A 57,671-nucleotide genomic window follows, 5' to 3' on the forward strand; every position below is an offset into this window, starting at 1 on the left:
CCGGCTGGCACGCACGAGGTGGAACTCGTGAATCCGGCCTTGAAGCTCCGCAAGCGCGTGAGCATTCACGTGGAGCCAGGCGAGACCGTGCGCCGCTTCGTGACGCTGCAGTAGGTCAAGGCCCGGCGCGGCCCCGTCAGCAGCGACGCGCCTCGACGGGACGGATCGTGGGGCGGAGGACGAGCTTCACCGGGCGAGGCGCAGGTGGACGACGGGTTCGGGTCGCGTCAGGACCACGGCGCTCGCCGCGGCGGCCCCCCCTGCGGCAACGGCTACTCCGGTCCAGAACCACCAGGTGGCCCAGAACGGACGACGGCGGCGGAGCCGGTCGCCTTCCGGCGGACCCGGGGAGGCGAGCGAGCGTTGCAGGGCGAAGGCCAGGGCGCCCGAGAGCTCTCCGGCGGCCCAGGAGAGCCGATCTTCCCCGACGATGCGGGAGCGGAGCACCTGCGCCTCCGCGCTGCCGTCGGCGGCGACCGGACGCGCGGTGATCTGCCACCCCTCTTCGCGAGACTGGAGCGCCACGGCCACGACCCAGGACGCGCCCAGGCGCCGGCCGATGGCCTTCAGCGTGGCGTCGCCGCCGCCCGACGGCGCAGGGGGCGAGAGCAGGACGTCTGCGCGTCCGCCGGCGGACACGGTGACCGCGCGACCGGCGGTGCCGCCGAACGCACCCACCGCCACGAAGTGCTCGCCCGCCGTGACGGTGGCCGTGACCGGAGCCTGTCCGCGGTACCGTCCGTCGATCCAGATCGGCTGGCCCTCGGGGGTGCTGCGTGCGACGAGCGTGCCCGTTTCCTTGGCCACGCGCGCGCGCAGGCGGTCGAACATCTGGACCACCACGGGGGCGTAGCGCCCCGGGTCGAGGCTCCGCGCGGGGTCGAGCACCGCCACGCGCGTGAGCGCCCAGCCCCCCCGCTCGGGATGACCCGTCTCGGCCTCGAGCTTCGCCAGGGCGAGCAGCACCTCGACGAGGGGCTCCACACTCGTCTGCGGACCGTACGCCTCTCGAAAGAGCCGATCCGCATCCTGGAGCAGGCGCAGCGCCTCCGCCTCACGGAACTCCGCCGAGGCCGCCTTGGCCTTCGCCAGGAGCGCTTGCAGCCGCGGGGCGACCGGCGCGCGATCCACGAGCGGCTCCTGACCCACCTGCCACGCCCCACGCGTCGCGAGACCCGTGGCGAGGGCCGCCAGGACCTGTCGCCGCACGGAAAGGGGCAGCTCGCCGTGAGCGACCTCGAGGAGGTGCACCCGCGTCCCCGGCGCCGCCGTCGCCCCCACCGTGGCGAGCACGCATGGAACGAACGCGACGAGCGCGGCCCAGCGCGGGCCGGCGAACCCTCGCGCCCGCATCGCCCCGGGGCGAACGCTGCCCGAGCGGCGGTCTCGATTCGCGAGGTCTCTGAGCTTGGGCACGGACGCCCATTGTAGCGAAGCGCTTCAGCTCCCCGCAACGACCGGCGTATACTTCGTGCATGTCCCGCGCGACGAGCCCCCGGGCGATCCGGGTGCGGCAGCTCCAAATCTCCCTCGGTCTGACCGTCGTAGCGGCGCTCCTCGGCTGCGGCGGGGATGGCACGCTCACCTTGCGGCTCGTCGGAGCGGGGTGCGAGGACCCCTTCGCAGGGCTCGACCAGTACCGCGTACAGATCTTCAACACCACGCTCGGGGCGATCGAGCAGGTGGTCGTGCCGGCGAACAAGCTCGGCGCCGAGCTGAGCCAGCTCGCACCCACCCCCGGACGCCGCGTTCAGATAAGCGGCCTTCGCGGGACTCAGTTGGTCGCGCGCGGCGAGACCCGCGTGATCGACTTCACGAGCGGCGAGGACCTCGAGGAGCTGATCCCTTTCTCGACGCCACAGGTGGCCGTGGCGCTCCCTCAGCCGAGCGCCCACACGCGCAGCCCGACGCCCGACGGCTCGCTCAACGAATGGCGCAGCTCCCCGTCGCTGATCCTGGATGGCACGATGCTGGCGGCCGGCGATCCGGCGCCGCTGTCGGACCTGCGGGCCGAGCTCTTTCTGGCGTGGGAGGCGGACCGGCTGCATTTCGCGCTCCGCGTGCTCGACGACTGCCCCGCCCTGCGCGCCGGACAGCCCGCCGGACGATGCGCGGGGACCGAGCGCCCCGACCGGCTGGCGATCGGCCTCGACGGGACGAAAGACGGCGGAGACTACGGCAAGGGCGATTTCTGGCTGGAGATCCAGGCCAGCGCAGTCGTGGCCCGCAGGGGCCAGGGCCTCACGGCGAGCGACATCGCCGTGGCCTTCGCGCTACTGCCGAATGGCGCCGGATGGACCGTCGAGGGATGGCTCAAGCTTTCGGCCCTCGGCCGCGCCGGTCTGCAGCACCAGGACCGCATCGGCTTCGACCTCGTGCTCTACGACGAGGACCCAGGACAGGCGGTCCCCACGACCCTCCGCTGGTCCACGGGGAGCGGCTCCCCCGACCAGCCCACTCCCATCGGGCAGCTCGGGACGATCGGCTTCGCGCAGGCTGCGCCCTGAGGGAAGGCAGGCGCGGCGTACCGGAAGGAAGCGCTTTTCGCGTCGCGGCCGCGACGCGGGATCGCGGCCAAGGTGGCCGTGTTCAGAGCGGGATGTTGCCGTGCTTGCGAGGCGGGTTGTCCTGCCGCTTGTTGCGCAGCATGCGAAGCGCGGCGATCAGCCGGCCGCGGGTCTCGCGAGGGAGGATCACCTCGTCGATGTAGCCGAGCTCCGCCGCCTTGTAGGGGTTCGCGAAGGTGCGCCGGTAGTAGTCGATCTGCTCCTTCCGCGCGGCGTCCGGGTTCTCCGCCTCGGCGAGCTCCTTGCGAAAGAGGATGTTGACCGCCCCGTCGGGGCCCATCACCGCGATCTCGGCGGTCGGGTAGGCGAAGTTGATGTCCGCGCGAATGTGCTTGGACGCCATCACGTCGTAGGCGCCGCCGTAGGCCTTGCGCGTGATGAGCGTGACCTTTGGCACCGTGGCCTCGGCGAAGGCGTAGAGGAGCTTCGCCCCGTGCTTGATGATGCCGCCGTACTCCTGGTCGGTCCCGGGAAGGAAGCCGGGGACGTCCACCAGCGTCACGAGCGGGATGTTGAAGCAGTCGCAAAACCGCACGAACCGCGCCGCCTTGATCGACGCGTTGATGTCCAGGCACCCGGCGAGGACCGCCGGCTGATTGGCCACGATCCCGACGGAGCGTCCCGCGAGTCGGGCAAACCCGATCACGATGTTCCCCGCGAACTGCGGCTGCACCTCGAGGAAGTAGTGGTCATCGACCACCACCTTGATCAGGTCCTTGATGTCGTAGGGCTTGGTCGCCTCGCGCGGCACGAGCGTGTCCAGGGCCTCGTCCACGCGGGTCGCCGGATCTTCCGTCGGCTGCTCGGGCGGGTCCTCCATGTTGTTCTGCGGGAGGAACGAGAGCAGCTCGCGGATGCCGCGGATGAGCGCGGGCTCGTCGGGGAAGGCGAAGTGCGCCACGCCGGACTTGGCGTTGTGCGTCGCCGCCCCGCCGAGCGCGTTCTTCGTCACCTCCTCGTGCGTCACGGCCTTGATCACGTCGGGCCCGGTGATGAACATGTAGCTCGTCTCGTCCACCATCAGGATGAAGTCGGTCAACGCCGGCGAGTAGACGGCGCCGCCGGCGCAGGGACCGAGGATCGCCGAGACCTGCGGAATGACCCCCGAGAAGAGGGTGTTGCGCAGGAAGATCTCCGCGTAGCCGCCGAGAGACTCCACCCCCTCCTGGATGCGCGCCCCGCCCGAATCGTTGAGTCCCACCACGGGAGCGCCGACCTTCGCCGCGAGGTCCATGACCTTGCAGATCTTCGCCGCGTGCGCGAGACCCAAGCTCCCGCCGAAGACGGTGAAGTCCTGCGCGAAAACATACGTCAGGCGACCCCGCACCTCGCCGTAGCCTGTGACCACGCCGTCGCCGAGGACGCGCTGCTCGGCCATGCCGAAGTCGGTGCAGCGGTGCAGCGCGAGCCGGTCGAGCTCGACGAAGGTGCCGGGATCGAGGAGGGCCTCCACCCGCTCGCGCGCCGTGAGCTTTCCCGCCTCGTGCTGTTTGGCAATGCGCGCGGCCCCGCCCCCCTCGAGAGCTCGAGCGTTGAGCTGCTCGAGATAGGCCACGGGCTCGGTCACGCGGTCGGTTCTCTGAGTCACGATGATTGCCTCTCTTCCACGTAGGTCTGCAGGGCCAAGATCTGGTCGGCGGTGAGCGCGACGAGCTCTGCCTCGCTCCCCGCCTGCGGGCGCTCGGGGTCGTAGTACAGCCTTCCCCGCGTCGCGATCGGCGTCCCGTCCGGCAAGGCGAAGCTCAGTTCGGCCACGCCCTCTCCCTCGATCGGAAGGTCGCGCGCGAAGAGGAGCCGCGGCGGGAGCTCGACCCGCTCCGTGAGTCGATAGCAGCGCTGCCCCGTCGACGGACCCGAGAGGAGGTCGAGACGGACGGTGACTTGCAGCGGTGCGCTCCTCGCCATTCCTTTGGCTCTCGATCCGAGGCGGCACAGTACCGTGGGCCTAGAAGGAGTGTCAACGCGACGACCGTCGAGGGCGGGGCCCCCGCGCGCGGGGCTCAGACCGCGCGTCCCATGAGGGCGCGCATGACCCGGTCGTGCAGTTGCGGACGGAAGAGGCGCATGGGGTTCGGCTCGCGGCCGAAGTAGACCCGGTTGGTCAGGAGGATGACCCAGAGACGTCTCGCGGGGTCGAGCCAGACGGAGGTCCCGGTGAAGCCGAGGTGCCCGACGGCGCCCGTGCCGAAGTACCTCCCGCAGCTCGGGGTCTCCCCCGACGGCGTGTCCCAGCCGAGGGCCCAGGAGGACCCCGGCACGGGGGAGCGACGCCAGGCCTGGCGGACGACCTTCGGGGCGAAGAGAGAGCGACCGCCGTGGTACGCGGCGACGAGCTCGCGCACGAGCAGGTGCACGTCGTGCGCGGTCGAGAAGAGCCCCGCGTGGCCGCTCACGCCACCCATCGCGCGGCAGTTGTCGTCGTGCACCTCGGCCACGAGGCGCTGCCGTCGACCGGCGAGCAGCTCGGTCGCGGCGAAGGTCCAGCCCGGGCGCTGTCGGAGCGCCTGCCTCGCCCCCGGCCGCAGGAGGTCCACGAACCCGGTCCGGCTCAGCTCGAGAGGCTCGTAGACCATCCGTCGCGCGAGGTCGTGCAGCCTCGCCCCGGCGCTGCGCTCCACCGCCCAATCGAGGAGGATGTAGCCCAGGTCGCTGTAGACCGCCTGGCTTCCCGGGGGATGCTCGAGCGGCTCCTCGGCGACCCAGCGCCGGATGGCGTCGCGCCGCTTCGCGACCGGGATCCCCGAGGTACGTTCGAAGTAGGGGCGCCAGGCCGGCAGTCCGCTTCCGTGCGCGAGGAGCTGCGAGACCCGCACGCCCCCGACCTCGCACCCGGCGAGCTCGGGCACGAGGGAGGCGAGCCGCGCGCCGTAGGCGAGCTTACCCTCCGCCACGAGGCGCATCACGACCGCGCCGAGGGCGAGGGGCTTCGTCAGCGACGCAAGGTCGAAGACGGTGTCCAGGTCGCAGTCGCCGTAGGCCTGATAGAGGACGGGCTGGCCGTCGGTCGCCACGAGCAGCACCGCGGAGGGGAAGTACCGGCGCCGCACGGCCTGGGCCATCAGCTCGTGGACCGGCCGCATGGGCTGCGCGCGCACGCCGGGTCGTCTCCCGTGTCCCCGCCGTCTCGCCTACAGTCCGGGCCAGAGGCGGCCGAGTCCGCGACGCGCCCTCCCGGTCCAGTCGGGCACGAAGAGCTGGGGCCAGGTCAGCTTGGCCGCCAGCCCCGGCACGTCGAGGCGCGGATCGAGCGTGACACGGTCCACGAGCAGAGCGCCGTTGAAGGGCTTGGGAGGGCGAAGCGAATCGTGCATCGAGAACACGAGCTCGAACCCCACTTCGCCGGCCACGCGCACCGCCTCGTCGGTGTAGTCGCTCTCGCCCCCGTAGGGGATCGCGATGGAGCGACAGGGCTCGCCGAGCTCTCGCTCGACGATCTGCTTGCACCGGCCGAGCTCGTCGCGCAGCTCGTCCGCGGCGAGCGTGGAGAGCCGGGCGTGGGTGTGCGTGTGCGCGCCGTAGTCGAACACCCGCCGCAGCTCGCGCACCTCGTCCCAGTCCAGCACCCGTCGGCGGTCGAGGGTCGCGGTGGACGGGAGCTCGAGGCTCGTCTCGAGGGCCACGAGCATCTCCTCCCGCCCGTCGCGCGAGAGCGTCTTCGCCAGCTCGATCAGGCGTCGCATCGCGACGTCTCGCTCCGCCGGGGTCTGAAGCGGCAGATCGACGCGCTCGGGGTAGGCGAGCCGCAGACGGGGAAGCACCGCCGTCTGCACACAGGTCCCGATCCGATCCCACCAGAAGCGGACGTCCGTGCCCACGAACGCCGTGGGGAGAAAGACCGTCGGTCGAATGCCGGTCCGCTCGAGCACCGGAACCGTTCGCAGGAGGTCCTCGCGGTACCCGTCGTCGAAGGTGACGAGCACCGCGCGGCTCGGAGAAGGGCGCGTCCCCGAGACGATCTCACGGTACTCGGCCATCGAGACGGGCTCGGTGTAGCGGACCAGCCACTCCATCTGGCGCTCGAATTGGTCGAGATTCGCCTCGGCGATCTCGATCAGGTCGGGCCAGAGCTGCTCGCGCCGGCCGATGCGATGGTAGGTGATCACCAGCGGGTAGCGCCGCTGCTCGAAGACCTTCGCAGCGAGACAGTTCAGTCGGTAGCTCGCGCGACCGATCCACGGCTTCAGACCCAGTCCCATGGCGGCAGAATACTCGACCGAGGCCCGAGCGAAAAGCGGCATGACGGGAGGTCGGCGCGGACGTCGGGGCCCGGCGCGCGTGTGACCGCCGCACGCGTGTCCGGCGCGCGCGCGTCCGGCACACGCATCCGGCGCGCGAGTTGACGCGCCGTTTTCCCGCCGGCTACGCTATCTTGACGGGCGCTGGCGACTCGAGAAAGGAAGGGGAGGGATGAATCCGGAGCTTCTGTCATTGAAAGAGGTCCTGAAGCTCGGCGCGTACTGGGCGGGGAGCGCGGCCGTTTCGCCACTCGTGGCCGCCGTGAAGGTGCGACAGCGCCTGACGCCCAAGTTCGACTTCTACCTCTACTCCACCGCGCTCTCCATGATCCCGGGGACACTCGGCCGGCAGCTCCGCGGCGCGTTCTACTCGCACACCCTGCGCCGCTGCGGGCGAAACCTCAAGGTCGAGTACGGCTCGTACTTCGTGAGCCCCGACACCTCCGTCGGCGACTACGTGACGATCGGTGCCTACTGCGTCGTCGGCCCCTGCACGATGGGGAACAACGTGATGCTGGCCAGCTTCGTCAGTATCCTGGACGGGCTGCACCAGCACGGGACCGCCGATCCCACCACCCCGATGATGGATCAGGCCGGAGCTCCCGAGCCGGTTCACATCGGCAGCAACACGTGGATCGGCGAGAAGGCGCTCGTGGCAGCCAGCATCGGCGACAACACCATCGTGGGGGTCGGATCGGTGGTGACTCGCCCCGTGAAAGAGAGCGTCCTCGTGATGGGCAACCCCGCGCGCGTCATCGGGCACAGGTACAAGCCGCTCGTGACCCCCACCAAGAAGCCCACCGGGGAGCTCGCGGTCGACGGCCGCCCCGAAAAGCCCGCGGCGTAGCCCGGCGGGGTGACGTTGCACCGTCGACGCCCGTTCGTGCTACAAGGGTCGGCCATGCTGCGCGTGGTCCTCGTCGTCGCCGGCCTCGCCGGCCTGCTGCTTCCGACTCGCGCCGGTGCGCGCAACACCGTCGTCGGCGGAGGCCGCGCCTCGGTGGCCTACGTCTACTCGGGGAAGCAGGGCTCGAACATCTGGGCCGAGCCGAGCGCCCACGACGCCCGCTTCGAGGTGGCCGGGCTCTTCGGCCACCAGTACGCGCGCCCGAGCTTCGAATCGGCGAACGCCGTCTTCGCGGGAGCCATCCTCGCCGCGAACAACGCGGACTTCCGCGCCCCGGTAGCGCGCGTCCACAGCGCGCAGACCTGGCGCGTCCTCCGACGGCTGCAGCTCGCCGGGACCCTCTTCGCCGAGCTCGAGCCGCTCTCCATCGGGGAGGCGGGGGTGGCCATTCCGGGGAGCTTGACCACCAACCTCTCGCTGGTCCTGGACCCGACCGTCGAGGCGCTAGCCCGTCTGGCAGAGCACGACGCGCTGCTCCTCCGCCTCGGCACCCACCTCTTCGCGTGGTTTCGCGATCGCGCCACGATCACCGACAACGACGTGTGGGTCAGCGCGGGGACGCACCTCACCGCGGAGTGGGAGCATTCCTTCAACGAGGCGCACGAGGGCTCGGTGCGCGCGCTCGCCCGCGTGATGGACGTCGGCGTGGGCTACCGGCCGGCGACGCCGAACCGCAAGGCCTCCGTCCCGCCCACCTCGGTCCTCGTGGGGGCGATGGCGGGCTACCGTTACTCCCGGCGGGAGCGCTTCTCTCTCGCCGCACGCGCTGGCGTGGGGCGCGTGCTGAACCAGCCCGATGGCCCGCTCTGGCCGGTCGAGCCCCTCGTCGAGCTCGAGGCGAGCTGGGCCAACCGGCTCGACGCGCTCCACCTCATGGCGAGCTCGACGATCCAGGAGAACAACTACGTCGGGGGATTTCCGGAGCGCATCGTGCAGCTCCGGGGGCGCTGGGTCCGGCAGGCGGGGAACAGCCCCTGGCGAGGGTTCGCGGAGGCGGCCTACGAGCTGTCGCGCTTCGGCACGCACTACTTCGCCGCCGGCGAGGCGAACACGCTCCATGCCCTGCGACTCCGAGGCCAGCTGATCTACGCCGTGAGCCGTGGATGGCGGGTCTTCGGCGGGCTGGCCGCGAGCGTCGGCGTGCAGAACCTGTCGCGACCCGACATCTGCGGCACGCCGGAGTGCCCCAGGAACGGCGTCTGGTTGAGCGGCCTGGCGGGTGCGGCGTACATCTTCACGCCGCGGCCCACGGACGAGCGGCTGATCGCCGAAGTATGGTAGCCTCGCGCGTACTATGTAGTTGCCGCGTACTACGCAGATAGACGGCCGCCTGGTCGAGCCGCGTCGCCCGGAAACGAAACGTCATGGCCGCTTCCGCCGCTAGAGTCGCCACGAGTCGCCCCTTCACCTTGAACGAGGCGATCCGGCACTTCGCGCGCCGCTGGTACCTCGTGCTGGTCGTGCTCGGCCTCGGCACGGCCGGCGCCGTCGCCGTGAAACACCGTTTCCGGCCCGAATATCACTCCGAGTCCACCTTCCGCCTCACCTTGAAGGTGCAAGCCCCGCAGCTCGACGCCTCGGTCACCATTCCGCAGGAGGAGCCCCCCGAGCCGTCGCCCCTGGCGCAGGTGCTCCTCGAGCAGGTGACGAGCGACGCATCGTTGCAGCAGCTCGTGCGCGCGCGGCCGGACGCCTTCGGCAACCCGAGCGAGACGAACCAGCTCGAGCTCATCAAGTACCTGCGCAAGTACGCCAACATCGTGCCGCAGACCGACACCATGTATCGCGCGACCGGACGCGCCCACTCCCCCGAGCAGGCGCAGGCGTTCGTGGCCTGGATGACCGATTCGGCGATCCGGCAGCACACGGCCATGATGCGCGAGCGCGCCGAGACGCTGTCGAAGTTCACCCGCGGGCAGGCGCAGAAGGCGTCGAAGGACCTCGAACGCATCGAAGACAAGATGCTCGGCTTCCTCCGCGCGAACCCCGACCTGCTCGTGCGCACTCTCGACAGCGACCGCCGGCTCGCCACGACCGGCCCCGACCGCATGCGGGTCCAGGCGAACCGCCGGCTGCTCGACCGCGCGGGGATGGTGCTCGGGAACAAGGACCCGGCGCTCAAGAGCCTGCTCGACGAGCGCACCCGCCTGCAGGCCGAGCTGCGAAATCTGTCGCACGACGACAACGCCCCCACCTCCGTCGCGGGTTCGGCCATGCGGGAGCTCCAGCGCGCGCGCGTGCAGCTCAGCGGCTTCAAGGCCGAAGGGCTCGGCGACGACCACCCCTCCGTGAAGCAGGTGCAGCGGCGCATCAAGGAGCTCGAGGATCAGGTGGCCCAGGCCAAGCCAGGCCAGGTCACCGGAGCGTCGGCCTACGCGCTGCGCGTGCAGGCCCGCCTGCGCGAGCTCGACAAGCGGCTGAAGTCCCGCGTGGGGAGCAAGCAGGCCTCGCAGAAGAAGCTCCCGCGCCTCGAGGCGCAGTGGGGCGAGATGTCGCGCGAGCAGCGCCTGCAGCTCCAGCGCTTCGAAGGTCTCGATCGCCTCGCCGCGGCTGCCGCGTTCGCCCTCGGCGCCTACAAGACCGAGAAGCTGGCCGCTGTCGTCGAGCAGGCCGACGTGCCGACCTCCCCCAAAGGAGTGAAGGGCTGGATGGTGCTCGCCGCGGGCGTCCTTACCTCGCTGCTGCTCGGCATCGGGCTCGCGCTCGCGCTCGGCAGCCTGGACAAGCGCCTCTTCGCCGTCGACGACGTACCTTCCCTCTTGCACCTCCAGCTCCTGGCCCGGCTCCCCGCGCAGGGGAAGGCCGAGGTGGCCGCCGCGGTGCGCGACAGCCCGTCGGGAAACGCGGAGCTCCTCGGATGGTCGAGGGAAGAGAAGGAGCTCGAACTCGGGGTGCGGCCGCGCTCTTCGGGGCTGACGGGCATGCACACGGCCCAGGAGAGCATGATCGGCGACGGCGGGCTCCTGGCGCTCCCCGGCGGACCCGCGCCAACGGCCATCGTCCAGTCCTCCGTGCAGTCGATGGTGCTGCACAACCTCCTCGACGAGGACGAGTCGATCCCGCTGCGCGTGCGCAGCGTGGTGGCCACCCCCCCGACCGCGGCCGGGCTCTTCCTGGCCACCGCCCCACGCTCGGACGGCGCGGACCAGATGCGCCTCCTCGCCAGCCGGCTTCAGGAGGTGCGAGACCCTCCGTGTCGCGTGGTCGTCGTCTGCAGCTGGGAGCCGCGAGTGGGCCGAACCATCGTGGCGGCCAATCTCGCCCTGGCGCTCGCCGAATCGCGCCGTCGCACGCTGCTCATCGACACCTGCGGCGGAGACGCCACGCTCACGCGGATGCTCGGGTTCCGTACCGACGACGGAGTGGGCCTCTACGAGCAACTCGAGGGGCGCATGGCCGGGACCACGGAGTTCTGGACGATCTACAAGCTGGCGGAGACGCTCAGCGTGATCCCCGCGAGCTCGGTCCGCAAGCCCATGCTCCCGATGCTCACCTCCCCGGCCTTCGGCGAGATGGTCAAGGGGCTGAAGGAGATCTTCGACGTGATCGTGCTCGACTCGCGACCGATGGCCGAGGCCTCGGACGCGGTAGCGCTGCAGCAGCTGGCCGAGGGGACCGTGCTCGTCGCGGGGCGCAAGCGTTCCACCCTGACGGGGGTCGCCAGCGCGCTGCGCCAGCTCGAGGGTCACCGGGTGGCGGGCGTGGTCTTCAATCAAAAGAAGGTGGTGTGAGCCCCGCTCAGTCGGAATCGGACTCGTCGTGATCCGCGATGATGGGCAGGCGCATGGTGGGGGCGGGCTCGTCCGAATGGTCGACGCGCTTCACCACCGGGAGCAGCGGCTCGAGCTCCTGCAGCGTCACCGGCTGCGGGCGCAAGCGACCCACGGCCAGACGGTGGACGACCCGGTCCAGCCCACGCAGGTTGTCCGGCCAGGCGGCGAGCAGCAAGGCCTCGGCCGCGGCGGTCTCGAGCTCGGGCACCGGCTGGCTCTCCGCTAGCCGGCGCTTGGCGGCCCATCGGCGGTAGAGACGCGCGTACCAGTCCAGGAGGTCGGCGCGCCGGTCGACGAGGGAGGGCACGCGAAGCTCCCAGAGCGAGAGCAGCGCGTGGAGCTCCCGATTGAAGGTCTGGCGATCCACCTCGCGCCCCAGGTCGCGCTGCGTGGTCGTCACGAGGTGCAGGTCCGGCTGCGGCTCCGATCCTCCCGCCTCGCCGCCCTCGCGCTCCTGCAGCAGGTGCAGGAGCCTCTCCTGGAGCGCGAGGGAAAGGGCGCCCACCTCGTCGAGGAAGAGCGTCCCGCCCGTCGCCGCACGCACGAACCCCTGCGGGGCCGGCTCCGTCCCCTCCGCCCCCGCAGCGTCGGTGCCGAAGAGCTGATGCTCGGCGGGCCCCCCCTCTAGCTCGGTGCAGCTCACGGCTACGAGCGGCCCCGCTCGGCCGGTCATTCGGTGCAGCTCGCGGGCGATCGTCTCCTTGCCCACGCCCGCCTCTCCTACGAGCAGGACCGGCGCCGGCTGCGACGCTAGCCGCGCGACCGCCGCCCGCAGGGAGCGTGCCGCGCGGGAGAGCCCCGGCACGGCCTCGCGACCGACCCCATCGGGCTCGGGGGGCAGCGCCAGCCCCTGCTCGTAGACCAGGATCACATCCCCGAGCCGCAGGACGGATCCGTTCACGAGCGGCCGCGGGCTCCCCTGGAGGCGACGGCCGTCGACCCAGCTCCCGTTGCTGCTGCCCAGATCTTCGGCCGTATGCTCGCCGCGCCCCGCCACCCATTCCACGGCGAGGTGCCGCCTCGAGACGGTTCGGTGGCCGAGGCGCGGGTGCGCTTCTCCGTCGACGATCCGCCCGAGGACGGTCCGCGGCTCCTCGAGAGGAATCGGGCCCGCGACCTCGGGCGGATGCACGACCCAGAGCACCGCCTCGACTCCGGCGCGCGCGGCGCTCTGCTCTCCCGGTCGATAGGTGCGCTGACCGGTCTCGGAGGACTCGCCCATCGGGCCTAGTGTACCTCGACCTCGTGCCCGTGGCGCACGAACTGCGACGGGGCGGTGGGGAAAGCGGGCCCCTACGAAGCGGGGCCCCTACGAAGCGGGGCCTCTATCCGAGGTCGGGGTCACGGGGTCGTGCGCACGCAGCGCACGCCGAGGGAGGTCCCGGCGTTGGCGAAGGTCTGCCCCACGCGGAACGCGCAGCGCAGACGCTCGGGGTCGTGGTAGGCACTGCCCCCGCGGATCACCCCCTGGGTCTTGCCCGCCGTCGCGATCACCGGGTCCGTCGCCGCGCCCGCGCCCAGGTCCTGCTGATACACGTCGTGCACCCACTCCTGGATATTGCCCGACATGTCGAAGAGGCCGAGCGCGTTCGGCTGCTTCTTCCCGACCGGCTGAGTCTTGCCCTGCGCCGTCACGTCGTACCAGGCGATCGCCGACGCGTTCGCGTCGTCACCCTTGCACTTCGCCCCGTCGAGCGCGCCGTTGTAGAGCGCCGTGGTCGCTCCCGCCCGACAGGCGTACTCCCACTCGGCCTCCGTCGGGAGCCGGTACCCCGGGCAGTCGTAGATCGTCTTTCCACTCGCGGCGTAGGCCGCGTCGACCTGGCACTTGGCCGCGCTCTGCGTCCCGGTGCAGGTGTAGCAGGCGCCCAGGCTCTTCTTCGCCGACAGCGCGTTGCAGTAGGCCGCCGCCTGGTGCCAGTTCAGATTCTCGACGGGGCAGTTCGCGCCGCAGGCCGCGTTGTTCGACGGGTTGTAGCCCATCGCGGCCTGAAACTCACCCTGCGTCGTCTCCGTCGCGCCGATCTCGAAGCCGCGGGTCAGCGTCACGCCGTGCTCGGTCTCTCCCGTGCTGCGACAGGGCTCGGCCGCCGGGGACCCCATGTTGAAGGTGCCGGCCTTGACCGGGACCCAGGTGCCCGGAGGCGGGGTCTTGAAGTCCCCCACCGCGCCGCCGTCGGCGCGCTGCGAGCCGTCCCCCGTCGGTGGGCGGCCATCCTCCAGGCCGTAGTCGGGCCAGGCGGGTCCGTCTCCGCGGCCGTCCCGACGCACGCCCCCGCCGTCAGCGGTGCTCGCCTTGCCCCCGCAGCCCGCGGCGACCAGCGCCAGCAGCGTCAAACCGAACCATCCGTGCCCTCGTAGACTCGACATGCTCTCTCCTCGTGCTTCGCCTGCGTCGGCTCTCGCGTCCGTTCGCGCGCGCTGCGGTCAGCGCCAGCGCTTGTGCTTGTTCCTGCTGTACCCCATCACGGCCGCCGTCAGCCCCGCCCCGTAGCCCGCATACATCGCCACGAGCTGCGGAAACCACTCCGGCGTGCGGTTCTTCGTCGCCGTCACCGCCGCGCGGGTCAGGACGAGGCCGGCGGCGGGCAGCGGCCCCGGCAAGAGCGCGCCGGTGAACATCAGCCCCCACCAGTACATCCACGAGCGCCAGGCCGTCTTGTCGCCGCTCCTGAGCCGCTTGAACCAGAAGGTGTAGTCGGCGTTCCAGGCCGTCTTGCGGACGAAGTCCTTGAAGGACTTCGGCTCGCCGTGGTGGATGTAGTCCACCGTCGGATCCACGATCACCGGCACCCCGGCCTGCTCGGCGCCGTAGACGAAGGCCGTGTCCTCCTCGACGAGGAGGTCCTCGCGGAACCAGCCGACCAGGTCGTAGACGCGCCGCGTGGTGGTCATGCACATGCAGCTGATGGAGCTCGCGTCCGCCGTGCCTGGCCCCTCGCCGAGGACCGTCGCCGCACCGACCCAGCTCAGGGCGTAGGCCTTGGCCACCCACGAGGCGTCCGGGGGCAGGCGCTTGTTCCCGCCGAGCACGAGGTCCTTGCCCTCGCCGAAGTGCCGCTGCACCGCGTCCATGTACCCCTGGAAGACCTCCACGTCGGCGTCGATCTGGGCGATCACCTCGCCCGTCGCGGCGCGGGCCCCCACGTTGCGCTGGCGCGGTATGCCGGGTTCCGCGTGGACCACCTTCGCGCCGAGCTCCTCGGCGAGCTGCACCGTGCGGTCCTTCGACCCGCCGTCGCAGACGATGTGCTCGATCTCCCACCCCTTCGGATCGAGGCGGCGCACGGCCCCGAGGCAGCGCGGCAGGTTCTTCTCCTCATTGAGCGCCAAGGTCACGATGGAGAGCTTCATCTGCCGCTCCTTTCAGCGTTCAGGTGGAGACGGTGCGAAAGACCCGCAGGTCGAAATCCCCGAAGGTGCCGAAGCGCAGGCGCGGGCCCCGCTCGGCCACGTACTCGAGGAAGGGCTTCAGACTGCGCTCGTTGTGACGCGTGAAGGTCTTCGAGTGCCCGATCAACACGACGGGCAGCTCGTACGGAAGCCCGCCGTACTTCCGCTCCACGCGTTTCAGCCCGTCGACGAGCTGCCGGCCGGTGCACTGGTTGAAGTCCATCTTCCAGGCGTGCCGTCGCAGGAGCATCCCCGCCGCGCCGACGAGCTTACCCGGCAGCGCCGCGACGCCGCCCCCCCCGTCGTGGGCCGGCTCCTCGGCGTTCTCCGGCAGCGGATTCAGCCGCTGCTGCACCACGCGATAGACGCGGTTCGGCGTGAGGAAGGTCCAGATCGGCTTCTGCTCGCAGTAGATCGGGAACTCGAAGAGCTCTCCCGCCGGGTCGCGCCGGCAGACGTCGTGCGCCGCGACGGGCCACGGGACGAGGTCGCTGTGAGCGTCGGTGTAGTCGAACTTCACCAGCTCATCGTACTTGCCCCACTTGAAGACCGAGGTGTCGATGGTGATGCCGTTCTCTACCAGCGCGCGCACGATGTTCGTGGAGGGGTGCATCGACCAGTTTGCCGCGCGGAAGGCGAAGCAGCGGTACGAGGGCCGGACGGGCCGGAGCGCCTCCTCGAGAAACTCGCGCCCCAGCTTGATCAGCGCGGAGAGCCGCTCGTAGGGGAGGTTGGCCAGGTCGTACTCGTCGTAGCTCTGGCGCCAGTAGCCCTCGCCGTAGGTGGCCTTGAAGTACGACGAGTGCATGTGGAGCTGCACGTCGTGCCCCGTGGCGACGGCGCGGCGGAGCTGCCGCACGATGTCCTGATAGGCGAAGTCGTCGCGGCCGTAGCGCTCGGCGTACTCCTTGAACTTCAGGATCTCGGCCACGTCAGCCAGGATGGTGAGCTTCGCGCCGTACCGGTCGAACTGGTCGAGCATCCGATCGGTGGGCTCGACCATCAGCTCGCGGGCCGAGCCGCGCCCGCTGCCGTGGATCTCGTAGTCCGAGGTGAAGAGGACGCGGAAGCTCATCGTGCGCCCACGCCTCCGAAGCGGCGCGCCAGGTCGTCGGCGATGCGCTCCGAGGCCTTGCCGTCGCCGTAGGGGTTCTCCGCGCGGGCCATCCGCTCGTAGTCGGCGGGGTCGCGGACCAGCCGCTCGACGGCCTCGACGATCGGGCCGGGGGCCGTCCCGACCAGACGCACCGCCCCCGTGGCCACGGCCTCGCCGCGCTCGGTCTTGTTGCGCATCACGAGCACCGGCTTGTCGAGCGACGGCGCCTCCTCCTGGATCCCGCCCGAGTCAGTCAAGACGAGGTGCGCGCGGTCCATGAGCCAGACAAACGGGAGATACTCCACCGGCTCGATGAGGTGCACGCGCGGCTGGCCGGAGAGGATGCGCGTGGCCGGGCCGAGGACGTTCGGGTTCCGGTGGACCGGGTAGACCACGTTCACCTCGGGGAGCCGCTCCGCGATGGTCCTGAGCGCCCGGAAGATCCCCTCGATCTGCTCGCCGAAGGACTCGCGGCGGTGGCAGGTCACGAGGATGGTCTTCTTGCTCCAGTCCACCGCGTCGAGCCCGGCGATCTCGGGGCGCGCCGCGCGCACCTTGGGGACCACGCTCAGCAGCGCGTCGATCACGGTGTTTCCGGTGACGACGACGCCGCCCTCGGGGGTCCCCTCGGCGAGCAGCGCGCGCGCGTTGTCCGCGGTCGGCGCGTAGTGCACGTCGCAGACCGCGTCCGCGAGGCGCCGGTTGATCTCCTCGGGGAAGGGCTGCCGCTTGTCCTGGGTGCGAAGCCCCGCCTCGACGTGCCCGACGGGGACTCCGAGGTAGAAGCAGGCCAGCGACGCCGCGAAGGTGGTCGTCGTGTCCCCGTGCACGAGCGCGACGTGCGGCCGCACCTGCCGGAGCACGCCCTTCATCCCCTCGAGCACGCCGACGGTGGTGTCGAAGAGGTCCTGGTTCGGCTTCATCAGGTCCAGGTCGTGGTGGGGCTGGATCTCGAAGACCGACAGCACCTGCCGCAGCATCTCCCGGTGCTGGGTCGTCACGCACACGAGGCTCTCGAAGGCCTCGGGGCGCCGGTCGAGCGCCTTGACCACCGGGGCCATCTTGATCGCCTCGGGGCGGGTGCCGAAGATCGAGAGGACGCGAACACGCTCAGCGCTCATGTCGTTGACCTGGGTCGAACGAGACGCGCGGTCTCACTCGGGCTTGAGCAGGTCGGCAGCGAGCTCCCACGCCACCAACCCCACGAACAGCAGGTTGGAGATCCCCTCGCGTCGCCAGTTCCGCTTGGGCTCCTGAACGATGCGATAGGCCCATTCCATGCCGAGCTTCTGCCAGACCATGGGAGCGCGCTTGACCATCCCGGCGACCACGTCGAAGGAACCTCCGACGCCGTGGAGCACCGGCACGGCCATCAGGTCGGCCCAGCGAGCGAGGAAGTTCTCCTTCTTGGGCGTGGTGATGGCCACGAACAGGATGTCGGGCCTGGCGTCGCGGATCGCCTCGGCGATCCCGCGCTCCTCGGCCGCGGAGAAGTAGCCGTGCTGGTGCCCGACGAGCTTCGCGCCGGGGTACTTCGCGCCGAAGGCCTCGACCACCCGCTCGAGCACCTCCTGCTTGGCGCCGAAGAGGTAGACCCGGTAGCCGTGGCGGTCGGCGCGCTCCATCAAGCGATACATCAGGTCGATGCCCGCCACGCGCTCCGGAAGCGGACGCCCGAGGACGCGCGAGGCGAAGACGATCCCCGCCCCGTCGGCGAAGAAGACGTCGGCCCCCATCACCGACTCGCGGAGCTGCCCGTCGCGCTGCATGCGCACGACCATCGGCCCGCTGATCTGGCCGGTGATGAAGCGCACCCGCTCGCGGATGGCCCGTTCGGCCACGTCGGCCACCTGCTCCATGGTCACCGCGAGGATCGGAAAGCCGAAGAGGTTCCGCACCTCGAATCCGTCGGCCCCCAGGCGGCGCAAGGTCTCGGCTTGGTTCGCGCTCACCCAAGGGTGGTAGCGTGGCCGCCCCGAAGCTGTCAAGCGGGGCTCCGGCCGACGGCAGGGCGACTCGGCCCGCGGACGCTGCCACGAGCGCGCGGTGGGATCGACGCGGGGCCTTCTCTGGAGGTAGAGTCCGCGCCATGCGCGTCCTTCACTTGATGCGGGGTTCCGAGGAGGTCTACGGCGCCGAACGCGTGATCTTCGCGGAGCTCGAAAAGCTGCGACTCGCCGGCGTGGACGCCCGTTTCCTCATGTTGCAGGAGTCCCGCCTCGGCGAGGCGGGCGACCTGATGGGCAAGCTGCTGGAGGAGATGGGGGTCCCCGTCGTCCGCGTCCCCGTGGACAAGGCGATCTCCACGCGTGCCGTGACCGACCTGCGACGGGCGATCGAACGCGAGGCTCCGCAGGTGGTGCACACGCACGGCTACAAGGGAGACGTCTACGGCCTGCTGGCCTGCCGCCTGGCCAAGGTGCCCGTGGTGGGGGAGATCCACGGCTGGCTCTTTCCGCGCGACGACTACGTGATCCGTTTCTACGAGTGGCTCGACGTGCAGGCCCTCAAGCGCATGGACGCGGTGATCGTCCTGGCCGACCACTACCGGCGCATGATCCTCCGCATGGGGTTCCAGTCCCAGCGCATCAAGCTGATCCCGAGCGGCGTGGACGTGCCGGCGCTCAAGGCCAAGGTCGGTCAGGCCGACCTGCGGCAGCGGCTCGGCATCGCGGCGGACCGGCCGGTCATCGGCATGCTCACCCGGCTGAGCCACGAGAAGGGGGTGGACCTCTTCCTGCGCGCCTTCGCGCTCGTGCGGCGCCGGCACCCGCGGGCGGTAGGAGTCGTCTTCGGGGACGGCCCCGAGCGTCAGGCGCTCGCGCAGCTCGCCGCGGAGCTCGAGCTCGGTCCGACGGAGCTCGTCTGGGCGGGCTACTGCGCGGAGGCGATGGACGCCTTGTGCGCGCTCGACGTGGTGGCCCAGACCAGCCGCACGGAGGCGCTGCCCCAGGCGCTCATGGAGGCGATGGTCATGGAGCGCCCCGTCGTCGTCACCGCCGTGGGCGGCTGCCCCGAGCTGGTGCAGGAGGGCGAGACGGGCTACGTGGTCCCCTCCTCGGACCCCGAGACGATCGCGGCCCGCCTCTGTCATCTCATCGAGCACCCGGACCTGGCCTTGCGCATGGGCCGGTCGGGCGCGGCGCGCATCGCCGAGGGCTACACGATGCAGCACTGGGTGGAGCGCACGCTGCGCGTCTACGAGACGCTCTCCCGGGCCCCGAGCTGACCGGCAGCGACCACCGCCGTCGCTGACCGTTGACCCTGTCGCGCGCCCTCCCTTGCCAGTGAAGGGGCTCACCGGTACGCTAGACCTTCGGACCCATGCATGTACGTTGAACGAGATCGTCCCGGCGCGGTCATTGCCGGCAAGTACGAGCTATTGGAGCTCGCCGGGCGGGGCGGCATGGCCACGGTGTGGCGTGCGGTCACGCTCGGCGCCGCGGGCTTCAGGCGACCCGTGGCGGTCAAGCGCATCCTCTCGACGCTCATCGGCAGCCGCGACTTCGTGACCCTCTTCGTCGAGGAGGCCCGCGTCTGCGCCGACCTCTCGCACCCGAACATCGTGCAGACCCACGACTTCGGCCGCGACGAGCAGGGCATGTACTACCTCGTGCTGGAATGGGTCGAGGGGCTGGACATGCGCCGCTTCCTCTACGCCTACGAGGCGAGCGGGCTGCGCGTCCCCTGGCCGATCCTGACGGCGATCACCATCGAGGTCCTGCGCGCTCTCGGCGCGGCGCACGAACGTATCGACGGCCGGGGACGACCCGCGCCCGTGTTCCATCGGGACGTGAACCCGCAGAACATCCTGCTCGGCCTGCACGGCGCGGTGAAGCTCACCGACTTCGGCCTGGCGCGGGCCATGGACCGGGCTCGCATCACGCACCCCGACATCCTGAAGGGCAAGCTCTCCTACATGGCCCCCGAGATGGCCTTCGGCCACCCCGCGAGCGTGCAGAGCGACCTCTTCAGCGTCGGCGTGGTGCTCTGGGAGACGCTCGTCGGGCGCAAGCTCTTCGAGGGAGCCGACGACGTGGAGGTGGTGCTCGGCGTGCGGCGCGCGGAGATCCCGGCCCTCTCGTCGATGCGCAAGGACCTGCCTCCCCCCTTCTCGCGGATCGTGGAACGCTCGCTCGCCCGCGAACCGAAGGACCGCTACGCCTCGGCGCGCCAGATGGGGCGCGAGCTGGCCGGCCTCCTCCGTCGGGTCGCCGAGCCTACCGACGCGCAGGTGGTCGGTCAGAGCGTGGCCGAGGCCCGCCGCCGGCTCCAGCGCCTCCCGCCCGTCCCTCCGGAAACCCCGCTCGTCGGCTGACCGCCCGACGCGCGTGGCCGCTTGGCGAACGGAACTGTTTGAGGCAGGCTGCGCGCCGTGAGCCGACGCGGACGAACCGAGCGCCCGAAGAGCCGCAGCGCAGGCCGCGCGGGGCGACGCAACCGAGGCGCCGAGGCCCCCGCGCCTCCGCGCGAGGGTCGTCGCGACCGACGCCGGGGCGAGAGCGAGGCCAGCCGCGCCACGCGGACCGAGCGCCCGACGAGCGGCCGCGCGCTCCGGGAACCGCCGCGCACGGGTGGGCCGCGGAAGGCCGCGCCCTCGACGGAGAAGCCGGAGGCCGGCCTGCCCTTCGTGCCGCGCCCGCGACCGTCCTCGGACCTCGGACGGCGCTTCGTCTGGACCTGCCGCCCGGGGGTGGAGGCGGAGCTCCTCGAGGAGCTCGCGCTCGGCCGACCGGCCCTCCGCCCCGAGCGCCTCGGGCCGTCGCTCGTGGCGAGCCAGGGCCGCCTCGCGGACTGGCCGACCTTCGCGCGCACCGGTTTTCCCGTGCTCGCCGAGCTCGGCGCGGAGGCCGGGCCGCTCGCCTGTTGCCTCGCCGGGCCGCTCGCCGAGCGCCTGCGCCGCACCCCCGAGCCGTGGGTCGTTCAGGCCTGGGTTCCGGACGCCGACGCGCTGAACCCGCTCGCCTCGCGGGCCGAGTCGCTCGAGAGCGAGCTCCGCGCGGCGCTCTGCGCGACAGAACCGGCGCTCGTCCCCCTGCTCCGGGAACGCCGCTCGGCCCTCCAGCGGAACGAGGGTCTGACGGTGCAGGTCTGCCTCACCGCTCCCACGCGCGCGCTCTGCGGGCTCGTCGCCGCGCACGAGCTGCCGACGACCGCGGCGGGAGGCCGCGCGCGAAGCCGCGCCCCGAAGCACGCCCCCTCGCGGGCCGCGCGCAAGCTGGTCGAGGCCTTCGACTGGATCGGTCAGGGGCCGGAGCCCGGCGAGCGGGTCGTGGACCTCGGCGCCGCCCCCGGCGGCTGGACCGCCGTGCTCCTCGAGCGAGGCGCGCACGTGGTGGCGGTGGACCTCGGGCAGATGGACCCTGCCCTCGCGCGGCACCGCAACCTGCGCGTCATCCACGGCAACGCCTTCCACCACGAGCCCGAGGAGCCGGTGGGCTGGCTCTTCTGCGACCTGGCCTGGCGTCCGCTCGAGGTCGCGAGCCTGCTCGCCAAGTGGGGGCGCCGCGGCTGGACCGACGCGCTGGTCGCGAACCTGAAGCTCCCCATGCGCAAGAAGCTCGGCTTCGTCGAGCGCCTGCGCGGCATGCTGGGCGAGGGCTTCCGCACCGTGCGCGCGCGCCAGCTCTATCACGACCGCGAGGAGGTCACCTTCGCGGCGTGGAGGCGCTGAGAGCCCGGCGCGAGACGAGGTGCCCGACCCGAGTGCGACGCCAGCGCGAGACGAGGTGCCCGAGCCCGAGCGCGAGCACGAGGAGCGCGCTACCCGCCGCGTGCCCGTCCCCCGCCACCGCACAGCACCCGCCCGACGCGGCGCTCCCCTGCCCGTCTCCGGAGCCCGCACCGTCGGTGCCGGGAGGAATCCCGAGCTCCTTACCGCTCGAACCGTCGCGCGAAGACCCATCCCCGTGCGAGGCCAGGTCCACGAGGCCTCCTCCGTCCCCCGCACCGCCGAGGTCCCGCGGCGGCCCACCATCCGGGCCGGTCCCGGTCGTCACGGTGAGCGTCACGGCGCTGCTCCACGGGGCCACGGTCTCGGCCATCACCTGCTCGAAGCTCGACGGAGTGAGCGGCACCGGAGCGCGAAGGCGAAGCCGGACGGTGGCGATCGACGGATCCTTCGGCACCACGTAGCTCACCTCGCCGGCGGCGACCCAGACTCCGGGCCAGGTCTCGACCACCGTGGTGGTGCGACCGTCGCGAAAGGTCGTCACGACCTCGCGCTCGATGAGGCCGACGTAGCGGCCGGGGAGCGCGAGGCGCACCGTCTCCGTCGGACGCACCGTGGCCTGGGCCGGCGTCACGTTCATGGCCCCGCCGGCGTAGTAGCCTGCCGCCTGCATGCTCAGCTTGGGCAGCGCCATGCTCACGGCGTTCAGGTCGGCGTCCGTGCACTCGCCCTTCGCCCCGTCGAAGGTCTTCACCGCCACCTCCACGAGCCCCACGTCCTGCGCGAAGTAGTAGTCCTCGCGCAGCACCCAGCCCTTGCAGTAGGGAGCGCCGTATTCGACGTACTTCACCCGCAGCGCGTTGACGCGGCCGAGCCCCGCGCTCGCGTAGTCCCGCGCGACCACGGCGTGCTCCACCCGCCAGCCGTGCGTCCCGCGCAGCGTCTCGAGCGGCGCGCCGTAGCCCTCCTTGCAGTACTCGCTCTCCGTGTGCCCTCGCCCGAAGAGCGTGTCCTCGCGCTGAAAGAGCCACCCCGCCTCGCCCGGCCCCGAGGAGAGCAGGTACGGCGGGAAGTAGTGGTGCTGGAACGGCGCCGAGTAGAAGAGGTGATCCCAGCTCCGCTGGTCGGGGTCGGCCCCCCCGTAATAGCTCCCGAGCTTGTACCAGGCCGTCCCCGCGCCGCCGAGGAAGTCCGTCCGGTAGGTCTTGTGTCCGACGGTGCCGAGGTAGTTCTCGCTCCAGCGGCCGTTCGGCAGAAAGCCGGTGCTGAAGAAGCGCAGGTTGCGCACGCCTTGAAAGGGGTCGCCCGGCTTCTCCGGCCCCCAGTAGCCCGCGCGGTGGCTCTTCAGGTAGCGGAGCGGCAAGGTCGGGATCCCGCAGACCAGCGTCGGCGCCTCGACCTCCACGCGCGCCTCGAAGGGCACCGGCGGGTTGAAGTAGGCGTTCGACCCGCGGTAGTGCCAGAAGTGCCCGGCCCCGAGGTTCCAGAACCGCTTCGCGTCGTACGCGCCGCTCTTGCCGAGCAGCGGGTCCACCACGAGGCGCCGCGGGCATCCGTTGCAGGGGACCTTCTGCGTCAGGCCGATCCCGCCCCCCATCGCGATCCCCGACGGGCACTCGGCCACCGCGTAGGCGGGATTGCTCGAGCAGATCTTCCCCGAAGAAGAGCGCACGTTCGCCGACAGCACGAGCTCCGCCCCGCCCATCACGCTCCCCGGGATCGCCGGGTCGGCGAGCTTCAAGAGGTCCTTCTCGACGTCGAGCGTGACGCTCCACTCCCTCCGGCCCGCGTCGAAGGTTCCGCCCGAAAGCTCCTGCCAGACCCCGGCGGCGCGCAGGTCGCCGTCCGCCTTGGCCACGAAGACCTGGATGCCCGCCACCGCGCCGTCGCTGGCCGCGCCCACCACCGTGACCTTGAGCGTGTCTCCGGGGCCGTAGACGTCCTTCTGCGGGGCGAGCGTCACGCTCGTGCAGCTCACGGGCGCTTGCGGAGGCGGCGCGACGACGAAGACCCGCTGGCAGCCGACGCAGGGCTTGCCGAGGCTGGTCGGGATGCTCGGCGCCACCGTGATCCCCCCCGGACAGCAGGCATAGCCTGGGTTACCGCTGCAGGTCTCCCCCGCGGACCCCACGACGTTGGCCACGAGCACGTACTCTCCCGGCTGGCTCGGCACGGTCAGCGCGGCCTTCAGCTCGGCCTTGCCCGCATCGAAGACTCCGGAGACCTGGGTCCAGCTCGCCGTCTGCGTGAGGTCCGCCCCACGCGAGGCGTAGTAGAGGCGGATCTCCGTCGGTGCACTCCCTCCCGCGGCGCCGCGCGCCACCACCTCGACCACCTCGCCGGGCCGGTAGGCGGGGGCCCCCGGCCGGAGGACGAGTCCGGTGCAGCGCACCGCGGAAGGATACGGGCCGGCGCGGAGGCTCCGAGGAGCGGCGAAGAGCCCAACGATGAGGAAAAGGACCGCGGCAATGGAGGTTCGGGTCGGCATCGGCGCCACCATAGCAGCCGCGAAGGCCGGCTTCACTCCCCGACCGGTACCACCGGTCCGGGCTAGCTTGCGCGGTCGGGCCGTGCTATGGGTCACGCCCGCTGGAGGGGAAGCTCCCCTCCGCCGACGAAGGAAAACGAGATGTCCGGCGGCGATACCGCAGTCCAGGTCACCACGGCATGGTCAGATGGCCGCCCCAGCGGTCATACTATAGGCACCATGGCCGCCGACCAGGAGCCCAAGGCGAAGGAGACGAAGGACCACGACGTGGTCCTCGTGCAGGGCCCGACCGAAGATGGACAGGGGATGCGCGCCCTCCGGTCGCGCCCGGGGCGCCTCGACCTGACCGAGCTCCGCCCGACCAGCGACGGGAAGCCGCTCAACGGGGCCGAGCTCGTGCGACTCAAGCCGCGCGCAGAGAGCCCGGCGCTGTGGGACGTGGACGTGCAGTTCTCCGACGCCCAGGCCACCGACGCGGCACGCTCGGGGCCGCCGCGCGTCGCGACCGCGGCCTACCGCAAGAACTGGGACACCGCGTTCGGGAAATCCCCGTCGCGGACCAAACGCCGAAGCAACCCGAACTGAGATAGCCACCCACACTCGCGACCCCCGGGACCATCACGGGCCGTCGCGAAGCCCCCGAGCAGGACCAGCATCGCACCATGACCGCCCTACGCAGTGTCGCCATCGTGGCCCACGTGGACCACGGCAAGACCAGTCTCCTCGACCACCTCCTTCGGCAGTCGGGCACGCTCAAGGAACGCGGCCCGCAGACCGTCTGCGTGATGGACTCGAACCCGCAGGAGCGGGAGCGCGGGATCACGATCCTCGCCAAGTGCACGGCCATCAAGTGGCAGGACCAGATCATCCAGGTGGTGGACACGCCGGGACACCAGGACTTCGGCGGCGAGGTGGAGCGCATCTTGCGCATGGTGGACTCGGTGCTGCTGGTGGTCTGCGCGGTGGAGGGGCCCATGCCGCAGACCCGCTACGTGCTCCGGAAAGCGCTCGAGCAGGGCTTCCGGCCGGTGGTGGTGATCAACAAGATGGACCGCCCCGAGGCGCGCCCCGACTGGGTGCACAACGAGGTCTTCGACCTCTTCTCGGCGCTCGGCGCGACGGACCAGCAGCTCGACTTCCCGGTGGTCTACGCCTCGGCGCGCGCCGGGTGGGCCTCGCATACGGAATCGCCGGGGACGGACATGAACCCGCTCTTCGAGGCCATCGTGAAGCACGTCCCCGAGGGGCAGGGGGACGTGAACGCGCCTCTGCAGCTCCAGGTGGCGACGCTCGACTACTCGGACTACCTCGGGCGGATCGCCATCGGTCGCGTGATGCAGGGCCGCATCCGACGCGGGCTGCGCGCCGTGTGCTGCCGCCGCGACGGCAGCATGGACTCCTTCAAGGTCACCCGCCTGATGGGCTTTCTCGGACTCGAGCGCGTGGAGCGGGACGAGGCGGTTGCCGGGGAGGTCGTGGCCCTCGCCGGCGTGGACCGCGTCACGGTGGGCGAGACGATCTGCGAGGAGGAGCGGCCGGCCCCCTTGCCCCCGCCGCCGGTGGACGAGCCGACCATCGCCATGCAGTTCGGCATCAACACCTCCCCCTTCGCCGGGCAGGAGGGGCAGTACGTGACGAGCCGGCACGTCCTCGAGCGGCTGCGCAAGGAGCTCGAGCACAACGTGGGCTTGCAGATGCAGGAGACCGAGGGGCGCGACTACTGGCGCATCCTCGGCCGCGGCACGCTCCACCTCTCGGTGCTGATCGAGAACATGCGCCGCGAGGGCTACGAGCTCTCCGTCGGGCAGCCGCAGGTCGTGCTGCGCGACGGGCAGGAACCGTGGGAAGAGGTGACCATCAACGTGCCCCAGGAGTCCTCGGGGGTGGTGATCGAGAAGCTCGCGAAGCGGGCCGGGGTGCTGCTCTCGCACGAGGTGGACGGCAACGGCATCTCCACCCTGCGGCTCGAGATCCCGAGCCGCGGCCTCATCGGCTACCGGAGCGAGTTCCTCACCGACACGCGCGGCGAGGGAATCCTCTACCACGCCTTCGCGCGCTACGCGCCGATCGCCGGCGCCATCCGACGCCGCGAGAACGGCGCGATGATCGTGCAGGAGAACACCGACACCGTGACCTATGGGCTGCACGGCCTGCAGGAGCGCGGACGGCTGCTCGTGGGCCCCGGGGAGCGCGTCTACGCCGGGCAGGTGATCGGGCTGCACAGTCGCGCGAACGACCTCGTGGTCAACCCCGGCAAGTCCAAGAAGCTGACCAACATCCGCTCCGCGGGCGCCGACGAGAAGCTCTTTCTCACGCCCCCTCTGCGCCTGAGCCTCGAGGAGTCGATCGAGGTCATCGCCGACGACGAGCTCGTGGAGATCACGCCGAAGTCGATCCGCATCCGCAAGCGCATCCTGGACCACAACCTGCGCAAGCGCGAAGAGAAGGCCCGCGGCATCGACAACTGATCGACGGCCTCTCGCCCGCCGCAGCGGCCTCCCCGCACCGCTCGTCCCCCAAGGCCCAGCACCTATCCTCCTACACTCGTTGGGCAAAGCCCCTTCAGCCAGGGCGAACGATCTCGCCACCTCGCGCGAAGTCCGCTCGCGGGGCCGGCGAGCGCGGATCTTGCGGGAATGTCTCGCGTTACTTGCACCTCCGACCCGCGGCGCGATCTGGCCTGCAGGTTGCACATTGCCGTTTGCACGTAGGTCACAAGGTCCACAACGTCGCGACCCGCTCGCGAGGAGGAAGCCATCATGCGTCGCACCGTCGTCCTGTCCGCTCTTTGCGCTCTCGTCCTTTCGGCCGCGGCCCCCGCCTGGGCCGCCGAAGGGAAGCCCGGCTTGCGGGCGCGCGTGGCCGAGCGCTTCAACAAGGCCTGGGCCCCGATCGAGACCGCCTGGCACAACGTGAACCCGTTCGCGCGTCGCGCCCTGCTCATCGCCTCGGGTGCGGGCGTCGCAGCGGGCGCCATCGCCTACAGCGGCCAGGGCGGCGACCCCAAGCTGGCGGTCCCGATGGCCGTCTTCGGCGTCGAGATGGCCCTCTCCGGCACGGCCAGGGACAAGCCGCTCTCCGGCGTGGAGCGCGTGCAGACGCTCGGCCGCATGGCGATCACCCCGCTCGCCATTCGCGTGGGCATGACCGACGCCAAGGAGCTCTTCGGCGGGCTGCCCGTGGTCGGCCGCGCGCTCGATACGAACTGGATCCGCGAGGGCGTGAACTTCGGTAAGGGCGTGGCGTCCATCTGGTACGGCGCGCGCGGCGCGGTGGACCAGCTGGTGCAGTGGTGGGCCGACCAGAAGCTGAGCGAGAAGAAGGAAAAGAACCTGTTCCCCTACTCCTTCAACCAGTAGTAGCTCTGGCCAAAGCCCTCCCGCGCTCCTCCCCTACTTCGCCTCCGCCTTCAGCCCGGCGAGCTTCTTCAGGTCCACTTCCTTGGCCAGCGCCACCAGCGCATCCGCGCTCGCGATGGGCTGCTGCGTGACCTCGACCAGGAAGCGCCCTCCGATGAGCACGGCCAGCTTGCCGCGCTTGTCGCTCGCGTGCCACTCGGCCATCCCCGGCGAGCCGTCGATCGTGACGCCCTTCTTGGTTCCCGAGGAGGAATCCTCGTTCATCTGCGCGGCCAGCGCGAAGCCCGCACGCAGCATCGGCACGAGCGAGGTGTCCACGATCTCCAGCGTCAGGTGCGTCTCCCCCTTGCCGTAGCGGCGCCGGGCCTTCGAGACCTTCATCTGCCCCATCCCCGCGGTGGAGCCCTCGGTCTCCCCCTGGGCCTCCTGGCCCCCAAGCTTGGCCGGAACGAGCGCGGCCAGCGCCCGCCAGTTCACCACCTCACCGAGCGGCTTCGCCCCGCCGGCCCCCTGGGCCAGCGCGCTCCCCAGCTTGGCCAGCGCCTCGGCCGGGTTGGTCGGCTTGCCTCCGCCGCCTTCGTCCTCTTTGTCACCGGCTGCACCGGCTGCTGCTGCCGCTGCCTTCGCGGCCGCCGCCATCGCCGCCGCCGCTTGCGCCTCCGGCGTGCCAGCCTTCGCGGCCGGCGCCTCTGCCTTCGCGGCCGGCTCGCCCGTCTTCGGCGCCTCGCCCTCGGCGCCCGCCGGTCCTTCCTTCTTGCAGCCGAAAAGCCCGATCAAGAGCAGTGGCATCCACGCGCGTCGCATCATCGTTCTTCCCTCCGGGTAGAAGCGGGGAGCCTACCACAGGAGTCTCGGCCCCTCGCCGTGCTACTTTCCCGGCTCCCCACGCTGCTCACCGTCGGAGCTGCCGATGCGATCACGACCGCGCCACCTCCTCGTTCTGTTCGCGCTCCTGGCGTGCGCCTGCTCCGGCCAGCCCGCGAGCGCTCCCTCCGACGCCCGCTCCACGAGCCCCGGCTCCGCGAACCCCGGCTCCGATCCCGGAGCGGCTCTCGAATTCCTCCAGGGCGGACGCCTCGTGCGGCGCCTGACGCTCGCCGAGCTCCATCGCCTGGCTCCCGCCGAGAGCGTGACCTTGCAGAGCCCGGAGTACCGCCGGAGGAAACGCTACCGCGCGCTGCCGCTCGAGCCGCTCCTCGCCTTCGGCTTCGCCACCCCCACGGCCTCCCTCGCCCGTCGCGATCTCGAGCTGCGGGCCAGCGACGGCTACACCGCGAGCCTGCCCGCGGCGGTGCGCGCGGAAGGCGGGGCCATGCTCGCCGTCGAGGATCTGGACCAGCCGGGCTGGGAACCCGTCGGTCCGCGCCGCGCGACCCCGGGGCCGTTCTACCTCATCTGGAGCCGCCCCTCGCAGCGCGACACCCATCGGTATCCGTGGGTCTGGCAGCTCGTCTCCTTCGACCTGGCGAGCCACGCCGAGCTCTACCGGCACACCGTCCCCGCCGGTGCGAAGCCCGGTTCGGCGGTCGCGCGCGGCCACGCGCTCTTCACCCGCGATTGCCTGCGCTGCCACGCCATGAACCGCGAGGGGGGACGACTCGGGCCCGATCTGAACGTCCCGCAGAGCATCGTCGAGTACCGCCCCGCGGCGCAGATCCGCCAGTACATCAAGAACCCGCTCCTCTTCCGCTACGGGACGATGCCGGCGCAGGCGCAGCTCAGCGAGGCCGACCTGGACGCGCTGCTGGCCTACTTCGCGGCGATGAAGGAGCAGAAGCACGACCCCGACGCGCCGACGCGCACCCCCTAAGAAACGTCGTGCGCGGTGGGTCGCCGTACGCGCCGAGCCCGCTACTTCGTCGGCGTGCAGCACCCCTCGTAGTAGACGGGGCAGGTGCCGGCCCCCGTGTTCTTCTCGGTGCCGCTCGGGCAGGTGAGCGCGCAGGGGCCGAAGGTGCAGGTGTACTGCACGCAGGTTCCGCCGATCGACGCGCAGGTGGGCGGGCACTGGCTGGCCGAGAGGCACCCCTTCGCGTCGTCCCAGTACGGGGCGCTCGCCGGGCAGCGACAGACGGGCTCCTTGCCGCAGACCGCCGCGCAGATCTTGTCCACCGGCTGCCCGCAGGCCGCGGGCCAGCAGCTCGGCGGACACGCGCCGTCCATCCAGGTGCCACCGCTCCCCTTGCAGAGCTGGTCCGCCGGCTTCACGAGCGGGCAGGCGGCGTCGTCGGCGCTTCCGGCGAGCACCAGCGTGGCGAGCACGCCGAGTCCGGTGAGAAGCGAAGTGGGGCGAGCGAACGTCATGGAGGTCTCCTTCGGTGCGTGCGGCCCCGAGGGTGTCTCGCCCAGGGCCGCCCGGATCCCGAGGCAAGCGGCGTGCCCCGCGCGTCGGACCCCCTCTTCGCCTCGCGCTCCCGAGCCATCTCCGCCACTTGGCACCCGACGGTCCGCGGACGGCCCTCCGATTTTGCGCCGGGGCCCCCGTGGAAACGCCCCTTTCCGACGGTCACGACGCGCCCGGTTGAACCCGCCGCCCGCTCTCCGTACCATGCCGCCCATGCCAAGCTTCATCGACCTGCTGCCCCAGATCATCGCCGAGGAGCTGCTCCTGCCCGTCTCCTCGGTCGCGCGCACCCTCGAGCTCGTCCGCGAGGGGGCCACGATTCCCTTCATGGCCCGCTACCGCAAGGAGGTCACCGGCGGGCTCGACGAGGTGCAGCTCGGGGCGATCAAGGATCGCTTCGAGTACCTCACGGAGCTCGAGGAGCGGCGCCAGGCCATCCTGAGCTCGCTCACCGAGCGGGACCTGCTCACCGACGAGCTCGCGGCGAAGCTCCACGCCACGCGCAGCAAGACCGAGCTCGAGGACCTCTACCTCCCGTTCAAGCCCAAGCGCCGCACGCGGGCCACCATCGCGCGCGAGCGCGGGCTCGAGCCGCTGGCCGACCTCATCTGGGGCCAGGCGAGCACGCTCGAGCGCTCTCGCGACGAGCTCGGGCTCGCCTTCGTCGATGCGGAGAAGGGGGTCCTCGACCGGGAGGCCGCCTTCCAGGGGGCGCGGGACATCGTGGCCGAACGCATCGCCGACGAGGCCGAGGTCCGCGCCGCGCTCCGCGAGCAGCTCCAGCGTTCGGGCAAGATCGTCTCGCGCCGCGCCGAGGCGCCAAAAGGGAAGAAGGCCGAGGCCGGGCCGAGTGGCCCCCCCATGGACCCCTCGAAGTTCTCCGACTACTTCGAGTTCGACGAGGCCGTGGCCGCGCTTCCGTCGCACCGCATCCTCGCGCTCCGTCGCGGCGAGAAAGAGGGGGCGCTCAGGCTCGAGCTCGAGACCGACCGGGACGCGGCGCTGGCCGAGGTGCAATCGCGCGTGGTGAAGAACCCCGACGCCGCCCTGCGCTTCGACCTGCAGCAGGCGCTCGTGGACAGCTACGACCGGCTCCTCCGCCCCTCCATCGCCGCCGACGTGAATGCGCTCCTCAAGGAGCGCGCGGACCTCGAGGCGATCAAGGTCTTCGCCGAGAACCTGCGGCACCTGCTCCTGGCCGCGCCGTTCGGCCTGCGACCGGTGATCGCCGTGGACCCGGGGTTTCGCACCGGCTGCAAGGTGGTGGCGCTCGACGCGACGGGCAAGCTCCTCGAGGAGACGGTGATCTACCCGCACGAGCCGCACAAGAAAGAGGCCGAGGCCCGGGCCAAGCTGGCCGCGCTCGCGGCGAAGCACGGCGCGGTGGCGCTGGCCATCGGCAACGGCACCGCCGGACGCGAGACGGAGGGCGTGGCGCGCGCCATGCTCCGCGAGGGGCAGCTCCCCGAGGGGTGCGCGGTGATCTCCGTCAACGAGAGCGGCGCGTCGGTCTACTCGGCCTCGGAGATCGCGCGGCAGGAGCTACCGGACCACGACGTGACGGTGCGCGGGGCGGTGTCGATCGGGCGTCGACTGCAGGACCCGCTGGCCGAGCTGGTGAAGATCGACCCCAAGTCGATCGGCGTCGGCCAGTACCAGCACGACGTGAGCCAGCCCGCGCTCAAGCGCTCGCTCGACGGGGTCGTCGAGTCGTGCGTCAACGCCGTGGGGGTGGAGGTGAACACCGCCTCGGTGAAGCTCCTCTCCTACGTGGCGGGGATCGGCGAGACGGTGGCCGAGAACATCATTCGCCACCGCTCGGAGCACGGCGCCTTCCGGTCGCGCCGCGAGCTGCTCAAGGTCCCGCGCCTCGGCCCCAAGGCCTTCGAACAGGCCGCCGGCTTCCTGCGCATCCGCGCGGGAGGGAACCCGCTCGACGGCAGCGGCGTGCACCCCGAGAGCTACGACGTGGTGGAGCGCATGGCGCAGGACCTGGGGGTGAGCGTGGCCGAGCTCGTGGGGCAGCCCTCGCTGGTGAGCCGCATCCCGATCCGGAACTACATCGACGAGCGACGGGGCGAGCCCACGCTGCGCGACATCCTCGCCGAGCTGGAGAAGCCCGGCCGTGACCCGCGGGCGCAGTTCGAGGCGGTCGGCTTCCGCGAGGACGTGACCGAGTTCGAGCACCTGCAGGAGGGGATGGTGCTCCAGGGCGTGGTCACCAACGTGACGAAGTTCGGCGCCTTCGTGGACGTGGGCGTGCACCAGGACGGGCTGGTGCACGTCTCGGAGCTCTCGCACCGCTTCGTGAAGGAGCCGTCGGAGGTGGTGAAGGTCGGGGACCGCGTGCAGGTCAAGGTGGTGAAGGTGGACAAGGAGCGGCGGCGCATCGGCCTGTCGATCAAGCAGACCCAGAGCCCCACCGAGGCGCGGCCCGCCACGGGGCGGGAACCGCCGCCGCGTCGAGAGGGGGCGGAACGGCCCGCGTCGGGGAGCCGCAGCTCCGGGCGTCCGGGCCCGGGGGGCGGGAACCCGCAGCGAGGTGGCCCGGGCGGAGGCGGCGCGCGCCCCGCGCAGAACAAGCCGGCACCGTTCAACGCGATCCGGATTCGACCGCCGCGGTAACGAGCCAGACCTAGCCTAGTCGCGCCCGCCCTCGCACGAGAGCGTAGTGCGCGAGCGCCACGACCTCGCGAACGATCCCCTTCGCGCGAAGAAGCGGTGGCGAGGTGCTCGGCACGAGCCATACGGCCGCGAAGTGCCGCCGGAAGATCCGGCGCGTGCGGAAGGCGTGGTAGCCGTCGGTCACCACGATCACCCTGCCGCCGCCGAGGAGGTGCGCCGCGTGGCGGGCGTTCTCCTCGGTCGTGCGTGAGGTGGGCTCGACGAGGATCGCGCCCTCGGGGACGCCGAGAGCGCGCGCGTACGCGGCGGCTACCACCGCCTCGGCCGGAGTTCGTGGCGCCGGACCCCCGGTGAAGAGGAGCCGCGCCGCGTGCCCCTCGCGCAGGAGGCGCGCCGCCAGCTCGGTGCGGAGGGCCAGGGCTACGGAGGGGCGACCGTCGGGCCGGACGCGGCAGCCGGCCACCACGATGGCGTCCCAGTCCGTACTAATGCTCGTGACCGCACGTGCACTGATGACACCCGCCGTGCGCCTCTTCCTGCGCCTCGACGTCCTTGCGCACCTGGTCCATGTCCAGCCCCTGGATCTTCTGGATCACGTCGTCGAGCGCCGGGGCGGGGAGCACACCGCGCTCGTTGAAGACCTGGATCTGCTGGCGGAAAATCATCAGCGTCGGAATGGCCCGGATGCCGAAGGCCTGGACCAGCTCGTGTTGCGCGTCGGCGTCCACCCTGCCGAAGATGACGTTCGGATGCTTCTCGGCCGCGGCCTCGTAGACCGGCTCGAAGGAGCGACACGGCGCGCACCACTCGGCCCAGAATTCGAGGAGTACCATGTCGTTGCTCGTGACGGTCTGTTCGAAGTTCTGGGCCGTGATCTCGATGGTCGGCATGCGCTCTCCTAGTGTGCCTGACCACGATTTCATAGCAGCTCTTCGGTGGCCTGACCACTCAGAACTCCGCACGGGCCGGCGTGTGACCGACGCGACGCGCCCACCCCGTGCTACCCTTCGCCGCTCGGAGGAACCGCCATGCAGGAGCCACTCGCGTTCGTCGCGGGAGCCACGGGCTACACCGGGCACGAGGTCGTGCGGGCCCTTCGTCGACGCGACCTCCGGACCCTCGCCCACCTCCGTCCCGATTCCCCGCGTCGGGCGGAATGGGTTGAGCGCTTCCTCGACCTCGGCGCCGAGCCCGACCTGACCCCGTGGGTCCTCGAGGCGATGACCGAGACCTTCGCCCGCGCGCGACCGACCCACCTCTTCGCCCTGCTCGGGACCACCCGAGCCCGGGGCCGGGCGGCCGAAGCCGACCACCGCGGCGCGGAGAGCTACGAGACGGTGGACTACGGCCTGACCGCGCTGCTCATCGACGCGGCCCGCGCGGCGGAGCTCGCGCCGCGCTTCATCTACCTGTCGGCCGCCGGCGTGACCCCCACCTCGCGCACGGGCTACTACGCGGCCCGCGCCAGGGCGGAGCAGAAGCTGAGCGAGAGCGGGCTGCCCTACCTCATCGCTCGCCCGTCCTTCATCACCGGTCCCGACCGCGAGGAATCGCGACCCGCCGAACGCCTCGGCGCGCGCGTGGCGGACTCGGCGCTGGCCCTCGCCGGCCTGCTCGGCGGAACGCGACTCGCCAGCCGCTATCGCTCCACGACGGCCGCGGTGCTGGCCGAGTCCCTCGTGCGACTGGCCCTCGACCCCGCCGCGACGAACCGCGTGATCGAGTCCGAGGAGCTGCGCCCAGTGGAGTCCGCATGAAACCTCGACCACAGGGCTCCTCGCAGGAGCACTCGCCGGCGGCCGCGTCGCCCGCTACCGAGCCCTCCGCACCCGATGCGCAGGAGGACACGCAGGACGACCTGCCCGAGCGAGAGACCCGGAGGAGCTCGTGCCCCGTGGTGGGGATCGGCGGCTCCGCCGGCGCTCTCGAGGCCTTCGAGCAGTTCTTCCGCAAGATGCCCGCCGACTCGGGGCTCGCGTTCGTGCTCGTGCCGCACCTGGATCCCACGCACAAGGGGATCATGCCCGAGCTCCTCCAGCGCTACACGGGCATGCCCGTTCACCAGGCCGCCGAGGGGCTGCCCGTCCTGCCCAACTGCGTCTACGTTATCCCCCCGAACCGGGACCTCGGCCTCCTCGACGGCGTGCTGCACCTCCTCGAGCCCTCGGCCCCGCGCGGGTTGCGCCTGCCGATCGACTTCTTCTTCCGCCAGCTCGCCGCCGACCAGGCAGAGCGGGCCATCGGGATCGTTCTGTCCGGCATGGGGTCGGACGGCACGCTGGGCCTGCGCGCGATCAAGGAGCAGCTCGGCATGGCCATGGTGCAGGACCCCGCCACGGCCAAGTACGACGCGATGCCGCGCAGCGCGGTGGGCACCGGGCTCGCCGATTTCGTCGCCCCCGTGGACGAGCTGCCCGCCAAGCTCCTGGCCTACGTCGGGCACCGCTCGCGAGCCACCTCGCTGCCAGACCCGGCGAAGAAGACGACCCAGAGCGCGCTCGGCCGCCTGCTGCTGCTCCTGCGCACCAGAACGGGGAACGACTTCTCCCTCTACAAGCGCAACACGGTGCTCCGCCGCGTGGACCGACGCATGAGCGTGCACCAGATCGCGAGCCTCCCCGACTACGTGACCTACGCGCAGGGGCAACCCGCGGAGCTCGAGCTGCTCTTCAAGGAGCTCCTCATCGGCGTCACCAGCTTCTTCCGGGACTCGACGGCCTTCGAGCTGCTCAAGGAGCGGGCGATCCGCCCACGGCTGCACCTCCAGCAGGCCGCCTTCCGGGTCTGGGTACCGGGGTGTTCGACCGGCGAGGAGGCCTACAGCATCGCCATCCTGCTCCGGGAGTGCCTGGACGAGGAGCCGCAGCTGCAGCCGAAGGTGCAGATCTACGCCACCGATCTCGACGAAGAGGCGATCGAGTTCGCGCGCCAGGGCCTCTACCCGGCGAACGTCGCCGCCGACCTGTCACCCGATCGCCTGCAGCGGTGGTTCGTCAAGGAGGGCGAGGGCTACCGGGTCCGCAAGCACCTCCGCGAGATGCTAGTCTTCGCCCGCCAGAACGTGCTCGCCGACCCGCCCTTCACGCGGCTCGACCTCCTGTGCTGCCGCAATGTCCTCATCTACCTGAACGCGGAGGTCCAGAAGCGGCTCCTCCCGCTCTTCCACTACGCGCTCTCCCCCGGCGGGTTCATGCTCCTCGGGCCGTCGGAGTCCCTCGGGCCAAGCGCGGAGCTGTTTCACCCGGTGGACAGTCACTGGAAGCTCTACGGCCGCGCGGACGTACCGACGACCTACGGCGGTCTGCAGCACTTCCCCTCGCGCATGTTGCCTCAGGAGACGAGCGCCGCGCCCTCAGGCGCGCCACCGGCGACACGGGTCGGGACCACGCTGCAAGACGCCGTGCGCCAGGTGGTGGTGGACGCCGTGGCCCCGCCCATCGCGCTCGTGACCGAGAAGGGGGAGCTGCTCTACACCACGCAAAGGACCGGGAGGTTTCTCGAGCCACCCGTCGGGAGCGCGCACCTCAACGTCTTCGAGATGGCGCGAGAGGGGCTGCGGCTCGAGCTCGCCCTGGCCGTGCGGCGGGCCTCGAGCCAGCAGGCCGAGGTGGAGCTCAAGGGGCTGTCGGTCAAGACCAACGGCGAGCGGGAGACCGTGGACGTCACCGTGAAGCCCCTTGCCGAGCACGAGGCGCTGCGCGGGCTCCTGATGATCGTCTTCAAGGACGCGCCGCGGCCCCGCCGCCGGGGCGGCAAGCGGAGCGGGGCCGACGCGGCGAGCGTGGCTCTCGTCGCCAGTCTCGAGCGCGAGCTGGCGCACATGCGGGAGAGCCTCCAGACGACGCTCGAGGAGATGAGCACCTCGCAGGAGGAGCTGAAGTCTTCCAACGAGGAGCTCCAGAGCACCAACGAGGAGCTCCAGAGCACCAACGAGGAGCTGACCACCTCCAAGGAGGAGCTACAGTCGCTGAACGAGGAGCTCATGACGTTGAACGCGGAGCTCCAGGCCAAGAACGACGAGCTCTCGCTCGCCAGCGCGGACATGCGCAACCTGCTCAACAGCATCCAGATCCCGACCCTCTTCCTCGACAACCAGCTCCGCGTCAAACGCTTCACCTCCCAGGCCACGACGCTCTTCAGCCTCATCGCGAGCGACGTCGGGCGCCCGATCACCGACGTGGTCTGCCACCTCCAGTGCGACACGCTGGAGGCCGACGTGCGCAGCGTGATCGATTCCCTCGTGCCTATCGAGCGCGCCGTGGATGGCCGAGACGGGCGCCCCTTCACCATGCGCGCCGTCCCCTACCGCACGCTGGAGGACAAGATCGACGGCGTGGTGGTCACCTTCGTTGAGAGCGTGAAGCGCCGACACGCCGAGGCCGAGCTGAAGCAGGCCACGGAGTGGCTCCAGCACGTGCTCGCCGGCACCCTGGACGGCTTCGTGGTCTACGACCGCGACTTCCGGTTCGCCCACCTCGGCCCGACGGACCTGGCGCGCCTTCAGGAGAGCGGACGCGACCCCGCGCTCCTCCTCGGCAAAGTGCTCTGGGAGGAGTCACCGGAGCTGGTCGGCACCCCAGCGGAGGAACGCCTGCGCCACGCGATGCTGCACCGCGAACGGGTGGCCTACGAGCACCAACAGGGAGACCGCTGCTACGATGTCCGGGCCTTCCCGTCGCTGGACGGCGGCATAGCCGTGCTGTCCACGGACGTCACCGAGCGCAAGCGCGGCCGTTAACGGGGCATAGGAGTGGGGCCGCGGCGCGCCCGGGAGGGTGGCAGGTGGTCAGGGCCCTATCCCGTGCTAAGTCTAGGTGCTCGCGACCCCCGCGGCGAGATCAACTCAGCCGGGGGAGGGATTGGATAGCGGCGAGGGAGGGCGCGCGATGGGCCAGGAATCTCAGGAAAAGAACGAGGCCACGAGGACTCGCTGGGCCGCGGAGGAGCTTCGGCGCCGCGCGCTGGCCCTGCTCGAACGGCATCCGGGCGGCACCGCCGCGCCCCCGCCACCCGACCTCGACGAGCTCCTGCACGAGCTCCGGGTGCACCGGGTGGAACTCGAGCTGCAGAACGAAGAGCTCCGCGCCGCGCAAAGGGAGACCGAGGCGCTTCGGGCGCGCTACTTCCATCTCTTCGAGCTGGCGCCGGTCGGCTACCTCACGCTGGATGCGCGCGGCGGCATCGCGGAGGGGAACCTGGCCGCCGTGCGCTTTCTCGGCCTGCCCCGCCTGAAGCTCGCCGGCCGGCTGCTCGGCTTCTTCGTCGCCGCCGCTGATCGCCCGACCTTCAATCGTTTTCTCGGCGAAGTCTTCGCCACCGGCACGCGCCAGACCTGCGAGGTGACGCTCCAGCCGGAGAACGCCGCGGAGGCCAGGCTGCTCCTCGAGGGCGTGCGAGAGCAGCCGCGCACCGGCGTCACGCCCTGCTGTCGCGTCGCGCTGATCGACATCTCCGCGCGCGTGGCTGTCGAGGCCTCGTTGCGGGAGAGCGAGGAGCGGTTCCGGCTCTTTTTCGCCAACGCCGGCTTCGGCAAGGCCTTGACCTCTCCCGACGGACGGCTCTCCCGGGTGAACCGCGCGCTCTGCGACCTGCTCGGATACGAGCGAGCTCAGCTCGAGGCGCTGCACCTCGTGGCCCTCGCGCACCCCGACCAGCGCGAGGAGTGCCGCGCCTGGCTGCGCGCGGTGCTGGCCGGCGAGGAGACCGCGCCGCGGAGGGAGATGCGCCTACTGCGCCGCGACGGCGAGGCGGTCTGGGCCGACGTGTGCATGGTCCTCGAGCGAGCGCCGGACGGCGCACCCCTCTGTCTCCTCATCGAGTTCGCGGACCTCACCGAGAAGAAGCAGCTGCAGGCCAACCTGTCCGAGGCGGACCACCTCGCGTCGGTCGGCCTCCTCGCCGCGGGAGTGGCACACGAGATCAATAACCCCCTCGCCTACGTGCTCTACAACCTCGAGACCGCGGCGGAGGACCTGCCCCGCATGGTAGCCGCCGAACGGGGCGCGCGCGACGCGCTGGAAGCCCTCCTCAGCGACGACGCGCGAAAGGCGCTACGTGCCACGTCGGGAGGCGCACGGGGCGTTCCGTCGTGGGAGGACGTGGTGGAGCGAGTGCGACAGGCCTCGGAAGGCGCGGGGCGCGTGCGCAAGATCGCCAGGAGCCTGAGCTCCTTCTCCCGGGTCGAGAGGCGCGACGTGCAGCCCCTCGACCTCCGCATTCCCCTCGACGCGGCGGTGGACATGGCCGCCGCGGAGCTCAAGTATCGGGCGCGCCTGGTGCGAGATCTCGCCCCCGTGCCCCACGTGCTCGGCTCCGAGCAGAAGCTGGCGCAGGTGTTTCTCAACCTGCTCGTGAATGCGGCGCAGGCTTTGCCGGAGGGAGAGGCGGAGCGCCACGAGGTTCGCGTGCGCACCTGGCAAGAGGGTGACGAGGTCTGCACCGAGATCCGCGATACCGGGCCGGGGATCTCGGAGGCCGTGCGAGCCCGCATCTTCGAGCCCTTCTTCACCACGAAGCCCCCGGGACGCGGCACGGGGCTCGGGCTCTCGATCTCGCGAAGCATCGTGCAGGCGCTGGGCGGCCGACTGGACGCGCGAAACCACCCCGATGGAGGCGCCGCGTTCACCGTGCGGCTGCGGGCGGCGGACGAGGCCCGCGAGGCCGCTCTGTCCACCGACGCGGCGGAGGAGGCTATGGGGGAGACGACGGGGCCGGCACCAGCGCCTTCCGAGGGACGCTTGTTGATCGTGGACGACGAGCCCCTGGTTCGGGGAGTCCTCCGCCGCATCCTCGAGACCTATACCGTGGTCGAGGCAGCCTCCGGTGCCGAGGCGCAGAACATCCTGGCCACCGATCGTGGCTTCGACCTCATTCTCTGCGACGTGACGATGCCCACCATGTCGGGGATCGACCTCTACAGGTGGCTGGCGGCGCTGGACGGGGAGGCCGCCCGACGCATCGTGCTCGTCACGGGCGGTGCGTTCACCCCGCGCGCCGAAGCCTTCCTGGCCGAGACCACCAACCCGCGCCTGAACAAGCCCTTCGACCCGCAGAACGTGCGAGAGATGGTCGCCCGGCTCGTCGCCGCCGGACGGCAGAAGCCGGCCTAAGCCCGGCGGTGTCCGCGTTGCGCCAGGGCCGCCTTGCCTGACCCACGCCCCCCACGTTATGAAGGAGGGATGAAGCTCCTTCTTTGCGCCCTCTCCGTATGCCTCGTTCCCCTCGGCTGCGCCCCCGTCAAGGACCGCAGCCAGCTCGACAAGGGCGTCAGCTACCGCGATCGCGGCGTCTACGCCGACTGGGGCAGCGGCTCGTGGGACGTCGGAAGCGGCTGGCTCGACTCCGGCGCGTCTCACGACGGCCAGCCACGCAGCGACGGCGGGCGCCGCGACAAGGGGACCACGGGGGACAAGGGAACGACCGCAGACAAGGGGGCCTCGACGGGGTGCAGCGCCGCGGACAGCGAGTGCGCGACCGCCTCGTGGCCGCCTGCCGCCTGCACCGGCGGGAAGTGCTTCGCCAAGGGCTGCTGCTGCCCCACCGAGCGCCAGTGCTCCTCGGGGAGCTTCCCGGTCTGCTGCCCGCCGGGCAAGACCTGCAAAGGGGGCGGCAACTGCGGCTAGCCTCCGGCGGTCCGGGGCCTCACGCCGCGTGGGTCGCGAAGTAGCCCGTCGCGAACTCGCAGGCCAGAGCCAGCCCGCGTTCCATCTCACCGAGGAGGTACCGCTCGAGCGCTCCTCCCGCGAGCGGGATGCGCGCGCGACAGTAGCCCTCCCAGATGCGACGCGTCTTGCGACCGCCCTCCACGGGCTCCCACAGAAAACAGCCGCCGTAGTCCACCCGGTTGCCGAAGATGGGGACCACGAGCGCGATCTCGAAGCGCCGCTCGCGGGCCTTGAAGTGCCCCTCCTCGCGCACGAGCGTCGCGCCCCGGATGATGGCCTTCAACACCGACGGGATCTGCCGGTCGGGCACCATCTCGACGGTCCGCCGGACCACCAGGCTCTCACCCTCTCCCTCGCGCTCGAGCTGCCGCCCCTCGACCTTCAGCTTCAAGTGCCGGTAGAGCCCGTCGTTGTACTCCTCGTCGAAGAGAAAGACCTGCCAGAGGCGGTCTTCCGGCACGTCGAAGAGGTGCTCGATGCGGTGTTCCATGGTGGCCTCGCGGCGAGTGGCTCGACGGAGGCTTACCGCATCTCCGTCCGACGGAGAAGACCCGTCAGAGACCGACCGGGCGGAGCTCGCCGACCACCTCTCCGAGGGTGTTCTTCACCGGCCGCAGCGCCTTCGCGCGGAGAGGCTCGAGGTCCGCAACGGGAAGCAGGCGCCCTAGCGCGGCGAGCACCACCGTCGGCACCGCGCGGCTCGCGCCGTCCAGGATCTTGCAGGCGAGGCCGAGCCCGAGGCCCGGGAGCCCGAGGCAGAAGACCCCCTCCGCGCCGCCCTTGGCCACCACCTCGGGGCCGAGGTGCTCCGAGAGCAAGGCCCCGAAGTGCCCCTCGTAGGCCACGTGGACCGGAAAGCCCTGCATCGCGGCCAGCACCCGCGTCGCCGCCGCGTGATGCTCCGGTCGATCCGCAGCCCCCGTGGCCAGCCGCGCGAAGGCCGTCGCCGCCTCGGCCAGCGAGAGGTAGAAGGAGGGCACGCCGCACCCATCCACGCCCACGGCGAGCCCGTCCGCGGAGATGCCGGCGAAGGCGGCCAGCGTGCGCCGGTTTCGCTCCTGCAGAGGGTGCGCGGGGTCGCGGTAGCTCTCGACGGGCCAGCCCTGCGTGCGGCACGCCGCGAGCATCCCCGCGTGCTTGCCCGAGCAGTTGTTGTGCACGCGGCGGGGCGTCTCCCCCCGCGCGGCGAGCGCCGCCGCCGACGGCCGGTGGAGCGGGTCGTGCGGCCCGCACTGCAACGCCTCCTCGGTGAGCTCGGCCTTGCGCAGGATCGACGCGACGAGCTCGAGCTGGAAAGGCTCGGCGCCGTGGCTGGCCACGATCACCGCCAGCTCCTCCTCGGTGAGACCCAGCCGCTCCGCGGTCCCGAGCTCGAGCACGCTTACCGCCTGAAAGGGCTTGGCGCTCGAACGCAGGTACGTGCGCAGGCCCGGCTCGCCGCGCGCGAGCACCACGCGCCCCGCGGCGTCGCAGACGGCGAGCACCCCGTGGTGCAGGGATTCGCGGCGCCCGGAGCGCACGACCTCGGCCAGGGGAACGGCGTGGTCCGTCGCGGTCAACGCGCCGCCGGAGCGGGCATCGCCCCGCCGAAGACCAGCCGCGCCAGCTCGTCCGGGGAGGCGACATCCGCCGGCACGAGACCGGCCACGTGCCGGTAATAGTCTCGAAGCTTCTGCGGACGCAGCCCCTCGTCGTACTTCAGCAGCTGGTTGTCCGCGACGTGCAGGCCGTGGCTCTGCCGGAAGAGGCGCCAGTCGCGCGTCCCCGTCTCCGCCAGGTTAAGCGCCACCTTGCGGTTGAAGGCCAGCGCGCCGAGCGCCCCCCGCTGCCCCACCTTCACCGGATCCAGCGCGTAGGTGGCGAGCGCATCGTCCTTGGAGGCGATCCCCCACGGGCAGCCGAGCTTGCCGGCCCCGTCGCAGTGCCGCGCCATCCGGCACCCGACGCCGACCCCGAGCATCAGCCGCGCGGCCCCCACCCCGTCGGCCCCGAGGGCGAGCTTCTCCACCACGTCGGCCGGCGCGAGGGCCCCGCCCGTGGACTCCACGAAGACGCGGTCCCGCACGCCGAGCTTCTTGAGGATCGCGTCCACGACGATCGTCGCCTCGTTGATCGGCAGGCTCGTGTTGTCGCCCGGCGTGGCGTTCCCGCTCCCCGGGCTGAAGTCGCGGTCCGCACCGTCGAGCTGGAGGTGATCGGGCAGCGCGTCGTTCTCGACGAGGAACTTGAGGAAGGTGTAGGTGTCCTGCACGCTCCCCACGCCGAACTTGAGCGAGACGGGCTTGCGGACCTCCTGGCGCGTGCGCTTCACGAGCCGCGCGATGGACTCGAAGCTGCTGAACTCGTCGGTGGTGGGGGGCGACGCGGCGTCCTTCTTGCGCGACAGATTGCGCACGGCCGCGGCGATCGGGGAGAGCTTGCTCGCGTCCACCCGCGCCCCGCGCTTGGCCGCCTGCTTCAGCTTGTACTGCACCATGGCGACGTAGGGGCTCGCCCCGAGGTCCTTCAGGCGCGTCCAGTCGATACGTCCGTCGGCGCCCCGCACGCCATTCAGCGCCGAGCCGAACTGCATCACGATCTGCGCCTTCTTCACGTCCTCGGGGGAGAGGTCGGCGAAGAGCTTCTGCCGCTCCTTCATCAGACGATCGATGAAGACGCGCACCTTGGCCTCGGCGTAGCTGCCGGGCCGGATGTCGCCCAGCTGCGCGCCGTGGGCCAGCACGAAGGCCTTGAGCGCCTCCCCGTCCCCGCTCAGCACGGCGAGGTGCATGTGCGGCCCGCCCTCCCCCGTGCTGTAGGTCTGGCGGACGCCGGCCTTGGCCAGCTTCACGTGGGCGTAGAGCAGCGCCACGAGCGCACGCGCCGAGAGCTGCGGGTAGCTCATCCCGGAGGTGTTCACGGCGGCGCCGAACTCCACCTTGCGCACGTAGTCGTCGCGGCCGACCACCCGCACCTGCTCCCCGAGTTCCTTGATCGTGGCCCCTGTCGGAGGTATCAGCGGCGAGGTGATGAGCGGCGAGCCGGCGTAGACCTCGTGCCCGAAGCCCATGTGGGGCTCGCCATGATCGTGCCAGGCCTCGGCGTTCTTCCAGCGCGCGGAGTGGGCGTCGGGGGCGCTCGCCGAGACGTACTTGCGGAACATGGAGCCCACCCACTCGAGAAGCTGGCGGCCGTGCTCGAGCACCGGGCGATAGAGCCGACGACCCACGAAGGTCACCCCCGCGACGCGACAGGACTCGACGCCGTAGAGGAGCGCGCGCTGGGCGCGGAGTCGCCCCGAGAGCTGCGTCCCGGGCCGGGCGGGCGAATCGGCGCTCTGAAGCGCCGGGGCCGGTCCCTTGGCCTCGATGGTGAGGGGATGGACGAAGAGGAGCGCCGCGACCAGGGCCGGGGCGGCGAGGCGACTCAGGGACGACCTCTGCATCGGGGCGGAACGGCCTCCTTCGAGCCCGGAAGGACGAGCAAGAACCACACCACGACCACCCGCGCCGCAGACGCGAACATACGCGTGGTTACGGCATTCCCCGAGGCCCACCGGGGTTGCCTGACGGCTGGGCCGGCGGCCAGGGCCGCACCCGGGCATGGCGTCACTTGTCCCCAGAGATCCCGGGTTCTGACGCACCCGGGTTGAGGGGCGCGGAAGCGCTCGACGGGAGCTGCACGGGTCGCGCAGGCGAAAAACCCCGGAGATCCCTGGACCCGTGCCGGTCGGGCAGGGCTGGTCCAGGGCTTGCTTCGATCCCCGAGAATGGCGCACGGCACGTGGGCGGTCGGTTTCCTCTTCCTCGCCTGTTCTCTCGGCACCGGAGGCTGCGCTCCGCTGAACGACCGGGAGGCGACGCCCGAGCCGCCCCCCTCGGTGGCGGGCTGCGGCCCCCACAACTGCAACGGCTGCTGCACGGCGGGGGGTCAGTGCCAGGAGGGGGGGAGCGACGAGGTCTGCGGCCTCGGCGGGGTAGCCTGCGTGAGCTGCACCGCGAGCGGCGGCACCTGCCAGGGAGGCACCTGCCAGAACAGCGCGGGCTGCGGGCCAGGAACCTGCGGGGGCTGCTGCGAGGGCACGGCCTGCGTGACGGGGCTGCTCGACGGGCAATGCGGGACCGGCGGGGCAGCGTGCGGCGGCTGCAAGATGGGCAGCCGGTGCGAGGTCTCCGGCACGGGCGGCGTGTGCGCGAAGGCGGCGGCCGCCGAGTCCACCAAGGGCGCCGACGGCGGACTGCCAAAGAACAGGGACAGCGGCATCGGCACGGGCACGGGCACCGGCACCGGTACCTCTCCCTCGCCCACGCCGACCCCGACTCCGCCGAACGCGTGTCCCGTCCGGGGCTGCTCGAGCGAGTGCTTCATCCAGAACAACCGCGCCGTAGAGCAATGCGTGGGGACGGGCGGGCTCTGGAAGGCGAACGAGTGCGGCGCCACCTACGGGAGCAAGCGGTACCGGCTGGGCCTCGACGGACGCTGCTACGGCTGCACGGGCTCGGGCTGGAGCGTGGCCGCGACCCAGGGCTCCTGCCCCGACGGACTCACGGACACCAAATGGACGGTGCACGCGGTGGACGCCAGCGTGAACCCGACGGTGTGGAAGGACGAGGATGGAAGCTCGCCCGACCTGTACGTGGCCTGTGACGAGTGGGGAGACAACGGCGCGCATCCCGTGACGGACCGCTACTACGCGAGCTGGGACGTGGCCAAGGGACAGCTCACCTCGCTGCCCCCCTTCCGCCTCAAGCTCCCGGTCGGCATCACGAGCCTGCTCGCGGGGACCCATTGCCGCGTCGTGGACGACAACGGCTTCAAGTGGCACAAGGAGGTGGGGACCTGCTTCGTGAAGCCGAGCGCCGCGAGCCTGGTGGACGGCCAGCTGCTCACCCTGTCGGGGAGCCAGTGCCCGAACAGCGTCACCAAGGGCGCGCCGGTGAACTTCCTGCGCCTGCGCTTCAAGCTCGTCACGCAGTAGGCGCGACGCGCCGCGCGTCCGAGGCGCGGACCCGCGCTACGCCTGTTCCAGCTTGCGGATCCCGCGCTTGTCCAGAATCACGCGGATGCGCTCCATCGTGACCCGGCCCGCCTCGCCCGTCTGGGCCCGCAGCACGAAGACCACGTTGATGTGGTAGACCTTCGGGCACTCCACGAGCTCCACGCGATCCGTCTCGACCTGATACGCGGGCACCGCCGCCACGGGGTCGTCCGTGCGCACCAGGAACTGCGAGATGTCGAAGCGGATGATGTCGTTGATGTCGTGATGCAGGTCGTCGAGATTGGCGATCGAGCTGCCAAGCAGCGTGATCTCCTTCTCGTACTTCATCACCACCTCGGGCTTGCCGCTCGTCTCGATCATCGTCTTCGAATCGCGATGGCGGAACGAGAGCACCTCCGAGGGAACCTTCTCCTTGCCGATGAAGCTGAAGGCCTCCCGGCAGCGGCCGATGTTCACGCCGTGCAGCGGGTCGTGGATGCGCACGTCGTAGTCGGCGAGAAAGCGCGTCATCTTGGCCGAGAAGTAGAGCTTCAGCCAGTCCTTGAGCCGGTCCTTGAGCATGTAGCTCACGACCAGCGCCACCACGAAGGGCCAGGTGTTCAGGCCGTAGCGCTGCTGCGCGAAGACGCCGGCCACCGTGGCCACGAGCATGGCCAGCCCCGCCGCGATGGCCGCCCCTAGGTCGGCGATGCGGCGCCCCTCCTTCTCCTTGCTGATCTCGAGAAAGAGCACCGACATGACGAACTTCTTGAGCAGACCCTGCCGGTAGACGAAGTGCTCGCGACTGCCGCCTCCGTCGAGCACGCTCGGGTACCCGGAGCCGCGCCGGTGCTCCCGCTCGGCGAGCAGCCGGTCGCGGGCTTTCTGCCGGACCTCTTCGAGAGCCGGCCGCAGCTCGGCGTGGTGGTCGATCTGTTCGACGAGGCGCGTGAGGTGCGTCTCGCTGGCCAGGCTCAGGTACTCGTCCACGTACTGGTGCGTCTCCCTGAGCCACGCGGGAAGGACCGGGTCGAGCAGCGCCGGGCGCAGCTCGCGGAAGCGCGTCACTACCGCCTCGAGCTCCGCGATCAGTCGCCGACCGCTCGCACGCACGTCGTCCACCACCGCCGCGCGGCGAGCCGGGTCGCCGTTCGCCGCTTCCAACCGCTCGCACTGGGTCGTGACGCGATCCCGGAGATTGGCGCGGATGAGACAGCCCACGAGGCGCAGGTCGTAGCTGATCTGGTTCAGGTAGTCCTCGCGCCGCGGGTCCTTCAGCACCTTCGGTACCATCTTCGCCAACCGAGCGAGCGGCGAGAGACGGTTGTCCTCCTCGCAGAGCGACCCGAGCGAGGCCTGCGGCGTCTTGAAGCGGATGTAGGCCTGGATGTCGCTGTAGAACTGCTCGCGCGAGTAGGTGTAGCTGTTGATCCCGAGACTGCGCGGCACGAAGAAGTAGGTCTCGACGCGGTACCGCGTCTGGTCGAGCTTGGGGTCGATCGAGTAGTCGAGCTTGACCTCGAAGTGATTGCTGTCGTGGATCCCGATGCGGCTGTCGATCAGGTCGTGCGTGGCGGGCGGGGGCCCACCTCCGACGAGCTTGTGGACCGGCATGCTCTGCGACGCCGCGACGTGGCGTCTTCTGCCCCCCGTCAGGAGCTGTGGCTTCGGCCAACCCAACGCGTTCTCAGCAACCGCCTTTCAGCACCCCGAAAGTGTGACAAACCCCCGTCGCGATGTGTAGAAGTTTTTGCCGCGGGCACCGTCGGTCACGGCGTCGGTGGCGAGGGCGCCTCTGTCTCGGGAGCCCCCTCGGGGGTCCCCTCGGGCGGGGGAGCCGCCGGCGGAGGCGCAGGCGGCGTCGCCGAGGGCGTGCCCCGTCCCGCTCCCCCTCCACCGCCCGCCTCCCACCTGAGGTCCTGCGCGAGAACCTGCCCCGGCGTCATCCCATCCCCCGACGGGTTCTCGTGCACCCGCGCGATCTCCACGGCCGGCGCCCCCGGGACGGGCGCGTTGAAGCGACAGTGCAGCACCAGCACCGCGCGGGCACGCGGCCCGAGGAGGAGCACCGGCCGGCGCTCGAGGTGCCGGCTATGGATGACTCCGGGATAGCGTCCGCGAAAACAGCGCAGCTGGCTGGCGTGGATCATCAGCACCTGCTGCGACTCGCTGATGAGGTTCAGCCGCACGTCGTAGCCGTCTCGCTTCTCCTTGATCCAGTCGGCCCACACGCCAAGCACTCCGGGACTCGTGACGAGGTTTCCCTCCCCCGGCGCGACGTGTAGGTGTGCGGAACAGCCCCCAAGCCAGGCCGTGGCCAGAACTGCCGCGGCGCCTCCGAGCCATGGATATCGCGTCATGGCCCTGGAGCCTAGGTCAGCCTCGCACGCGGCGTCCATGATCCGGCGCACGGGCACGCGATGTCGCCGGACGACGGGTGCACGGACTCATGGCGTCGCCGGACGTTCACACCCTCGGGGAAAACCCAAGGGCCACGCGGGAGGGCGCCTGGCACGGGCGATGCTCTCTACCCCCTCCAGACGGGGTCGCCACACGAAGGCACCCCAAGGAGATGAGCCATGAAAACAACGACGCTGGTCCTCGGAACCACCCTCGCGCTCTCCGCTCTGCTCGGCACCGGCTGCTTCATCGAGGTGGGCGCGGAGGTGCCGTCGGTCTACGTAGACACGCCCGTGCCGGCGACGCGGCTCGGGGACCTGGAGGTGCAGTGGACGCTCGAGGGGGTAGGCTGGCTCAGTCAGTGCGACCGGTTCGGCGTGGACTACTTCGTGGCGGAGGCCCACGGCCCCGAGTTCCGTCAGGTGCGCGTGGACTGCCGGGGCGGGGCGTGGAGCACCGGCCGGAACTTCTCCGGGCTCCGGGTCGGACGGTACCAGCTGCTCGTGGAGGCGCGCGACCGCTTCGGCCGCACGCTGGGCTCGATGGGCGTGGACCACGACGTGACGGGCTCGGGCCAGCTCGACGTCTACCGGTTCGAGTTCGGCGCGAGCGACCTGCTGCGGTAGCTACCTAGCTGCGCTCTTTCGTCTCCGGCTTGCTCTCGCCCTCGTCCCCGCCCTTGTCGCCCTTCTTGCCCTTCTTGCCCTTCTTCGCGGCGGCCGGCTTGCCCTCTTCGCCACAGGCGAAGGCGGTCGAGAAAGCGAAGGTCAGGGCGAGGGCCGTCGTGGCAGCTACGATCAACTTACGCATGTCGAATCTCCTTTGGGGGTGGCAACACAACGAAGGGAGTATACGCGATTCGCTGGCGGCGACCAGGCCGGGCGCGGGCCTCCCCCACCCGGCGGGCCGCCCCCCACGCTACTGCGCGCTGCAGACCACGTGCGTGAAAAGAATCTGCTTCTGCGGGGCGTTCATCCAGGCCACGGCGTAGGCTCCACCCACGGAGATGACCTCCGGGAAGGACGCCGTCCCCTTCTCGTCCGGCGACAGCGTCACGAGACCGCAGCGCTCGTCCGGATCGCTCACGCAGCTCTTGCCGTCGGCCTTCATGGGCTTGCCCGCGTCATCGAGGATCGCGAAGACCAGCTTCGAGCCCTCCTTGCCGCAGTTGTCCTGCCAGACCACGGCGTAGCGCTCTCCGTTGTAGGAGACGGCCGGGGTGCAGGGCGAGCCGGCCGCGTTCACCGTCTGCGCCGCGAGCAGGTCGCCGGTCTTCGTGATGCGCGAGAACTGCACCATGCCTTTGTCCTTGGACGGATTCTCCGAGAAGGCGATGCCGAACTCGGCGCCGGCGTAAACCAGGTCCGGCGTGGAGTCGAGCAGGCCGTAGCTCTTGCTCAGGCTCTTCTCCGTGCCGACCGGCGTCCCGTCCTGCCCGAGGAGCAGGAAGAAGTGCTCGTTGCTCCCCCCCGTCGGGAAGTCGCGCCAGACCATGGCGTACTGCTTGCCGTCGAAGGCCAGCTCCGGGGAGAAGGGCGCCTTCTTGGACGTGTCGGTGGTGATGCGCTTCTCCGGCACGAGCTCCGCGCCGTCGGCCTTGATCACCTTGAAGTAGACGTCGCTGCGTCCGGACTCGTACGGAGGATAGGGCGTGGTCTTGGAGTTGCGGCTATCGCGCCAGGTGAGCGCCAGCTGGTTCGCCCCGCCCGCCTCGACGAAGCCCGGCCGGAGCAGGTACGGATAGCCCGCCTTGGTCGACGTGGTGACCTTCACCTCGCCGCAGCCCGGGTCCTTGCAGACCGCGCCGGCGGCCAGCCGCTCGCCGTTTTCGCTGAGGCTCAGGAAGTAGAGGTCGCTCTTGTCCGAGGCCTCGCGGTTGTCCCCCCAGACCACCACGAAGTCTTTGCCGGAGTTGGCGATGGCCACCCCTTCCATCATGCGCGCGCTGGGGTCCTTGGTGAGCGCCACGGGCTCGCCCTGCGCCTTGCCGTCCTTGCTCAGGCGCAGGAACATCGGGTTGGTCTTCACCGTGCTGGAGACCACCGTCTCCTGCGCGAAGGTCAGTCCGTATTGATCGTTCGCCCACGCCAGGCGCGGCATCCAGGGCGCCTTGCCGTTCGTGCTGGTGTGGATCGCGACCGTCCCCACCGGCTTGCAGTTGGTGCCGATCTTACCGGGGAGCGCCGAATCGCTGCCCGGGAGGAACCCGCCGTCCCGCTTGACCGTCGAGCCGTCGGCGGGCGTCGTCTTGGCCGCGCCGCCGCACCCGGCAAGGGCCAGGGACAGGCCCCCGAGCGCGAGCCATCCGCCTCGCCGCCGCCCCGCGTTTCGCCGCCATGCTGCTTGCCGTGGATACATCGTCTTTACTCCTCCTCGGCGCCTCAGGTGGGCGCGCCAGCGGTGACCCCGGTCCCTCTCCGCACCGGGCGGGCGAAGCGTGCAATCCACGGGCCAAAGCCTGCGAAAATGCCTTCGTTTTTCTTCTTGGCGGCTTATCCAGGCCAGCAGGTGCTGGCGTCACGCTGCGGTGTAGCGCGTTGTAGGTGTATTGACCCCATCGTGGCGCGCAGAGTGGCCACCGACGCGTGGGCCGACAGACGTGGGAGCGGACTACTCGACGATCAGGCGATCTCCCGCGCCGCGGCCGAAGGTCTCCGGGTGGTACATCTCCTCGGCCTTCGGCGGCGGCACGACGAAGGTACCCGGCGTCGTGGCCCGCGCGACGTAGCTATAGGTATGCACGCCCTCCCAGAGGAGCGAGGCGAAGGCCTCCGCGCGTTCGTCGCGCAGGTTCTCGTGCTCGTACCAGCGCCCCCAGTAGAGCCACGAATGGTAGTAGGCCGGTGACGCGGCGTAGCGCCCGAGACCTCCGCGGAAGCGCCCGCCGGAGGGAGGGGGCGCGCCGGTCGACGGTGCCGCGGGCACGGGCTGCGCGCTGCCGAGGAGCGCCGCGTTCACCGCCTCGAGGCCGGCGGGGAGCGGGTCCACGAGCGCCACGTGATAGCGCCGGGCGGGCGCCACGAGCGTGAGTCGCACGCGAACGCGCGCCCCCGCCTTGACGTGCCAGACCCCCTGCGCGTCCCGCCTCACCTCCTCCGGCTTGTCCACCGCCTCGTAGGTCCGCTCGACGGTGAAGCCGTGGCTCGCGGGGGGCGGGCGCAGGTCCTTCGGCGCGTAGCTCATGCCGATGCGGTAGTAGAGGCGCCCCGCTCCCTGCTTGCCCAGGACTAGGTCGTTCGTGCCGCTCCCCTGCGCGAGGAAGGCCATGGGCACCAGGATGCTGTGCCGCTCGGTCGTCCGCCCCTTGAAGCGGTGCTCGCCGGCGAAGCGCTCGCCGAGCCAGGCCCGCGCAACGAAGTTCGGCGTCACCTTCTCGTAGGCGTGGAAGTACTTGTCGAGCGCGAGGAGGACCCAGGCGTTCTCCTGCGTGCTCCCCCAGCGCCCCTCCTTGCGATGGCCGAGGAGGCCGCGCACGAGCTTCACGATCAGATCGCTCTCGGGTTGATCCTTGATCAACCCCTCGAGCAAGAGCGCGTCCAACCGCCGGTCCGAGTACATCAGCAGATAGTTGCTATCGCCGTAGCTCGCGGCGAACTGGGCCGTAGCTGCCGTCTCGCTCACCCGCGTGCGCAGGAGGCGGCGGATCTCGGTCACCTCGGCGCTGGCCTGCGGGCTCCCCGAGAGCACGGGGTAGAGCCAGGCCACCCCCTCGAGCGGCAGGTCCTTCTCCTGCTTGAGCAGCGAGAAGAGCCCCTTGGCCTTCACGACGTCGGCGTCTCCCGAGAGGGAGCGCACGTAGACCGCGTAGGTCACGATCGCGCGGCGCGTGGCCTCGCTGTACTCGGACGGGATGTAGCTCTCGATGTTGCGCAGGTGCGCGAGCGCCGAGGCGTACATCGTCGGCGGCACGGCGAACCCCTTCAGCTTGGCGCGCACGAGCGCGTGCGTGACGTGGATGCTCACGAAGGGCCAGGAGGGGCGCCCCCGCTCCCAGAGCGGGAAGCCGCCGTCGCCGTTCTGCATCCCCTGCAGGCGCTTCAGATCGCGATCCATCGCCGCCAGGATCGTCGCCGGCGAGGGAAGGCCCTTGGCCTTGAAGGCCGAGAGCACGTCCTTCAGCGCGGCGACGGCCAGGATGCGCGAGGAGAGCTGCTCCGAGCACTCGTAGGGGTACGAGACGAGGTAGAGCACGGCGTCGGTGAGGGCCTGCAGCTCCGTCGAAGAGGTGCTGACCTCCAGGCCGCCGAACTCGGTGAAGACACCCGAGGGGAGCTTCACCGGCTGCACCACCGCCCCCTTGTCCACCGTGCCGTAGGTGGCGAAGGCCTCGGTGGTGGCCGGCGTCCAGACCGGCAGCGACAGCTCGGCCGCGTCGGCGTGGCTCCCCGCGGCGGCGGCGATCTGGAAGCGCGCGGTGCCGGGGTGGAGCGTCGTGGTCAGGAAGCGCACCTCCACCCGATCGTTCGGCGGCACGGTGAGCGCGCGCCCCTGCCCCTGCACGAGCTCGGCACCCGTGGCCCGCACGGCCAGCTTCACGGGCAGCGGCTGGTCGGTCTGGTTCTGCAGCACCACCGGCAGCTCGAAGCGGTCCCCGAAGTTGAGGAAGCGCGGCGCAGAGGGGCGCACCATGAGCGGCAGCCGCGCGGTGAGCGTCCCCTCGCCGTTGCCGAAGAAGCGCTCGCGGGCCACCGCCACGGCCATGATGCGGTAGCGCGTCAGGTTGTCGGGCAGCTTGAAGGGGACCTCGACGCGCCCCTGGGCGTCGGTGGAGAGCGACGGCGCGAAGAGCGCCAGCGCCGAGAAGTCCTTGCGCAGCGCGATGGGCTTGGGAGCCGCCTCGCCCGCGCGGGCAAGCCCAGCGAGCCCGCTCTCGTCGTCCTTGCCCCCCGCGGCGCGGCTCTTGGCCATGGCCTGCTTGGGGGGCGAGGCAGGGGCCGCCGTCGCCGCTGGAGCGGGAGCGCGATCGGCGCTGGTCTTCGACTCCTCTCGTAGCGCTCCGGTGCGCGCTCGCCCGCCGCCGCCGGGACCGCCCCCTTCGTTTCGGCGCTGGTCGGTGCGCGTCACGAGCTCGGGGTCGGCCAGGTGCACCCACTGTCGCAGGTAGAGGTCTTCGACCCCGTCCCAGCGGTACGGATGGAAGGTGTGGAGCGGGTTACCGATGCGGTACCCGCTGAGCGCCAGGACCGCCTCGTCCACCACCACCAGCGCCACCTCGGCCCCCGCGACCGGCTTCTGGGCCGCGTCGCGCACGGTGACGGCGATCTTGGTCGCCGCCCCGGGCTCGGTCTTCTCGGGCGAGGACTTGACCTCCACCTGGAGCTCGCGCCGCTTGGTGGAGATGGCGAGGGAGACGTTTCCGCGCGCGTAGGCCGGCCGGCGCGGCAGGTTGGCGAGCTCGACACCGTCGTCGCTGACCCTGAGCGCGGAGCCGACCAGGTTCACCTGCACCGGGAGGTTCGGCATGAAGCCCTCACGGTGCTTCTGGCAGGCGTCGGCGTCGTACTGCGAGGACTCGCGCGCGCAGAGCCCGCTCCCTCCGCTGGGCGTGAGCTGGACACGCAGGGTCGTCGTCGGGCCGGTCAACTGGAAGCGGCGCTCCTCGAGGAGCCCGGCGCGCCGCAGCGTGAGCAGCCCCTCGGCCGGATAGAAGGGCGAGAGCACCAGCAGCTCCGCCGTCTCTCCCGGCTCGTAGAGCTTCTTGTTGGCGATGAGCCGCACCTCCTGCTGCTTGAGGCTGCGCTCGAGGGGCACGCGTCCCCCGGCGACCCAGCGCGTGAGCTCGCTGCGGTTCGCGCGCCCCTCGGGGTCCTTGACGGTGGCCTGGATCAGGTACGAGCCGCCCTTCTGGCTGGTGAAGGTGCACGAGACGGCCTTGACCGCGGAGGTCACGTCGCAGCGCTGCGGGTCGAGCTCATCCTCCTCGTACTTGCCGCGGCGGTAGCTGTACTCGAGGCGCACGGCCCGCACCGCGACGGCGCGACCGGGGACGAGCCTTCCGTCCAGGTCGCTGACCACGAGGTCCACCTTCAGCGGCTGACCGCGCTCGAAGAAGAAGCGCTCGGTCTTCAGGCCGACGTAGTGGCGCGCCGGGTGCACGAGCACCGCGCGCGTCGCGGTCCAGCTCTGACGGTTCACGTCCTGCACCGTGGCGCTCGCTACCACGCTGAGCGGCCGGAGCGGCACCGGCTCCTCCTTCTTCGCGCCGAGCTCGGGCAGCGCCGTCCGCGCCACGTGGATGCGCACGCGGTGCAGCCCGCGTCCGTCGGTGTGGGCGCTGAGGCTCTGCGCCGGGGGGAGCGGCGCGGTGGGGGTCTGCGTCCACCAGTTGTACTCGCGCACCACGCCGAAGCTGTAGTCCGACTGGTTCGGCGGATAGAAGTAGCCGTGACTGGCCGAGACGCTCCAGGCCACCTCGGCGTGCGGGAGCGGCCCTCCCGCGAAGTAGCTCGCGCTCACCGAGACGTCGGCGTGCCCGCCGATGAAGTGCGGCCCTTCGCTCCCCGCGGCGCTCACCTCGAACTCGGGGCGCCGGAACTCCTGGATCTGGAAGCTGTGACTGTGGGTGCTCCCCGAGAGGTGGGAGAGGCCCGGCGCGCTCAGGCTCACGTAGGCCGAGCCGAGGTTCGCGTTGTCCGGCAGCTTGAAACGCAGGTCGAAGCCGCCGAGCGGGCCCACCTTGGCGACCCCGGAGGTCAGGCGGTTGCCGCGCGCCTCGCGCACCTCGAAGGTCACGCGGTCGATGCCGGCCGGGGTCACGTCGCCTCCGCGCCCGAGTCCCACGCGCCGCAGCCAGCCCTTCACCCGCACCTCCTCCTTCGGCTTGTAGAGGTGGCGGTCGTCGAAGACGAACCACTTCACCGTGTCCACGGCGCGCCGCTGCCGGGCCCACCCGCCGTAGTTGCCCCAGTAGTAGGTCGTGCGCGGCAAGATCGCCACGTCTCCGCCCTGGCGCGCGACGAGCATGCGCGCGGAGGCGCCGCTGTCGTCGGGGAGCGTGAAACGCGCGAGGCCCGAGCCGTCGGCCCGCACGCGAGAGCCCACCGGCTCGAGGGTGACCTCGGCACCGCCCGCCGGCCGTCCGTCCCGCAGGCGCGTGGCCCAGGCGAGGAGCTTCTCTCCGTCGGAGAACGCGTCCACCGCGAGATCCGTGACCTGGAGCCAGGCCAGCACGTAGTGCCGCTCGTAGGGCTTCGCCGGCAACGGGTTCTGCGTGATCAGCACGGCCACCTGCCCCTTGCCGTTCGCGAGCGCCGGGCGCAAATCCAGCCGCGTCTCGATCAGGTCGTCCATTCCTCCCTTGGGCGACATCACGCGGTGCACGCGCGGCCGACCGGGCAGGCGTGGGGGCACCACCTGGCGCATCCCCTCGGCGGCGAACTTGCGAAACGCGGCCCAGTCGTCCGGCCCCACGGCGTGCACCCGCACCTCGAGGCTACGCTGTCCCACGCTAAAGAAGGAGAAGTGCTTGTCCCCGTCGGGGTCGAGCACCATGAAATCGCCTCCCGCGTGAAAGAGGCGCGGGTAGGCCTTGCCGACGTGCAGGGTCACGGACTCGTCGGCCCCGAGACGCTGGCCGTAGGTGTCGGTCATCGAGGCCGGGACGGTCACGCGATAGGTGGTGCTCGCGCGCGTGCGGCCCGAGAGCGAGATCGAGCTGCCGTGCACCTCCACCTTCAGGTCGGGGATCGCGGGGCTGACCTTCACGCGCTTCGGGTCGAAGGCCTCCTCGTCGAGCGGGTTGTTGAAGGAGACGTACACGGACGAGAGCGGCGAGCAGGGGTAGCGCCACTCGCAGCTGTGGTGCGTGATCTTCAGGGGGGCGTAGGTCTCGAAGGTGAAGCGCTGGGCCTCCTTGGTGGTCAGCGGCCCCTCGGCCGAGGGGGTGCCGGGCTCGAAGGTGACGGTGAAGATCGTCGCCGCGGGCAGGCGTTCGACGGCGCGGAAAGCCAGCCAGCGCCCCTTCTCGGCGCTCGCGCTCATCAGCCGGACCTGCTCGTCCTGCGCCAGATCCTCGGGCGTGGCGAGTCGCACGGAGTAGCGCTTGCCGTCCCCCTCGAGCGTCACCGAGCGAAGCACGGCCTCGGGGCTCACCGCCTGATCGAAGGAGGCGAAGAAGAGCGGCTCGAGGGGCTGCGAGCTCCCGTGCGGGTGCGACGACAGGAGGCGCGGCGCGGGGGTGGCAAAGGTCCAGCGCTTGGCCTGCGCGAGCTTGCCGCCGACCGCAGACGGGGTCCCCGCGGGGACCTCCGCCTCGTAGCGCGTGGCCATGGCGAAGCGGATCTTGGGCTCGAAGAGGAGAGTCTTCGTGCCCACCCAGCGCCAGGTGCCGGGGACCTCGGGCTTGAGCTTCACCGGCAGGCTCTGCTTGAGGGCGTCGGCGTGCGAGGTCACGGCCACCATCGGGTGCGAGAAGGTCACCGAGAGGTTCGGGGCCAGCGGGATCTCCCCGTCGGGCGAGAAGCGCAGCACCTCGAGCGCGCCGGTGGCCTCGGGGGTCTTGGGGGCCGGGCGCGGGGGGGGCGGGAAGACGCCGTGGACGGTGGCCCCGGTGCGCGGCGCGGGGAGCGAACGCTCGCGGAGCGCGAAGGTCTTCTCGTCCCCGGCCTCGGCCGTGAGCGCGGGCACCCGCTTGAGGAGCGCCTGCGTCTCGGCGGCCGAGAGCGCGGTGCCCTGGACCACCTTGGCGCGGTCGGCCCCTCGCTCGTCGCCCATCGCCTCCTCGAGGCGGAGCTGCACGAGGCTGCCCGGCTCGGCGGCCCCCGCGGCGCTCCCCTTGCGCTTCGGCGGCCTCACGCCCGCGTCGGACTGCCCCTTCCCTTTCCCCCCGCAGGCGGCGAGCCCGAGCGAGAGACACACCACCCAAAGCCACCGCACCGTCGCGCAGTCGAGCATCCGGTCCTCCGTCGGAGATGAGCGTAGCCCGGAGGATAGTACGGGGCGCGCGGCGGGGAAATGCCTTCGGGGCGGCGGGCTGGCGCCCGGGAGTCAGGAACCCCTCGACACGCTCGTCCCCCATGTGGAACCATCCCCCTTCATCCATGACGCGCGACGACGCTTGGCAAGAGGGGCTCTACCGCAGGCTCCAGATCTTCGTCGACGAATGGCGCTACTTCGAGGGCCTCGAGCAGACCGGAGCCCAGCACTTCCTGCTCAAGCTGCTCGAGATCTACGACGTGAACCCCAAGCCCGGCACCTTCTTCGAGCAGCACCCGATCAAGGTTCCGTCCAAGAAGGCGACACGACAGGCGTCTCTCTTCGCGACGGACAGCGCCGCCAGCTACACGACCCAGCGCATGGATCTGTACCTGGCCAAGGTCTGTGTCTGGGAGATGAAGTCTCCGTCGGAGGACCTGCAGAAGCACCATGACCAGCTCCTGGGGTACTGGGCGCGCGTCCGGACCCGGTACATGGTCCTCTCGAACTTCCGAGAGATCTGGATCTACGACACGCACGAAGAGCACGGCCAGCTCCAGCCGAAGCTCCGCATACCCTTGACGGACCTGCCGGCTCACGCCGACGCGCTGCTCTTCCTTCGCGGAGAGGACCCCGACCTTTCGACGCGGTCCGAGCGCGTCACGGCCGAGGTCGCCAGCGTGCTCGGCCGGATCGTGCGCGAGAGCCTGCGTTCCTCGACGGATCCAGCCCGGGACCGCGAAAAAATCTCCAAGTTCGTCTTGCAGTGCGTCTTCTCGATGTTCGCCGAGGACACGGAGCTCATCCCGCCGAAGCTCTTCACCCTGGCGGTCCAGCGCGCCGACCACGAAGGGCGGCTCGATCCGCTCTGGCACCTCTTCGAGGACTTCGCCCGGCAGGACGGCAAGCGCAACCCGCTCGTGCCCTACGTCGACGGCCCGCTCTTCGACGGCAGCGTCGCCAAGGTGTCCCTTACCGAGGGGCAGATCCACGACATCCACTGCGCGGCACGAGACTTCGACTGGCGCGATGTCCGTCCCGAGATCTTCGGCTCGATCTTCGAGCAGGCCCTCGACGCCGCCGAGCGGCACGAGCTCGGCGCGCATTACACGCGCGAAGCGGACATCCAGCACGTCGTCTGGCCGACGATCATCACCCCCTGGCAGCAGCGCATCGCGGCCTTGCGCTTCCCGAAGGACGCCGAGCGCTGCATCGAGGAGATGCGGCGGTACCACGTCCTCGACCCCGCCTGCGGCTGCGGGAACTTTCTCTACATCGT

Annotated in this window: 44 protein-coding genes (2 of these 44 cut by a window edge); 20 read left to right on the forward strand and 24 right to left on the reverse strand. The window is 70.9% G+C overall.

Going from position 1 to position 57,671, the window contains the following annotated elements:
• Positions 1–114 carry the 3' portion of a protein kinase gene (locus IT371_10625; GenBank protein ID MCC6748104.1) on the forward strand. The gene continues 2,547 nt to the left of window position 1, outside the view, so the window shows 114 of its 2,661 coding nt (coding positions 2,548–2,661); its start codon lies beyond the left edge, outside the window; the stop codon is at positions 112–114.
• 72 nt (positions 115–186) lie between these two features.
• Here the strand turns inward: IT371_10625 and IT371_10630 are convergent, their stop codons facing one another.
• The gene (locus IT371_10630; GenBank protein ID MCC6748105.1) at positions 187–1,416 is read right to left on the reverse strand and encodes a PEGA domain-containing protein; all 1,230 of its coding nucleotides are present in this window, start codon (positions 1,414–1,416) and stop codon (positions 187–189) included.
• Between the two features lie 59 nt (positions 1,417–1,475).
• Between IT371_10630 and IT371_10635 the strand changes: the two genes are divergently transcribed.
• On the forward strand, positions 1,476–2,507 hold the full coding sequence (locus tag IT371_10635) for a hypothetical protein (protein MCC6748106.1): 1,032 nt from the start codon (positions 1,476–1,478) through the stop codon (positions 2,505–2,507).
• Between the two features lie 82 nt (positions 2,508–2,589).
• Here the strand turns inward: IT371_10635 and IT371_10640 are convergent, their stop codons facing one another.
• From IT371_10640 to IT371_10655, 4 genes are all read right to left on the reverse strand, one after another.
• Positions 2,590–4,134 (reverse strand): acyl-CoA carboxylase subunit beta, encoded by a 1,545-nt coding sequence (locus IT371_10640; protein MCC6748107.1) that lies wholly within the window; start codon positions 4,132–4,134, stop codon positions 2,590–2,592.
• Between the two features lie 17 nt (positions 4,135–4,151).
• The gene (locus IT371_10645) at positions 4,152–4,472 is read right to left on the reverse strand and encodes a hypothetical protein (GenBank protein ID MCC6748108.1); all 321 of its coding nucleotides are present in this window, start codon (positions 4,470–4,472) and stop codon (positions 4,152–4,154) included.
• 95 nt (positions 4,473–4,567) lie between these two features.
• Positions 4,568–5,662 carry a serine hydrolase gene (locus tag IT371_10650; protein ID MCC6748109.1) on the reverse strand — a complete coding sequence of 365 codons (1,095 nt, stop codon included), beginning with the start codon at positions 5,660–5,662 and terminating at the stop codon, positions 4,568–4,570.
• Positions 5,663–5,695: 33 nt separating this feature from the next.
• Entirely contained in the window at positions 5,696–6,763 is a 1,068-nt protein-coding gene (locus IT371_10655) for a polysaccharide deacetylase family protein (protein MCC6748110.1), read from the reverse strand.
• Between the two features lie 211 nt (positions 6,764–6,974).
• Between IT371_10655 and IT371_10660 the strand changes: the two genes are divergently transcribed.
• The 3 genes from IT371_10660 (at position 6,975) to IT371_10670 (ending at position 11,440) form a co-directional block, all read left to right on the forward strand.
• Positions 6,975–7,649, forward strand: a complete 675-nt coding sequence (locus IT371_10660; GenBank protein MCC6748111.1) for an acyltransferase — start codon at positions 6,975–6,977, stop codon at positions 7,647–7,649.
• 54 nt (positions 7,650–7,703) lie between these two features.
• Entirely contained in the window at positions 7,704–8,990 is a 1,287-nt protein-coding gene (locus IT371_10665; protein MCC6748112.1) for a hypothetical protein, read from the forward strand.
• A gap of 83 nt (positions 8,991–9,073) precedes the next feature.
• Positions 9,074–11,440, forward strand: coding sequence for a hypothetical protein (locus tag IT371_10670; protein ID MCC6748113.1), 2,367 nt, complete (start codon positions 9,074–9,076; stop codon positions 11,438–11,440).
• Positions 11,441–11,447: 7 nt separating this feature from the next.
• Here IT371_10670 and IT371_10675 read toward each other — a convergent pair whose 3' ends face one another.
• The 6 genes from IT371_10675 to IT371_10700 all read right to left on the reverse strand — a co-directional run bounded on the left by IT371_10675 (position 11,448) and on the right by IT371_10700 (position 17,923).
• Entirely contained in the window at positions 11,448–12,704 is a 1,257-nt protein-coding gene (locus IT371_10675; GenBank protein MCC6748114.1) for a sigma 54-interacting transcriptional regulator, read from the reverse strand.
• Positions 12,705–12,823: 119 nt separating this feature from the next.
• Positions 12,824–13,852 (reverse strand): formylglycine-generating enzyme family protein, encoded by a 1,029-nt coding sequence (locus IT371_10680; protein ID MCC6748115.1) that lies wholly within the window; start codon positions 13,850–13,852, stop codon positions 12,824–12,826.
• A gap of 57 nt (positions 13,853–13,909) precedes the next feature.
• Positions 13,910–14,836, reverse strand: coding sequence for a glycosyltransferase (locus tag IT371_10685; GenBank protein ID MCC6748116.1), 927 nt, complete (start codon positions 14,834–14,836; stop codon positions 13,910–13,912).
• Between the two features lie 19 nt (positions 14,837–14,855).
• Positions 14,856–15,950, reverse strand: a complete 1,095-nt coding sequence (locus IT371_10690) for a hypothetical protein (protein ID MCC6748117.1) — start codon at positions 15,948–15,950, stop codon at positions 14,856–14,858.
• Positions 15,947–17,092 carry a UDP-N-acetylglucosamine 2-epimerase (non-hydrolyzing) gene (wecB, locus tag IT371_10695; GenBank protein MCC6748118.1) on the reverse strand — a complete coding sequence of 382 codons (1,146 nt, stop codon included), beginning with the start codon at positions 17,090–17,092 and terminating at the stop codon, positions 15,947–15,949. Before wecB ends, IT371_10690 begins: the two co-directional genes overlap by 4 nt.
• Before the next feature lie 33 nt (positions 17,093–17,125).
• A complete protein-coding gene (locus IT371_10700; protein MCC6748119.1) occupies positions 17,126–17,923 on the reverse strand; it encodes a WecB/TagA/CpsF family glycosyltransferase in 798 nt (265 codons plus the stop codon).
• Between the two features lie 137 nt (positions 17,924–18,060).
• Here IT371_10700 and IT371_10705 point away from each other — a divergent pair, with 137 nt between their 5' ends.
• The 3 genes from IT371_10705 to IT371_10715 all read left to right on the forward strand — a co-directional run bounded on the left by IT371_10705 (position 18,061) and on the right by IT371_10715 (position 21,645).
• The gene (locus tag IT371_10705) at positions 18,061–19,200 is read left to right on the forward strand and encodes a glycosyltransferase (protein ID MCC6748120.1); all 1,140 of its coding nucleotides are present in this window, start codon (positions 18,061–18,063) and stop codon (positions 19,198–19,200) included.
• 99 nt (positions 19,201–19,299) lie between these two features.
• On the forward strand, positions 19,300–20,289 hold the full coding sequence (locus IT371_10710; protein MCC6748121.1) for a serine/threonine protein kinase: 990 nt from the start codon (positions 19,300–19,302) through the stop codon (positions 20,287–20,289).
• A 717-nt stretch (positions 20,290–21,006) separates the two neighbouring features.
• Positions 21,007–21,645 (forward strand): hypothetical protein, encoded by a 639-nt coding sequence (locus tag IT371_10715; GenBank protein MCC6748122.1) that lies wholly within the window; start codon positions 21,007–21,009, stop codon positions 21,643–21,645.
• On the opposite strand, the gene IT371_10720 is transcribed toward IT371_10715, so the two are convergent.
• A complete protein-coding gene (locus IT371_10720) occupies positions 21,620–24,130 on the reverse strand; it encodes a hypothetical protein (protein MCC6748123.1) in 2,511 nt (836 codons plus the stop codon). The two genes, IT371_10715 and IT371_10720, sit on opposite strands and share 26 nt — an antisense overlap.
• Before the next feature lie 219 nt (positions 24,131–24,349).
• Between IT371_10720 and IT371_10725 the strand changes: the two genes are divergently transcribed.
• From IT371_10725 to IT371_10735, 3 genes are all read left to right on the forward strand, one after another.
• On the forward strand, positions 24,350–24,715 hold the full coding sequence (locus IT371_10725; protein ID MCC6748124.1) for a hypothetical protein: 366 nt from the start codon (positions 24,350–24,352) through the stop codon (positions 24,713–24,715).
• 77 nt (positions 24,716–24,792) lie between these two features.
• Positions 24,793–26,598, forward strand: a complete 1,806-nt coding sequence (gene typA / locus IT371_10730; protein ID MCC6748125.1) for a translational GTPase TypA — start codon at positions 24,793–24,795, stop codon at positions 26,596–26,598.
• A gap of 291 nt (positions 26,599–26,889) precedes the next feature.
• Positions 26,890–27,489, forward strand: a complete 600-nt coding sequence (locus tag IT371_10735) for a hypothetical protein (GenBank protein ID MCC6748126.1) — start codon at positions 26,890–26,892, stop codon at positions 27,487–27,489.
• A gap of 33 nt (positions 27,490–27,522) precedes the next feature.
• Here the strand turns inward: IT371_10735 and IT371_10740 are convergent, their stop codons facing one another.
• Positions 27,523–28,296, reverse strand: a complete 774-nt coding sequence (locus tag IT371_10740; protein MCC6748127.1) for a hypothetical protein — start codon at positions 28,294–28,296, stop codon at positions 27,523–27,525.
• 103 nt (positions 28,297–28,399) lie between these two features.
• On the opposite strand from IT371_10740, the gene IT371_10745 reads away from it, so the two are divergent.
• Positions 28,400–29,299, forward strand: a complete 900-nt coding sequence (locus IT371_10745; GenBank protein MCC6748128.1) for a cytochrome c — start codon at positions 28,400–28,402, stop codon at positions 29,297–29,299.
• 41 nt (positions 29,300–29,340) lie between these two features.
• Here IT371_10745 and IT371_10750 read toward each other — a convergent pair whose 3' ends face one another.
• The gene (locus IT371_10750; protein ID MCC6748129.1) at positions 29,341–29,793 is read right to left on the reverse strand and encodes a hypothetical protein; all 453 of its coding nucleotides are present in this window, start codon (positions 29,791–29,793) and stop codon (positions 29,341–29,343) included.
• A 253-nt stretch (positions 29,794–30,046) separates the two neighbouring features.
• On the opposite strand from IT371_10750, the gene IT371_10755 reads away from it, so the two are divergent.
• Positions 30,047–32,458, forward strand: a complete 2,412-nt coding sequence (locus IT371_10755; protein ID MCC6748130.1) for an RNA-binding transcriptional accessory protein — start codon at positions 30,047–30,049, stop codon at positions 32,456–32,458.
• A gap of 10 nt (positions 32,459–32,468) precedes the next feature.
• On the opposite strand, the gene IT371_10760 is transcribed toward IT371_10755, so the two are convergent.
• Positions 32,469–32,924 (reverse strand): YdcF family protein, encoded by a 456-nt coding sequence (locus tag IT371_10760; GenBank protein MCC6748131.1) that lies wholly within the window; start codon positions 32,922–32,924, stop codon positions 32,469–32,471.
• Between the two features lie 19 nt (positions 32,925–32,943).
• A complete protein-coding gene (locus IT371_10765; protein MCC6748132.1) occupies positions 32,944–33,348 on the reverse strand; it encodes a thioredoxin family protein in 405 nt (134 codons plus the stop codon).
• Positions 33,349–33,486: 138 nt separating this feature from the next.
• Here IT371_10765 and IT371_10770 point away from each other — a divergent pair, with 138 nt between their 5' ends.
• From IT371_10770 to IT371_10785, 4 genes are all read left to right on the forward strand, one after another.
• Positions 33,487–34,215 (forward strand): NAD(P)H-binding protein, encoded by a 729-nt coding sequence (locus IT371_10770; protein ID MCC6748133.1) that lies wholly within the window; start codon positions 33,487–33,489, stop codon positions 34,213–34,215.
• Complete coding sequence (locus IT371_10775; protein MCC6748134.1) at positions 34,212–37,196, forward strand: PAS domain-containing protein; 2,985 nt, start codon at positions 34,212–34,214, stop codon at positions 37,194–37,196. The genes IT371_10770 and IT371_10775 overlap by 4 nt, the downstream gene beginning before the upstream one ends.
• 148 nt (positions 37,197–37,344) lie before the next feature.
• Positions 37,345–39,567 (forward strand): PAS domain S-box protein, encoded by a 2,223-nt coding sequence (locus tag IT371_10780; protein ID MCC6748135.1) that lies wholly within the window; start codon positions 37,345–37,347, stop codon positions 39,565–39,567.
• A gap of 69 nt (positions 39,568–39,636) precedes the next feature.
• Positions 39,637–40,080, forward strand: a complete 444-nt coding sequence (locus IT371_10785; GenBank protein MCC6748136.1) for a hypothetical protein — start codon at positions 39,637–39,639, stop codon at positions 40,078–40,080.
• 19 nt (positions 40,081–40,099) lie between these two features.
• On the opposite strand, the gene IT371_10790 is transcribed toward IT371_10785, so the two are convergent.
• From IT371_10790 to IT371_10800, 3 genes are all read right to left on the reverse strand, one after another.
• Positions 40,100–40,612, reverse strand: a complete 513-nt coding sequence (locus IT371_10790) for a DUF2505 family protein (GenBank protein MCC6748137.1) — start codon at positions 40,610–40,612, stop codon at positions 40,100–40,102.
• 64 nt (positions 40,613–40,676) lie between these two features.
• Positions 40,677–41,681, reverse strand: a complete 1,005-nt coding sequence (locus tag IT371_10795) for an asparaginase (protein ID MCC6748138.1) — start codon at positions 41,679–41,681, stop codon at positions 40,677–40,679.
• The gene (locus tag IT371_10800) at positions 41,678–43,546 is read right to left on the reverse strand and encodes a hypothetical protein (protein ID MCC6748139.1); all 1,869 of its coding nucleotides are present in this window, start codon (positions 43,544–43,546) and stop codon (positions 41,678–41,680) included. The genes IT371_10795 and IT371_10800 overlap by 4 nt, the downstream gene beginning before the upstream one ends.
• 324 nt (positions 43,547–43,870) lie before the next feature.
• On the opposite strand from IT371_10800, the gene IT371_10805 reads away from it, so the two are divergent.
• Positions 43,871–45,079, forward strand: a complete 1,209-nt coding sequence (locus IT371_10805) for a hypothetical protein (protein MCC6748140.1) — start codon at positions 43,871–43,873, stop codon at positions 45,077–45,079.
• Between the two features lie 36 nt (positions 45,080–45,115).
• Here IT371_10805 and IT371_10810 read toward each other — a convergent pair whose 3' ends face one another.
• Positions 45,116–46,693 carry a hypothetical protein gene (locus IT371_10810; protein ID MCC6748141.1) on the reverse strand — a complete coding sequence of 526 codons (1,578 nt, stop codon included), beginning with the start codon at positions 46,691–46,693 and terminating at the stop codon, positions 45,116–45,118.
• A gap of 155 nt (positions 46,694–46,848) precedes the next feature.
• A complete protein-coding gene (locus IT371_10815) occupies positions 46,849–47,439 on the reverse strand; it encodes a hypothetical protein (protein MCC6748142.1) in 591 nt (196 codons plus the stop codon).
• 219 nt (positions 47,440–47,658) lie between these two features.
• Between IT371_10815 and IT371_10820 the strand changes: the two genes are divergently transcribed.
• A complete protein-coding gene (locus tag IT371_10820) occupies positions 47,659–48,105 on the forward strand; it encodes a hypothetical protein (protein MCC6748143.1) in 447 nt (148 codons plus the stop codon).
• A gap of 4 nt (positions 48,106–48,109) precedes the next feature.
• Here IT371_10820 and IT371_10825 read toward each other — a convergent pair whose 3' ends face one another.
• From IT371_10825 to IT371_10835, 3 genes are all read right to left on the reverse strand, one after another.
• The gene (locus IT371_10825; protein ID MCC6748144.1) at positions 48,110–48,289 is read right to left on the reverse strand and encodes a hypothetical protein; all 180 of its coding nucleotides are present in this window, start codon (positions 48,287–48,289) and stop codon (positions 48,110–48,112) included.
• A gap of 108 nt (positions 48,290–48,397) precedes the next feature.
• Positions 48,398–49,837 (reverse strand): hypothetical protein, encoded by a 1,440-nt coding sequence (locus IT371_10830; protein MCC6748145.1) that lies wholly within the window; start codon positions 49,835–49,837, stop codon positions 48,398–48,400.
• A gap of 252 nt (positions 49,838–50,089) precedes the next feature.
• Positions 50,090–56,371 carry a hypothetical protein gene (locus IT371_10835; GenBank protein MCC6748146.1) on the reverse strand — a complete coding sequence of 2,094 codons (6,282 nt, stop codon included), beginning with the start codon at positions 56,369–56,371 and terminating at the stop codon, positions 50,090–50,092.
• 146 nt (positions 56,372–56,517) lie between these two features.
• On the opposite strand from IT371_10835, the gene IT371_10840 reads away from it, so the two are divergent.
• Positions 56,518–57,671, forward strand: partial view of a class I SAM-dependent DNA methyltransferase gene (locus IT371_10840; protein ID MCC6748147.1) — the 5' end (the start) only. The gene runs 1,642 nt beyond the window's last position; 1,154 of the gene's 2,796 nt are visible here — the first part of the coding sequence; its start codon is at positions 56,518–56,520; its stop codon lies beyond the right edge, outside the window.

This window comes from Deltaproteobacteria bacterium (assembly GCA_020848905.1).
In the GTDB taxonomy this organism is placed as follows: Bacteria; Myxococcota_A; Polyangia.

Coding starts and splice junctions, on each gene's coding strand:
- IT371_10635 (MCC6748106.1), top strand. CDS start 1,476: ATGTCCCGCGCGACGAGCCCCCGGGCGATCCGGGTGCGGCAGCTCCAA.
- IT371_10645 (MCC6748108.1), bottom strand. CDS start 4,472: ATGGCGAGGAGCGCACCGCTGCAAGTCACCGTCCGTCTCGACCTCCTC.
- IT371_10655 (MCC6748110.1), bottom strand. CDS start 6,763: ATGGGACTGGGTCTGAAGCCGTGGATCGGTCGCGCGAGCTACCGACTG.
- IT371_10660 (MCC6748111.1), top strand. CDS start 6,975: ATGAATCCGGAGCTTCTGTCATTGAAAGAGGTCCTGAAGCTCGGCGCG.
- IT371_10665 (MCC6748112.1), top strand. CDS start 7,704: ATGCTGCGCGTGGTCCTCGTCGTCGCCGGCCTCGCCGGCCTGCTGCTT.
- IT371_10670 (MCC6748113.1), top strand. CDS start 9,074: ATGGCCGCTTCCGCCGCTAGAGTCGCCACGAGTCGCCCCTTCACCTTG.
- IT371_10675 (MCC6748114.1), bottom strand. CDS start 12,704: ATGGGCGAGTCCTCCGAGACCGGTCAGCGCACCTATCGACCGGGAGAG.
- IT371_10680 (MCC6748115.1), bottom strand. CDS start 13,852: ATGTCGAGTCTACGAGGGCACGGATGGTTCGGTTTGACGCTGCTGGCG.
- IT371_10685 (MCC6748116.1), bottom strand. CDS start 14,836: ATGAAGCTCTCCATCGTGACCTTGGCGCTCAATGAGGAGAAGAACCTG.
- IT371_10690 (MCC6748117.1), bottom strand. CDS start 15,950: ATGAGCTTCCGCGTCCTCTTCACCTCGGACTACGAGATCCACGGCAGC.
- wecB (MCC6748118.1), bottom strand. CDS start 17,092: ATGAGCGCTGAGCGTGTTCGCGTCCTCTCGATCTTCGGCACCCGCCCC.
- IT371_10705 (MCC6748120.1), top strand. CDS start 18,061: ATGCGCGTCCTTCACTTGATGCGGGGTTCCGAGGAGGTCTACGGCGCC.
- IT371_10710 (MCC6748121.1), top strand. CDS start 19,300: ATGTACGTTGAACGAGATCGTCCCGGCGCGGTCATTGCCGGCAAGTAC.
- IT371_10720 (MCC6748123.1), bottom strand. CDS start 24,130: ATGCCGACCCGAACCTCCATTGCCGCGGTCCTTTTCCTCATCGTTGGG.
- IT371_10725 (MCC6748124.1), top strand. CDS start 24,350: ATGGCCGCCGACCAGGAGCCCAAGGCGAAGGAGACGAAGGACCACGAC.
- typA (MCC6748125.1), top strand. CDS start 24,793: ATGACCGCCCTACGCAGTGTCGCCATCGTGGCCCACGTGGACCACGGC.
- IT371_10735 (MCC6748126.1), top strand. CDS start 26,890: ATGCGTCGCACCGTCGTCCTGTCCGCTCTTTGCGCTCTCGTCCTTTCG.
- IT371_10740 (MCC6748127.1), bottom strand. CDS start 28,296: ATGATGCGACGCGCGTGGATGCCACTGCTCTTGATCGGGCTTTTCGGC.
- IT371_10745 (MCC6748128.1), top strand. CDS start 28,400: ATGCGATCACGACCGCGCCACCTCCTCGTTCTGTTCGCGCTCCTGGCG.
- IT371_10750 (MCC6748129.1), bottom strand. CDS start 29,793: ATGACGTTCGCTCGCCCCACTTCGCTTCTCACCGGACTCGGCGTGCTC.
- IT371_10755 (MCC6748130.1), top strand. CDS start 30,047: ATGCCAAGCTTCATCGACCTGCTGCCCCAGATCATCGCCGAGGAGCTG.
- IT371_10765 (MCC6748132.1), bottom strand. CDS start 33,348: ATGCCGACCATCGAGATCACGGCCCAGAACTTCGAACAGACCGTCACG.
- IT371_10770 (MCC6748133.1), top strand. CDS start 33,487: ATGCAGGAGCCACTCGCGTTCGTCGCGGGAGCCACGGGCTACACCGGG.
- IT371_10775 (MCC6748134.1), top strand. CDS start 34,212: ATGAAACCTCGACCACAGGGCTCCTCGCAGGAGCACTCGCCGGCGGCC.
- IT371_10780 (MCC6748135.1), top strand. CDS start 37,345: ATGGGCCAGGAATCTCAGGAAAAGAACGAGGCCACGAGGACTCGCTGG.
- IT371_10785 (MCC6748136.1), top strand. CDS start 39,637: ATGAAGCTCCTTCTTTGCGCCCTCTCCGTATGCCTCGTTCCCCTCGGC.
- IT371_10790 (MCC6748137.1), bottom strand. CDS start 40,612: ATGGAACACCGCATCGAGCACCTCTTCGACGTGCCGGAAGACCGCCTC.
- IT371_10800 (MCC6748139.1), bottom strand. CDS start 43,546: ATGCAGAGGTCGTCCCTGAGTCGCCTCGCCGCCCCGGCCCTGGTCGCG.
- IT371_10805 (MCC6748140.1), top strand. CDS start 43,871: ATGGCGCACGGCACGTGGGCGGTCGGTTTCCTCTTCCTCGCCTGTTCT.
- IT371_10810 (MCC6748141.1), bottom strand. CDS start 46,693: ATGCCGGTCCACAAGCTCGTCGGAGGTGGGCCCCCGCCCGCCACGCAC.
- IT371_10815 (MCC6748142.1), bottom strand. CDS start 47,439: ATGACGCGATATCCATGGCTCGGAGGCGCCGCGGCAGTTCTGGCCACG.
- IT371_10820 (MCC6748143.1), top strand. CDS start 47,659: ATGAAAACAACGACGCTGGTCCTCGGAACCACCCTCGCGCTCTCCGCT.
- IT371_10825 (MCC6748144.1), bottom strand. CDS start 48,289: ATGCGTAAGTTGATCGTAGCTGCCACGACGGCCCTCGCCCTGACCTTC.
- IT371_10830 (MCC6748145.1), bottom strand. CDS start 49,837: ATGTATCCACGGCAAGCAGCATGGCGGCGAAACGCGGGGCGGCGGCGA.
- IT371_10835 (MCC6748146.1), bottom strand. CDS start 56,371: ATGCTCGACTGCGCGACGGTGCGGTGGCTTTGGGTGGTGTGTCTCTCG.